At 62.0% G+C, this 40836-nt stretch carries 33 protein-coding genes and 1 tRNA gene; 20 read left to right on the forward strand and 14 right to left on the reverse strand.

Annotation, left to right across the window (positions count from 1 at the left end):
- Nucleotides 1-107: 107 nt before the first annotated feature.
- The 5 genes from H6B15_RS12395 to H6B15_RS12415 form a co-directional block, all read right to left on the reverse strand.
- A complete protein-coding gene (locus H6B15_RS12395; RefSeq protein ID WP_204648318.1) occupies nucleotides 108-1694 on the reverse strand; it encodes a hypothetical protein in 1587 nt (528 codons plus the stop codon).
- A complete protein-coding gene (locus tag H6B15_RS12400) occupies nucleotides 1687-2244 on the reverse strand; it encodes a sigma-70 family RNA polymerase sigma factor (RefSeq protein WP_204648319.1) in 558 nt (185 codons plus the stop codon). The genes H6B15_RS12395 and H6B15_RS12400 overlap by 8 nt, the downstream gene beginning before the upstream one ends.
- 121 nt (nucleotides 2245-2365) lie before the next feature.
- Nucleotides 2366-2776, reverse strand: coding sequence for a pyridoxamine 5'-phosphate oxidase family protein (locus H6B15_RS12405; RefSeq protein ID WP_204648320.1), 411 nt, complete (start codon nucleotides 2774-2776; stop codon nucleotides 2366-2368).
- Nucleotides 2777-2845: 69 nt separating this feature from the next.
- Entirely contained in the window at nucleotides 2846-4048 is a 1203-nt protein-coding gene (locus tag H6B15_RS12410; protein WP_204648321.1) for an LL-diaminopimelate aminotransferase, read from the reverse strand.
- A 78-nt stretch (nucleotides 4049-4126) separates the two neighbouring features.
- Nucleotides 4127-5131, reverse strand: a complete 1005-nt coding sequence (locus H6B15_RS12415; protein ID WP_204648322.1) for a nucleoid-associated protein — start codon at nucleotides 5129-5131, stop codon at nucleotides 4127-4129.
- Between the two features lie 119 nt (nucleotides 5132-5250).
- Here H6B15_RS12415 and H6B15_RS12420 point away from each other — a divergent pair, with 119 nt between their 5' ends.
- On the forward strand, nucleotides 5251-5538 hold the full coding sequence (locus H6B15_RS12420) for a hypothetical protein (protein WP_204648323.1): 288 nt from the start codon (nucleotides 5251-5253) through the stop codon (nucleotides 5536-5538).
- Nucleotides 5539-5604: 66 nt separating this feature from the next.
- Here H6B15_RS12420 and H6B15_RS12425 read toward each other — a convergent pair whose 3' ends face one another.
- Together H6B15_RS12425 and H6B15_RS12430 are read right to left on the reverse strand one after the other, a co-directional pair.
- Nucleotides 5605-5964 carry a hypothetical protein gene (locus H6B15_RS12425; RefSeq protein ID WP_204648324.1) on the reverse strand — a complete coding sequence of 120 codons (360 nt, stop codon included), beginning with the start codon at nucleotides 5962-5964 and terminating at the stop codon, nucleotides 5605-5607.
- Between the two features lie 29 nt (nucleotides 5965-5993).
- Nucleotides 5994-7370 (reverse strand): uracil-xanthine permease family protein, encoded by a 1377-nt coding sequence (locus H6B15_RS12430; RefSeq protein ID WP_204648325.1) that lies wholly within the window; start codon nucleotides 7368-7370, stop codon nucleotides 5994-5996.
- 165 nt (nucleotides 7371-7535) lie between these two features.
- On the opposite strand from H6B15_RS12430, the gene H6B15_RS12435 reads away from it, so the two are divergent.
- A complete protein-coding gene (locus H6B15_RS12435) occupies nucleotides 7536-8480 on the forward strand; it encodes an AEC family transporter (RefSeq protein ID WP_204648326.1) in 945 nt (314 codons plus the stop codon).
- A gap of 68 nt (nucleotides 8481-8548) precedes the next feature.
- Here H6B15_RS12435 and H6B15_RS12440 read toward each other — a convergent pair whose 3' ends face one another.
- Complete coding sequence (locus H6B15_RS12440) at nucleotides 8549-9922, reverse strand: citrate synthase (RefSeq protein WP_204648327.1); 1374 nt, start codon at nucleotides 9920-9922, stop codon at nucleotides 8549-8551.
- A gap of 367 nt (nucleotides 9923-10289) precedes the next feature.
- On the opposite strand from H6B15_RS12440, the gene H6B15_RS12445 reads away from it, so the two are divergent.
- Nucleotides 10290-12536: a hydratase gene (locus H6B15_RS12445; protein WP_204648328.1), complete on the forward strand. Its 2247-nt coding sequence runs from the start codon at nucleotides 10290-10292 to the stop codon at nucleotides 12534-12536.
- A 49-nt stretch (nucleotides 12537-12585) separates the two neighbouring features.
- On the opposite strand, the gene H6B15_RS12450 is transcribed toward H6B15_RS12445, so the two are convergent.
- The 3 genes from H6B15_RS12450 to H6B15_RS12460 form a co-directional block, all read right to left on the reverse strand.
- On the reverse strand, nucleotides 12586-13452 hold the full coding sequence (locus tag H6B15_RS12450; protein ID WP_204648329.1) for a C39 family peptidase: 867 nt from the start codon (nucleotides 13450-13452) through the stop codon (nucleotides 12586-12588).
- 223 nt (nucleotides 13453-13675) lie between these two features.
- Nucleotides 13676-14539, reverse strand: a complete 864-nt coding sequence (locus H6B15_RS12455) for a patatin-like phospholipase family protein (protein ID WP_204648330.1) — start codon at nucleotides 14537-14539, stop codon at nucleotides 13676-13678.
- Complete coding sequence (locus H6B15_RS12460) at nucleotides 14536-14991, reverse strand: DUF523 domain-containing protein (RefSeq protein WP_204648331.1); 456 nt, start codon at nucleotides 14989-14991, stop codon at nucleotides 14536-14538. Before H6B15_RS12460 ends, H6B15_RS12455 begins: the two co-directional genes overlap by 4 nt.
- A 124-nt stretch (nucleotides 14992-15115) precedes the next feature.
- Between H6B15_RS12460 and H6B15_RS12465 the strand changes: the two genes are divergently transcribed.
- Nucleotides 15116-16273, forward strand: a complete 1158-nt coding sequence (locus H6B15_RS12465) for an AI-2E family transporter (RefSeq protein ID WP_204648332.1) — start codon at nucleotides 15116-15118, stop codon at nucleotides 16271-16273.
- Nucleotides 16274-16348: 75 nt separating this feature from the next.
- Nucleotides 16349-17542 carry an AI-2E family transporter gene (locus H6B15_RS12470; protein WP_204648333.1) on the forward strand — a complete coding sequence of 398 codons (1194 nt, stop codon included), beginning with the start codon at nucleotides 16349-16351 and terminating at the stop codon, nucleotides 17540-17542.
- Between the two features lie 96 nt (nucleotides 17543-17638).
- Here the strand turns inward: H6B15_RS12470 and H6B15_RS12475 are convergent, their stop codons facing one another.
- Both H6B15_RS12475 and H6B15_RS12480 read right to left on the reverse strand, forming a co-directional pair.
- Nucleotides 17639-18559 carry a SufB/SufD family protein gene (locus H6B15_RS12475; RefSeq protein WP_207751536.1) on the reverse strand — a complete coding sequence of 307 codons (921 nt, stop codon included), beginning with the start codon at nucleotides 18557-18559 and terminating at the stop codon, nucleotides 17639-17641.
- Between the two features lie 3 nt (nucleotides 18560-18562).
- On the reverse strand, nucleotides 18563-19297 hold the full coding sequence (locus H6B15_RS12480; RefSeq protein ID WP_204648334.1) for an ABC transporter ATP-binding protein: 735 nt from the start codon (nucleotides 19295-19297) through the stop codon (nucleotides 18563-18565).
- Nucleotides 19298-19836: 539 nt separating this feature from the next.
- On the opposite strand from H6B15_RS12480, the gene asnB reads away from it, so the two are divergent.
- Together asnB and H6B15_RS12490 are read left to right on the forward strand one after the other, a co-directional pair.
- Nucleotides 19837-21417, forward strand: a complete 1581-nt coding sequence (gene asnB / locus H6B15_RS12485) for an asparagine synthase B (RefSeq protein ID WP_430661844.1) — start codon at nucleotides 19837-19839, stop codon at nucleotides 21415-21417.
- A gap of 20 nt (nucleotides 21418-21437) precedes the next feature.
- Nucleotides 21438-21935: a GNAT family N-acetyltransferase gene (locus H6B15_RS12490; protein ID WP_204648335.1), complete on the forward strand. Its 498-nt coding sequence runs from the start codon at nucleotides 21438-21440 to the stop codon at nucleotides 21933-21935.
- A 75-nt stretch (nucleotides 21936-22010) separates the two neighbouring features.
- Here H6B15_RS12490 and typA read toward each other — a convergent pair whose 3' ends face one another.
- The gene (gene typA, locus H6B15_RS12495) at nucleotides 22011-23837 is read right to left on the reverse strand and encodes a translational GTPase TypA (protein WP_204648336.1); all 1827 of its coding nucleotides are present in this window, start codon (nucleotides 23835-23837) and stop codon (nucleotides 22011-22013) included.
- Between the two features lie 196 nt (nucleotides 23838-24033).
- Between typA and H6B15_RS12500 the strand changes: the two genes are divergently transcribed.
- The 13 genes from H6B15_RS12500 to H6B15_RS12560 all read left to right on the forward strand — a co-directional run bounded on the left by H6B15_RS12500 (nucleotide 24034) and on the right by H6B15_RS12560 (nucleotide 40684).
- The gene (locus H6B15_RS12500; protein WP_204648337.1) at nucleotides 24034-25695 is read left to right on the forward strand and encodes a putative manganese-dependent inorganic diphosphatase; all 1662 of its coding nucleotides are present in this window, start codon (nucleotides 24034-24036) and stop codon (nucleotides 25693-25695) included.
- A 324-nt stretch (nucleotides 25696-26019) separates the two neighbouring features.
- Complete coding sequence (locus H6B15_RS12505; RefSeq protein WP_204648338.1) at nucleotides 26020-27240, forward strand: MFS transporter; 1221 nt, start codon at nucleotides 26020-26022, stop codon at nucleotides 27238-27240.
- 27 nt (nucleotides 27241-27267) lie between these two features.
- The gene (locus H6B15_RS12510) at nucleotides 27268-28002 is read left to right on the forward strand and encodes a PASTA domain-containing protein (protein WP_204648339.1); all 735 of its coding nucleotides are present in this window, start codon (nucleotides 27268-27270) and stop codon (nucleotides 28000-28002) included.
- Nucleotides 28003-28176: 174 nt separating this feature from the next.
- On the forward strand, nucleotides 28177-29397 hold the full coding sequence (locus H6B15_RS12515; RefSeq protein ID WP_204648340.1) for an AfsR/SARP family transcriptional regulator: 1221 nt from the start codon (nucleotides 28177-28179) through the stop codon (nucleotides 29395-29397).
- Nucleotides 29398-29481: 84 nt separating this feature from the next.
- Nucleotides 29482-29558 (forward strand) — tRNA-Arg (locus H6B15_RS12520).
- 318 nt (nucleotides 29559-29876) lie between these two features.
- Nucleotides 29877-30146 (forward strand): permease of phosphate ABC transporter, encoded by a 270-nt coding sequence (locus tag H6B15_RS12525; RefSeq protein ID WP_204648341.1) that lies wholly within the window; start codon nucleotides 29877-29879, stop codon nucleotides 30144-30146.
- A gap of 272 nt (nucleotides 30147-30418) precedes the next feature.
- On the forward strand, nucleotides 30419-32254 hold the full coding sequence (locus H6B15_RS12530) for an NAD(P)-binding protein (protein ID WP_204648342.1): 1836 nt from the start codon (nucleotides 30419-30421) through the stop codon (nucleotides 32252-32254).
- On the forward strand, nucleotides 32248-34005 hold the full coding sequence (locus H6B15_RS12535) for a [FeFe] hydrogenase, group A (RefSeq protein WP_204648343.1): 1758 nt from the start codon (nucleotides 32248-32250) through the stop codon (nucleotides 34003-34005). The genes H6B15_RS12530 and H6B15_RS12535 overlap by 7 nt, the downstream gene beginning before the upstream one ends.
- Nucleotides 34006-34388: 383 nt before the next feature.
- Complete coding sequence (locus tag H6B15_RS12540; protein WP_204648344.1) at nucleotides 34389-35300, forward strand: ABC transporter permease subunit; 912 nt, start codon at nucleotides 34389-34391, stop codon at nucleotides 35298-35300.
- 36 nt (nucleotides 35301-35336) lie between these two features.
- The gene (locus H6B15_RS12545) at nucleotides 35337-36413 is read left to right on the forward strand and encodes an ABC transporter permease (RefSeq protein WP_345941991.1); all 1077 of its coding nucleotides are present in this window, start codon (nucleotides 35337-35339) and stop codon (nucleotides 36411-36413) included.
- Between the two features lie 13 nt (nucleotides 36414-36426).
- Nucleotides 36427-37440, forward strand: coding sequence for an ABC transporter ATP-binding protein (locus H6B15_RS12550; RefSeq protein WP_204648346.1), 1014 nt, complete (start codon nucleotides 36427-36429; stop codon nucleotides 37438-37440).
- Between the two features lies 1 nt (nucleotide 37441).
- Nucleotides 37442-38485 (forward strand): ABC transporter ATP-binding protein, encoded by a 1044-nt coding sequence (locus H6B15_RS12555; RefSeq protein WP_204648347.1) that lies wholly within the window; start codon nucleotides 37442-37444, stop codon nucleotides 38483-38485.
- 270 nt (nucleotides 38486-38755) lie between these two features.
- Nucleotides 38756-40684, forward strand: coding sequence for a peptide ABC transporter substrate-binding protein (locus H6B15_RS12560; RefSeq protein ID WP_243424412.1), 1929 nt, complete (start codon nucleotides 38756-38758; stop codon nucleotides 40682-40684).
- Nucleotides 40685-40836 lie beyond the last annotated feature (152 nt).

A 40836-nucleotide genomic window follows, 5' to 3' on the forward strand; every position in this document is an offset into this window, starting at 1 on the left:
TTTCGGGGCTCCCTTTAGGGAGCGACCACAGGAGATAGGCCCTTATAGGGCCTGTTCAAACCACCCGTTCAACGGGTGGTTTTGATTGGAGACAAGGAAGCAAAGGCTCAGTTTTCGGCACGCAGGGGCAGGGTCAGGCTGTGGGCGGTGTCCGCCTCGTAGCCGGACTCAAAGTAGTAGCGCCAGGTGGCAATGGAGTTCAGCTCCTCGTCGGTGGCGGCGTAGTAGTCCAGACGGCAGCTCCACACGCCGGTCTTGGGGTCCACGGTGGCGCTGGACATGGCACTGTGTCCGTTGATCATGGTTACCAGGTCATCGTCGTCGGGAATGATTTCGGTGGGACTGGACAACCCGTAGGGCACCAGCTCGTAGCTGATGGAGCCGTTTTCCACCTTATAGTTGCGCACGGTGAAGCCGCTCACATCGGTGGTGGCCACGGTGACGCCGTTTTTCATCTCCTGGGTGGTCAGGGTGCGTTCCTGGGGATCATATTCCCCCTTGTGCACCACCGGGGTCAGGGTCAGCTCGGTGGCGCCGTCTGCGGGCGGGGTCACGTCATAGGATTCGGGTGTGTTGCTGCTGTAGTATCCATGGGTATGGATGGTATACAGTTCCTTGCCGGTGTTGTCGGTGATCAGGAGCAAACCGGGGAACAATCCTGCGGTACTGCCGGTTACGGTGGTGTTGTCCGGTTCCAGCATGGCCGGGTCGTCCCCGAAGTCCACCACCATCACCCCGCCCACCGGGCCGAAGGCCAGGCGCCGCAGGCGCAGGGGGGCATCCAGGACGACCTTGCCGTCCAGGTCTGCGGTGTAGGTCTGCCCCATATCGTAGATGCCGGGCTGGGCGCTCAGGCTCTGGGCCCGCACCTGGGCGGCGTCCAGGGTGAAGGTGAAGGACCAGCTTCCGTCCACCCCCAGGGCATTGTAGCATTCGTCCAGGTTGACGGTCAGGGTGTCACCCTGGGGCAGATCGGTGAGGGTGTAGTGCACCCAGACCTGCAGGGTGTTGTCATCCACCCGGTAGAAATCCTGCACCTGATAGCTGGCCGAGCAGACCGCCTGGCCGTTGATGAGGGGACCCTGCCCCGCATCCCCGTCAAAGGTGGGCATCCACCCCAGCAGGGCGCTCAGGTCGCTCTGGCCGAAATAGTCGCTGCCCCCCGGGCGGTTCAGCAGATCGGGGATCAGGTTGTCCTTGCGGATGGTCAGGAACAGGTTCATGGCGGCGGTGTCCATGGAAACGCTCTCCAGCGTCATGGAAAGGCCGTTGCTCTCGCAGGTCTGGCCGATGGTCACGGTGTGGGCGGCCATGGCCTCGGCGGCGGTGGAAAGGCTGCCGTGAGGGGCGTCCAGGGCGTTTTCGGCGGTGGCAGGGTCGGGGGCGTCGTTGAAGAAATGGATATCCCCCTTGCCCAGCTGCAGCAGGGCGGGCCCCACCGCCGCCACCCCCAGGGACAGGGCACACACGGCGGCCACAGCTGCCGCAAATACACCCACCTTGCGCAGGGGACGGCGGGGGGCCTTGTGCACCGCGGGGGCAGGAACTTCCTCGTCCTGCACCGGCTCCAGCCCGGCCTTCTCGCAGGCCATGGCCAGGATGCGGTCGCGCTGGTCGGCGCGCAGGGGAGCCTGGGCCACCGGCATTTCGCTCAGGCGGCCGGCCACGGAATCGGAATATTCGGGTTTACGCATGGCGGGTTTCCTCCCTTTCGCTTTCGGTGAATCTCCGGCGCAGCTTCTCCCGTCCGCGGGACAAGCGCACGTTGACGTTGTGCTCGGTCATATGCAGCAGCCGGGCAATCTCCCGGGCGGGTTCCAGCAGATAGTACCGCCGCAGAAAGATGGTGCGGTCCGGTTCCTCCAGCTCCAGCACCAACACCTGGATGCGTTCCTCCGCCTCGGTGGGCTGGGGTGTCAGCAGCCAGTCTCCGGCAATGGCTTCGTCCAGGGGCACGGTGCCCCGGCGGCGCAGGGTCCGCCACCGGCTGATGGCGGTGTTGCGGGCGGTGACGCACAGCCAGCCTTTCAGGCTCCGGGCGTCGCGCTGCAGCCGGGGAGCGTTCTGCCAGGCAGCCACCAGCACGTCGGCCACACATTCCTCGGCGTCCTGGTCGGCCTGGGGCAGTACCCGCCGCACGATGCCGTGGACCATGGCGCCGTAGTTGTCCAGCAGGGCGGCCAGTCCGGTCTGCGGGTCGGTGCACAGCAGCGCCAGAATCTCTTGATCTTGTACAGTGTGCAAGTTGGTTTCCTCCTTTGTTGGGCCCTTCATCCATCCAGACGCCCCGCCGGGGCAAAAAGTCACACGAAAAAACAAAAATCCCCGTCCTTTTTTTGCAAAGGACGGGGACAAAGCGGAAAACTCAGTAGTTCAGGATATCCTTGACCGCACCGGACATGGAGAACAGTTTGGCCGAGATATGATCCAGATAGACGATACCCAGTTTCAGGCCGCTCTCGTCATTGTAGATGTCCTGCAGCTGGGGCGCCGTCTTGAAGGCGGCCGCCTGGGCTTCGGGGCTGTTGTCAAAGTTGGCGGTGCCCTGAATCCGCATCCACTCGCCGCGGTCGTTGGCGGCGCAGATTTCCAGGTTGGTGTTGTCCAGCAGCTGCTTGTAGGCTGCCTTGTGCTTGCCGATGGCCAGGCACAGATGGTCCTTGTACCACATGGCAAACCCTATGGGACGCACCCGCGGCAGATATCCGTCCACCGTAGCCAGATAGAAGGTGGGATTGTCCTTCAAAAACTGCATAATTTCTTCACTGGGCTGCATAACGGTCCCTCCCCGTATATGTGATGAAAAAGGTGAACCGGCGTTGCCGAAATGCCGCAAAAAAGTGGTTCAGCAGCCGGACGGAAGCGTCTTGATGGCCGCCAGGATCCGGTCGGCGGCTTCCTTGGTGCGGTCGGCGTCGCCGAAGGCGGTCAGGCGGAAATACCCTTCGCCGCAGGCGCCGAAGCCCTCGCCGGGGGTGCCCACCACGCCGGCGGTTTCCAGCAGCCAGTCAAAGAACTGCCAGCTGCCCATGTTGCCGGGGCACTTCAGCCAGATGTAGGGGCTGTTCTTGCCGCCGCAGTACCATACGCCCGCCTTGTCCAGCGCGGCGCCGATGACGGCGGCGTTGCGGCGGTAGTAGTCCAGGTTCTCCTGGATTTCCTTCATGCCTTCCTCGGTGAAGACGGCGGCGGCTGCCCGCTGCACGATGTAGGCAACGCCGTTGAACTTGGTGGTCTGACGGCGCAGCCACATCTTGTTCAGGCTCATGCCTTCCCGCTCCAGGGCCTGGGGCACCACGGTGTAGCCGCAGCGGGTGCCGGTGAAGCCGGCAATCTTGGAGAAGCTGCACACCTCGATGGCGCACTCCTTGGCGCCCTCCACCTCAAAGATGCTGCGGGCCAGACCCGGCTCGCTCACAAAGCACTCGTAGGCGGCGTCGAACAGGATGACCGCCTTGTGGGCCTTGGCCCAGTCCACCCAGACCTTCAGCTGGTCCACGGTGTAGGTGGCGCCGGTGGGGTTGTTGGGGCTGCACAGATAGACGATGTCCCCCTTCAGGGAATCGTTGGGCATGGGCAGGAAGCCGTTGTCCGCGTTGGCGGGCATGTAGGCGATGCGGCGGCCGGCCATGACGTTGTCGTCCACATAAACAGGATAGACGGGGTCGGGCACCAGTACGGTGTTGTCCACGTCAAACAGGTCCAGCAGGTTGCCCAGGTCGCTCTTGGCGCCGTCGGAAATGAAGATCTCGGCGGTGTCCAGCTCCACGCCGCGGCCGGCGTAGTATTTCTGGATGGCTTCCCGCAGGAACGGGTAGCCCTGCTCGCTGGGAATGTAGCCGTGGAAGGTTTCCTTGTGGCCCTGCTCCTCACTGGCCTCGTGCAGCGCCTTTACCACACTCTTGGCCAGGGGCAGCGTCACGTCGCCGATGCCCAGCCGGATGATGTCCTTGTCGGGATGAGCGGCCTGGTAATCCGCCACCTTATGGGCGATGGTGCTGAAGAGATAGCTCTCTTCCAGTTCCGCATAATGCTTGTTGACTTTCATTTTGTTCAATTCCCCCCTGCAAAATAGGCTTATAAATGAACTTATTTTAACACAAATCCCGGTATGGTGCAATGCGCTTTACACAAGAACGTCCTTGATCAGGATGGAAAGCCCGCCCCCGGCGCTGTGGATGAACTCCACCGCCTCGTCGCTGTTGCACAGCTCGGCGGGAATCTTGATTTCAATGCCGCTTTCGGTCTTGAAGCTGCGGCTTTCCAGCCGTTTCATCCGGGCGGGGGAGACGGTCACCCGGTCGGTGGGGGTCACGCCGGTCTCGGCCAGGGCCTCGTCGAAGGCGGGGGCGGCCAGGGGATACTGCTCCTCAATGCGGGCGCGCACATCCTCCACCGCAATGGTGTTCTCCACCGCCTGGTTGCGCACCATCAGTTCCACCGCCGTTTCGGTGCCGCCGTCAAAGGGGGGCACATCCTCCAGGTCGGCGGCCTCGGGGTAGGCGGCCTGCACGGCGGCCACGGCGGTTTCGCAAACCGCCTTCAGCTTTTCCTTTTCCGGCAGGGCCTGGGTGCAGCCGAACACCCGGGTGGACAGGTAAAAGTCCTTCTTGTCGTCCAGGGTGTACCGCTTTTCGATCAGCCGGATGGTCAGGTTGGCCCGGTCGATGAGGGCGGCCTCGTCCGCCTTGGGGCTGCCGGGCAGGATGGTGCGCTGGGGGGCGATGGTGCTGCACTGGCCGTTGCCCATGACGTTGGTCACGTGGGTGTAGCCGGGACGGTAGTTCAGCTTGAGCACGCCGTAGTAGGGCACGCCCTGAACGCTGAAATCCACAATGGCCAGATCGCCCGAAGGAATGTCCGGGTATTGCAGCAGCTGTTCAAACACCACCCCGGCAATCCGGCGGGACAGATCGATGAAGTCGTCGTTGTGCTGCATCTCCTGCAAGAAGGCGGAGTCGGGCAGAAACCGACAGTTCTTGCCGTCGTCGCTGGCAAAGGCCTTTTCCAGGCAGAGGGTGAAATATTCGAAGAGGTTGGCGTCCATGTCCATGGGGCGGTCGGACAGCACCGGTTCCGAAGCCCCCGAATCCAGCAGATGAAAGATGACCTGATTCAGTTTGATATCCATGCAGAGGGTTCCTTTCTGTTTGTGTCTGGGCCCAGTATACCACATTTTGGCCCCGGTGGACAGGGGATACCGTCCCGCCCGGCGGCACAAACTAGGAGCGGAAAGGATGTGACCGCGCCATGAAACGCGAACCTTACGGTCCCGCCGCGCCCAGACTGGCCACCGACCTGCGGGGCGCCCAGCCCGACCCCGGCACCGCCGCCCCGCCCCATACCCCGCGGTATGACGAGTATCTGCGCCGCACCGTGCCTTCCCGCCAGAAGGCCGCCAAAGCCTTTCTGGACGGCAGCAGCCCCGGGGTGATGCAGAGCTACGCCCCCGGCGCCCGCCCGGGCGAGGACGGCTGGGTGGAGGACGACGAGACGGTGCGCCGCCTGATGAAATGGCGGGAAGAAGCCATTTATTAAAGTGCCGCACCGACAAAGCAACAGGCCCCGCCGTTTCGGCGGGGCCTGTTGCTGTTCATATGGCGGTTACGGCATCTGAAATCCCGGTTCCCCGGGCAGGATCAGATGGTTGTTTTGCAGAAGACGGCGGAATTCCTCTTCCGGCATCTCGAAGGTCACATCCCGGATCATGGCTTTCTCATGGAGCAGCACCTGCCAGGGCGCGCCGGCGGGCTGCTGCAAAAACAGCAGCCCCACCACTTCACCCAGGTCCTTCACCGCCGGGTCTTCCAGCAGGGAAGGGGCGGGCACCACAAAGTAATGGTCCACCATCCGGCCGTCCGCAAAATCGTGCTCGATGGCGGCGGGCCATTCCTCCGCCGTCTGGGTGTTCTTGTACTGCATGCGCAGGGACAGGAAGTCCGCCGCGGAAAGCTGGCTGGGCATGGGGCCCACCTCCTTTTACAATCAGAAAATCAGATGCGCAGGCTGGCACCCTCGCCGGTGCCGGCGCCGTCATCGAACTCATAGGTGTTGCCGGGCAGCAGGGCGTTGAGCAGGATGCCGGCAATGGCAGCGATGGCCAGACCGGACAGGTTGATGGACACGCCGGCCACCACGAAGGTCAGGCCGCCCACCGAGTTGAAGCCCAGGGCGCAGACCAGGATGACGGCGGCGATGATCAGGTTGCGGGAGTTGGTGAAGTCCACCTGGTTTTCCACCACGTTGCGCACGCCGATGGCGGAGATCATGCCGTACAGCACAAAGCTGATGCCGCCGATGATGCCGGCGGGAATGGAATTGATGATGGCGTCAAACTTGGGGCTGAAGCTCAGGATCAGGGCAAACACGGCCGCCAGACGGATGACCAGGGGATCATAGATCTTGGTCAGGGCCAGCACGCCGGTGTTCTCACCGTAGGTGGTGTTGGCGGGGCCGCCCAGCAGACCGGCCATGGTGGTGGCCAGGCCGTCGCCCATCAGGGTGCGGTTCAGGCCGGGATCCCGGATGAAGTTCTTGCCGGCGGTGGCGCTGATGGAAGCAATGTCGCCGATGTGTTCCATCATGGTGGCCAGGGCGATGGGCACGATGGTCAGCACGGCGCTGATGAATTCGGGGCTGCCGTCAATGGCGAACAGGCCCATGGCCTGGGGATGCAGGGGAATGCCGAACCAGGCGGCGTCGGCCACGGTGGAAAAGTCCACCGCACCGGTGACCAGGGCCACCGCGTAGGACACCAGGATGCCCAGCAGGATGGGCAGGATCTTGACCATTCCCTTGCCCCAGATGTTGCAGACAATGACGGTACCCAGGGCCACAAAGGCCAGCAGCCAGTTGGTCTCGCAGTTGGTGATGGCGGAAGGCGCCAGGATCAGGCCGATGGCGATGATGATGGGACCGGTGACCACGGGCGGGAACAGCTTCATGATACGGCGGATGCCGAACACGGTGATCAGCAGGCTGAACAGCACATACACCAGACCGCTCAGGGCCACGGCAGCGCAGGCATAGGGCAGCATTTCGGTGTTGGAAACGGTCTGCTGGCCGTTGGCATCCAGCAGCTTGGGCGCCACGATGGCAAAGCCGCCCAGATAGGCGAACGAGGAACCCAGGAAAGCGGGAACCTTGCCGCGGGTGATCAGGTGGAACAGCAGGGTGCCCAGACCGGCGCACAGCAGGGTGGTGGAAACACTCAGACCGGTGGTCAGGGGCACCAGAACCGTGGCGCCGAACATGGCGAACATGTGCTGCAAGCTCAGCACCAGAACCCGGGGCTTGCCCAGGGTCATGGCATCGTAAACGCCCTGGGACTGGTCGGGCGTCTGCGATGCCTGTTTCTTTTCTTCACTCATGGAACAAACATCCTCCTCAATTTTCACATGGCCCCGCAACGGCTGCCGGGTATTCTCCGCTCCATCATAGCAGAAAGTGCCCGCCCTTGCAAGTCCGCCCTTGCCCTCGGCCTTCCGTTATGCTAGGATAGACAAGATAATACCAATCAAAGAAGGTTTTGCCTTATGGAAAATCTTGTGTTCAGCATCAACGCTACCCTGCCCGTTTTTCTGGTCATGGCGGTGGGGTGGGTACTGCGCCGTCTGGGCTTTCTGCCCCCGGCTTTCTGTTCTGCCGCCGACAAGCTGGTGTTCAAGGTCACCCTGCCCATTATGCTGATGTGTGATATGGCCTCGGTGGACCTGGTGCACGACTTTGACGGCAGATTCGTGGCCTTCTGTTTCGGGGCCACCATCCTGTCCATTCTGGTGATCTGGGCATTGGCCCACCGCTTCCTGCGGGACAAATCCCTGGTGGGCGAGTTCGTCCAGGCGTCCTACCGCAGCAGCGCGGCCATTCTGGGGGTGGCCTTCATCCAGAATATTTACGGCACCGCCGGGGCGGCCCCGCTGATGATCCTGGGCAGTGTGCCGCTGTTCAACATCTTTGCGGTGACCATTCTCACGGTGGAAAATCCCGCCCGCAAAGGGACCCTGCGCCCCGGGGCGGTGGTGAAGGGGGTCGTCACCAACCCCATCCTCATCGGCATTGCGGCGGGGGCGGTGCTCAGTCTGCTGCCCTTTGAACTGCCCACCCTGGTGAACAAGACCTTCGACAGCCTGGCCTCCCTCACCAGCCCGCTGGCCCTGCTTTCCATCGGCGCTTCCTTTGAAGGAGCCAAGGCGGTGCGCAAGATCCTGCCCACCCTCATCGCTTCGGTGTGCAAGGTGGGCATCCTGTGCGCCATCTTCCTGCCGGTGGCGGTGACCCTGGGATTCCGGGACGAACAGCTGGTGGCCCTTCTCATTATGCTGGGCAGCCCCACCACCCCCACCAGCTACATCATGGCCAAAAACATGGGCCACGAAGGGGTGCTCAGCGCCAGCGTCACGGTGGTCACCACCCTGCTGTCCGCCCTGACCCTTACCGCCTGGATTTTCCTTTTCCGCAGCGGCGGATACATTGCCTGACCAGAATACCATAGAAAAAAGCCGCCCCGGCCGGGGCGGCTTTTTCGATGTATAAAATGGGAAAGAGATCAGCGCTGGTCCAGGGTGACGTACTCCTGGGCATGGCCCACATACTTGTAGGCGGGGCGGATGATGCGGTTGGCAAACTCCACTTCCTCTACCCGGTGGGCGCACCAGCCCGGCACACGGGCAATGGCGAACAGCGGGGTGAACAGATCGTTGCTGATGCCCAGCATGCGGTAGATCAGCCCGCTGAACAGGTCCACGTTGGCGCACACCCGCTTGCCGCTGGGGTGCTCCTCCGCAAAGACCTCGGGAGCCAGCCGCTCGATGCTGCACAGCATCTCGTATTCCTCGTCAAAGCCCTTGGCATAGGCCAGGCGGCGGGCATGGGTCTTGAGGATCTGGGCGCGGGGATCGCTGAGGGTGTACACGGCGTGGCCCATGCCGTAGATCAGCCCGCTGCCGTCGCCGGCTTCCTTGCGCATGATCTTGCGCAGGAACTCCCGCACTTCGCCGTCGTCCTTGGGATTGGCCACGTTTTCCAGAATGTAATCCAGCTGCTGCATGACCTTCAGGTTGGCGCCGCCGTGCTTGGGGCCTTTCAGGGCGCCGATGGCCGCCGAGATGGCCGCATAGGTGTCGGTGCCGGAGCTGGACAGCACGCGGCAGGTAAAGGTGGAGCAGTTGCCGCCGCCGTGGTCGGCGTGGACCAGCAGGCACAGATCCAGCAGACGGGCTTCCTCGTGGGTGAACTTCTGGTCCGCCCGGTAGGTGGACAGAATGTGTTCGGCGGTGCTCTGGCCCGGGGTGGGCAGGTGGAAGTACATGCTGCTGCGGTCATACACCCGGCGCTTGATCTGATACGCGTTGACCATCATGGTGGGCATCTCGGCAATCAGGTTGATGCTCTGGCGCAGGATGTTGGGCAAAGAGGTGTCCTCGGCGTGTTCGTCGTAACTGTACATGGCCAGCACGCTGCGGGCAATCTTGTTCATGATGTTGGGGGAAGGGGAGTTCAGAATCATGTCGTCCGCAAAGCCGCGGGGCAGCTCCCGATGGGTTTCCAGCAGCTTGCGGAACCGGGCAAACTGTTCGGCGTTGGGCAGGCTGCCGAACAGCAGCAGCCAGACGGCCTCCTCGAACATGAAGCGGTCGTGGGCGTCGGCTTCGGCCACCAGGGTGTCAATGTCGATGCCGCGGTAGATCAGCCGGCCGGGAATGGGTTTGACCGTGCCGTCGGGCAGCTTGTCATAGCCCACCACGCTGGAAACATTGGTAATGCCGGCCAGTACGCCGGTGCCGTCCGGGTTGCGCAAACCGCGCTTGACGCCCAGGCGGTCCGCCTCGCGGGGGTCAAGGTGAGCGTTGTGGGCCAGATATTCACCGCACAACAGCTGGATGTCCTCCGGCTCCAGGGCCGGTACGTCGGGATAGTACATCGTCTCACGCCTCCTCTATTACAGGCATGCACAAGGACATGCCGGGTACGGCACTTTACCACACAAAAGTGCCGCTTGATATAATTTTATAGGATAACAGGCCGGCCGTCAAGTGCTTTTCTTAAATTAAGAAATCGAACGCCGAAAACTAACTTTATTTTATTAAGTTTACATCCCGCTTTGGCGGGGATAACATTAAAAAGATTCGTTGACAAGGACCGGGAAAATGGGTATACTCAAAGAACAGGCTTATAAAATAAATGACCGTGCGGCGCCGTTTGCCGCCCGGTCCTACCTGAAAATACACAAAAACACCGGCGACGGCGGCCCGCGGGCCCCGCGCCGCCTACAGGAAACGGAGGTACGCATGAAACTGCATCAGAACGGGGTGTATCTGGTCAACGGCAAGCTGACCGACACCGCACCCGCCGGCATCACCAAGGAGAAAGCCGCCGAGGGCACCATCGCCTACGGCATCCTGAAAGCCCACAACACCGCGCCGGATATGAACGACCTGCGCCTGAAGTTCGATTCCATGACCAGCCACGACATCACCTACGTGGGCATCATCCAGACCGCCCGGGCGTCCGGCATGGAAAAGTTCCCCCTGCCCTACGTGCTGACCAACTGCCACAACAGCCTGTGCGCCGTGGGCGGCACCATCAATGAGGACGACCACCAGTTCGCCCTGTCCGCCGCCCACAAGTACGGCGGCATCTACGTGCCCCCCTGCATGGCGGTCATCCACAGCTATAACCGGGAGATGATGGCCGGCTGCGGCAAGATGATCCTGGGTTCCGACTCCCACACCCGCTACGGCGCCCTGGGCACCATGGCGGTGGGCGAAGGCGGCGGCGAGCTGGCCAAGCAGCTGGTGGGCCGCACCTATGATATGGCCCGCCCCGGCGTGGTGGCCGTCTACCTTACCGGCAAGCTGAACCCCGGCGTGGGTCCCCACGACGTGGCCCTGGCCCTGGTGGGGGCCACCTATGAAAACGGCTATGTGAAGAACAAGGTCATGGAGTTTGTGGGCCCCGGCGTGGCGTCTCTGTCCGCCGACTGCCGCAACGCCATCGACTGCATGACCACCGAGACCACCTGCTGGTCCAGCATCTGGCAGACCGACGCGGTCACCGAGGAATACCTGGCCATCCGCGGCCGGGCCGACGATTACCGTCAGCTGTCCCCGGCGGATGTGGCCTACTACGACGGCTGCATCGAGCTGGACCTGTCCACCGTGGAATGCATGATCGCTCTGCCCATGCACCCCAGCTACGCCTATCCCATCCGCGCCCTGAAGGAAGACCCCTACACCATCCTCAAGCAGGCGGAGGACCGGGCCAACGAACAGCTGTCCGGCAAGGTCCATATGGACCTGGTGGGTAAGATCGGCAAGGACGGCCAGATCCATGTGGACCAGGGCATCGTGGCGGGCTGCAGCGGCGGCACCTACGAGAGCCTGTGCGCCGTGGCCGACATCCTGCGCGGCAAGAGCTGCGGCAACGGACAGTTCAAGTTCAGCGCCTACCCGGACAGCATGCCCACCTATCTGGAACTGGTCAAGAACGGCGCCGTGGCCGACATCGTGTCGGCGGGCGGCATCTTCCGCGAAAGCTTCTGCGGTCCCTGCTTCGGCGCCGGCGACACCCCCGCCAACGGGGAGTTTTCCATCCGCCACACCACCCGCAACTTCCCCAACCGGGAAGGCTCCAAGCCCGGCGAAGGCCAGATCTCCGGCGTGGCCCTCATGGATGCCCGCAGCATTGCGGCCACTGCGGCGGCCGGCGGCGTGCTGACCGCTGCCAGCGAGGTGGTCCACGACGACTTTGTGGCCCCGCCCTACCACTTTGACAAGGGCGTGTACGACAAGCGTGTCTACAACGGCTGGGGCCATGCCGAGCCGGACCATGAACTGCGCTTCGGTCCCAACATCAAGGACTGGCCGGAACAGCCCGCCCTGTCCGACGACCTGCTGCTGCGCATCGTCAGCCATATCACCGACCCCGTTACCACCACCGACGAGCTGATTCCTTCCGGCGAGACCTCTTCCTTCCGCTCCAATCCTCTGCGCCTGGCAGAGTTTACCCTCTCCCGCAAGGACCCGGCTTATGTGGGCCGAGCCAAGGCCGTGAAGGCGGACGACGACGCCCGGCGCGCCGGCAGTCTGCCTGCCGGGATCGCTGCCGTGTACGACGCCCTGAAGGCCGCCGGCTGCGCGGTGGATGAAGCCAACACCAACATCGGCTCCGCCATCTTCGCCAACAAGCCCGGCGACGGTTCCGCCCGGGAACAGGCGGCCAGCTGCCAGCGGGTGCTGGGCGGTGCGGCCAACTTTGCCCTGGAGTACGCCACCAAGCGGTATCGCTCCAACTGCATCAACTGGGGCATGCTGCCCTTCCTGACCACCGACCCCGAGGCCCTGCCCCTGGACGGTTACGTCTTCCTGCCCGGCGTGCGCAAAGCCCTGCTGGACAAGGATGACACCATCCCCGGCTACGCGGTGCTGCCTTCCGGCGAGGTCAAGGCCATCACCCTGCGCCTGGGCGCCCTCACCGACGCCGAACGCCAGATCCTGGCCGACGGCTGCCTGATCAACTACTACAAGCACAACTGATTCCCATAACAGCAAGCCCCCGGCGCCATGCGCCGGGGGCTTTTTGCGTTCAGGAAAGGGAAAAGGCCCACAGGTTGCGGATCTGCGGTTCCAGTTCGTCGTAGGTCCAGTTGCGGGCACTGTTCTGGGGGCTGTTGGGGTCGTTGACCCGGATATCTCCGTCTTCCACCCCGGCCAGCAGGATGAAATGCCCGGTGGTGGTAAAGTCTCCCGGCCGCACGCTGCAGATGATCGGCCGTCCCTCCTCCAGGGCTTCGGTCACGGTGGATTCACTCAGGGGCAGTTCCTCGCTCGCCAGGCCCCAGGCCGCACAGCCGTCGGTCATCAGGGCCCAGCTGGTCACCCCGTCCACCCAGTATCCGTCCCGTTGGGCCCGGTCGGCCACCGCAGCGGGGGTGATGGTGTCGTCCCCGGTCAGCCCGGCGGCCGCCATGGCCAGACAGGTGGGCCCGCATCCGGTCATGGCCAGCAGGTCGTCCCCGTAGCGGACATAGCCCCAGCGGGGGTCCCATTGCAGCAGCAGGGGAAAGGTCCCGGCCTCCACCGTTCCGATGCTGTCGGCGGGGACGTCGTCCTTGTGGTCGGGGTAGCCTTCCACAAAGTCCAGGGCGTCGGGGTGGCGTTCCAGCAGTTCCCGCAGACTTTCGGGCCAGGTACCGCCAGTGTCGGCCAGGATGGCGGCCCGTCGGGTTTCCTCGTCCCCGGCGGGGGAGGGGACTGCACTCGCCGCCTGCACCGGGGCGGCCGCCGCAGCTTCGGGAATCCGCCGCCCGGGCAGGCCCGCGGCCCACAGAGTGCCCATCACGGCCAGGGCGCACAGACACAGTATCCCGCGCGCCTGTCGCCGCCTGGCCCGGCGGCGAACGGCTTTGCGGCGGCGGGTGGAATAAGCGGAATAAGAAGAGCGAGCAGGCATGACAGTACCTCCGGGTAACCAAAAGTGGCGGCCTTGCGCCGCTGTGTCCCGAGTATACCACGAGGCAGACAGAAAAAATTGTGCATCCCCTGCCCGAACCGTGACGATCTTCTTGCGCAATTCTTGTGATTTTCTGTCAGGGGAAAAACAAAAGGCGTAGTTGCCCCAAAATGGGCAACTACGCCAAAAATATCCGACTTCTTTCGTCTATGTAGACAGGGTGTCAGCCTTCCAGCCAGTGGCGCAGGGCGGGCAGAGCGGCCAAAGCATCGGTGCGGCCCAGCTCGTACTGGGCGTTGATGCGGTCCATGTCGTGCTCCATCCGGCCCACCTTCAGGGCCTTGCTGGGCCGGATCAGGAAAGCTTCCCCGGTCTTGGCGGCCTGTTCCACCTGGCACACCTGGGCATTGTACATCCGGGCGCGGTCGGCCATGGCCTGCACAAAGCGGGGATAGCGGCGGTACATGGCCTGGAACGGCAGCATGTTGGCGGGCTGTTTCAGATACCCGGCGGGCTGGGTCAGCACCACCAGACGGCGCTGGCAGCCCAGGTCCCCGGCGGCCTGGTAGGGAATGCTGTCGGCGACGCCGCCGTCCAGATACAGCTGGCCGCCGTATTCCACCGCATGGGAGCACAGCGGCATGGAAGCGCCGCCCCGCAGCAGGTTCATCTTGTCGTCCAGACGCAGATTTTCGCACAGGATATGCTCGGCCCGGCCGGTGTTCAGGTTGGTCACGGTGACGTAAAAGTCCACGGGGGACGCCTCGAAGGCCTTCTCGTCAAAGGGGTCCAGGTACAGGGGAATATCCTCATAGCAGAATTTGCGCCCCACCACCTCGCCGGTGGTCAAAAGGGAATAGAATCCCATGAAATGCCGGTCATTGCGGTATTTGCGGTAATACCGGATGCTGCGTCCTGCCTGGCCGGACACATAGTTGCAGCCGTGGATGCACCCGGCCGATGTGCCGATGACCATGTCGGCCTGCACGCCGTTTTCCATCAGCACGTCCAGCACGCCGGCGGTGTAGATGCCCCGCACCGCGCCGCCTTCCAGCACAAGGCCAAGATTATACTTGGTTTCTTTCATGAATGTTGCGCCTCCCCGGGCAAAAGCTGCTCGAAATTCTCTTCGGTGTACACAGCAATACCCGCCGCCTTCAGAGCCTGGGCGGCCACCCCGTCCCCGGGCACCTTCCGGTGGGAAAAACTGCCGTCATAGATGGTACCGCAGCCGCAGCTGGGACTGTTGGCCTTCAGGATGGCCGCCCGGCATCCGTTCAGTTCCGCCATGGCCAGGGCCTCGGCGGCGCCCTTGCGGTACTGGGCGGTCACGTCGGCGCCCGTCTCGGTCACCACCCGGTCGCCCCGGCGTTCGGCCGGGGGCCGGGGCGTGGGCAGGCCGCCGTAGATTTCCGGACAGATTGGCACGGCGGTGTGCCCGCCGGCGCGTAGGGCTTCCAGCAGGGCGGGGCAGCGGTTGCTGCCGCCGGAATACTTGCAGCATGCCCCCAAAAGGCAGGCACTTACCAGAATGTTCATAAAATCTCTCTTTCTGTACAAGCCGGGCTGTGGTATGATAAACACGTACGGTATTATAGCATAAAATGGATAGAATAATCAAAGCATATCGCGCATAAGAATACGCTTTCCTGAGGAGGATACAATGAAAAATTGGCTTGACCGGGTCCCGTCCACCACACGGGACTGGCTGCATCTGATCACCGCCGCCGCTCTGATCTGGCTGGTGGTAAACGCCCTGCCCAACGCGGCGGGGGGCGTCATGGCCTTTGTGGGGGCGCTGTCTCCCTTTGCGGGGGGCATCATGCTGGCCTATGTGCTGGACATTCCCACCCGATTTTATGCCGAAAAACTCTGCCACGGCAAGCGCGGCCCCGCCATTGTGCTGGCGTATCTGTCCTTTCTGGCTGTGGTGGCGGCGTTGGTGGGGTTGGTGGTTCCCCAGCTGTTCCAGAGCATCACCACCTTTGCCAACGCGCTGCCGGGCTATCTGCAGAATGCGGCCACAAGCCTGGAAACCCTTATGACCGACGCCAATATCGACACGACCGCCACCCAGAAGATCACCGACTTTCTGGAAGGATACGGGGATGCCATCCAGGAATTCCTCAAAACCAGCATGCCGGTGGTGGCGGGGGCGGCCGGGCAGGCGGCCGGCCAGCTGCTGAACTTCGTGGTGGCCCTGGCGGCCAGCATCTACCTTCTGGCTGAAAAGGAACCCCTGCTGCGGGCCTGCCGGGCTCTGCTGCGGGCCATGTTCCCGCCCCGGGCGGCCGCCAACATCTTCTCGGTGTTCCAGCTGGCCAACCGCACCTTCAGCAGCTACATCGGCGGCCAGCTGCTGGACGCCTTGCTGGTGGGCTGTGAAACCTTCGTGGCCATGCTTATCCTGCGCCTGAACTATGCCCCCATGATCGCCGTGCTGGTGGCGGTGACCAACATCATTCCCATCGCCGGGCCGTACATCGGCGCGGTGCCCAGCGCCCTGCTGCTTCTGCTCAGCGGCGAACCCCTGCAGGCGCTCATCTTCTGCATCCTGATTCTGGTCATCCAGCAGATTGACGGCAACTTCATCGCGCCCCGCATCCTGGGCGGCGCCACCGGTATTTCCGGGCTGTGGGTGCTGGTGGCCATCATTGTGGGCGGCGGCTTGTTCGGCATTGCCGGCATGGTCATTGGCGTGCCGGTCATGGCCGTGGTGGCTGCGCTGCTCAAGCAGGCTGTGGGCGCCGGGCTCACCGCCCGTGGTCTGGACCCCGAAACCGGCGGCGAAACGCCGCTGCCCGGACACGACCCGGTATAAGGAATATAAACATCTTCATTTGCCCTACGGCGGGACGGTTCCCGCCGCCTGACTGAAAAGACAGGAGCATGCCCCATGAATGCAAAACATTGGCTGGATCAGAAGCCACAGACCATCCGGGATTGGCTGGGAATGGCCCTGCTCTGCGGGATTTTTTATGCCATAATGGTCCATCTGGCGGTATTTCTGGGATGGATCGGCGCCATGCTGCGGGTGATTTCGCCCTTTGCAGGGGCCCTGATTCTGGCCTATGTGCTGGATACACTGGTGCGGCCCATCCATCATTACCTGTTCCGGGACCGCCCGGCGCTGCGATGGGTGGCCATCCTGGCGGCCTATGTGCTGGCGGCGCTGGCCGTTATGCTGCTGGCCTGGCAGGTGCTGCCAAAGGTGGGGGCCAGCGTGACCACCTTGTTCAAAAATCTGCCCGGGTACGTGGAAAACACCCAGAAAGCCCTTCTGTTTGTCCAGCAGCGGTATGCGGTGGACCTCAACCCGATCATCGATCTTTTGGACGACTACGAGCGGCTTATGAGCAATATCTATGAGCTGGTGAAGGGGGTCACCCCCCAGCTGGCCGGGTATCTGAGCAACGTGGCTTCCTACGCCCTGCACTTTGTGATCGTGGTGGCGGGCAGTGTGTACATGCTGGCCGACAAGGCCCATCTGCTGCGCCAGATGCGGATGATCGTGCGGGCTGTTCTGCCCCAAAAGCAGGCCGATGACCTGCTCTCCATCTGCAGCTATGCCAACCGCAATTTCTCGGAATTTTTCTTCGGCAAGATCTTCGACGCCGTCATCATCGGTGTGCTGCTGTTCGCGGCCATGAGCCTGCTGGGACTCAGCTTTGCCCCGCTGATCAGCGTATTGGTGGGCTTCTGCGCCCTGGTTCCCATGTTTGGTGCCTACATCGGGGCCGTTCCCGGCTTGTTGATTCTACTGTTCGTGGACCCGCTGCAGGCGCTGGTGTTTTTGATTCTTCTGGTGATCCTGCAGCAGCTGGACAGCCGTGTCATTGCGCCCCGGGTGCTGGGACGCTCGGTGGGGGTATCCGCCTTCTGGGTGCTGTTCGCCGTGGTGGTGGGCGGTACCCTCATGGGACCGGTGGGCATGGTGCTGGGGGTTCCGGCCTTTATCACCGTCTACGGGCTGCTGCGGGGGCTGATCTACTGGGTGCTGGACCGCCGGGGCGTGACCGCCCGGGACCTGGACCGGACCCCGGACGCCGCAGAGCAACAAGCGGAGGAAAAAGAGACCGCCACCGTGTAAAACCAAGCAAAAGAGGCCGCTTCCAAAAGGAAAACGGCCTCTTTTTCCACAAAATCCCCGCTTTCTGTGGAAAGCGGGGACGTTTTGTCTATGGGATTATTTCAGGAACCCGTTGACGATCTGCTCTTCGGCTTCCTGCTCGGTCAGACCCAGGGTCATCAGCTTGGTCAGCTGCTCGCCGGCGATCTTGCCGATGGCGGCTTCGTGAATCAGGCTGGCATCAATGTTGTTGGCGATCAGGCCCGGGGTGGCAATGACCTTGGCGTTGTCCATGATGATGGCGTCACACTCGCTGTGACCGGCGCAGGCGGCGTTGCCGTTGATGTAGCTCTTGAACTCCTGCACGCTGTGGTCCTTGGCCACGCTGCGGGAGATCACGTTGGCGGAGCAGCCTTCGCCGTTCAGGTCCACCACAAAGTCGGTGACGGCGTGCTGGTCGCCCACCGTCATGATCTTCTCCCGGATGACCAGGGAAGCGCCCTCGGCCAGATCACCGGAAGTCTTGCGGATGGTATCGTCGATGCCGGCAATCTGGGTGGTTTCCATCTCCATGGAAGCCCCTTCGGCCAGGTGGACGATGGTGGTGGGGTTCATGATCTGCTTCCCCCGGCCGTCGCCCTCGCCGTAATGCTTTTCCACATAGCGCAGCTTGGCGCCCTTGTCCAGGAAGAAGGTGTGGATGCCGTCGTGCTGGGCGTTGCCGCCGCCGCAGTTGTGGATGCCACACCCGGCAATGATGGTCACGTCGGCCCCTTCACCGATGTGGAAGTCGTTGTACACCAGATCGGTCAGGCCGGTCTGGCTGATGATCACCGGAATGTGCACGCTCTCGTTCTTGGTGCCCGGCTTGATGAAGATGTCGATGCCCGGCTTGTCGGTCTTGGTGACAATATCAATGTTGGCGGTGGTGTTCCGGCTTTCCAGCTTACCGTTGGCGCGGATGTTGTACGCCCCCACCGGCAGGGCATCCAGTTCTGCCACTTCGTGCAGCAGGTTCTTTTCAATGGCGTCGATCATGGTTTACACCCCCTCGATCTTGCTGGTCAGGACATCGCAGGCCGGATTGGCGGCGTCGGCGCTGCCCAGCAGGGCAGGCAGCAGCTCGGCACGGGGGCCGGTGCGGGCCACCTGGCCGTCCTTGATGACCACAATGGTGTCGGCAATGTTCAGGATGCGCTCCTGATGGCTGATGATCAGAATGTTGCCCTTGGTCTGCTCGTACATCTTCTCAAACACCCGGATCAGGTTCTGGAAGCTCCACAGATCGATGCCCGCTTCCGGTTCGTCAAAGATGGACAGCTTGGTGCCCCGGGCCAGCACCATGGCGATCTCGATGCGCTTGAGCTCGCCGCCGGACAGGCTGGCGTTCACTTCGCGGTCGATGTAATCCCGGGCGCACAGGCCCACCTCGCTCAGGTAGGAGCAGGCCTCGTTCACGCTGGTGTTCTTGCCGGCGGCCAGGCTCAGCAGGTCCTTGACCCGCAGCCCCTTGAACCGCACCGGCTGCTGGAAGGCGTAGCTCACACCCAGGTTGGCGCGCTCGGTGATGCTCATGTTGGTGATATCCACCCCGTCCAGCAGAATCTGGCCGGAGGTGGGCTGATAAATGCCCGCAATGATCTTGGCCAGGGTGGACTTGCCGCCGCCGTTGGGGCCGGTGATGGCCACAAAGCGGTCCTTCACCGTCAGGCTTACATCATGCAGGATCTCCTTGTTATCGTCGGTCTCGTAGCCGACGTGTTTCAGTTCAAGCATGGGTTTCCTCCGAATCAAAATGGGTTTGTTACCCATTGTTGGTAAGTTTTGTTACGGCTAATACTATACCATGCCGACGCCGAAAGTACAAGCTATTTCCTTGCAAAATGCTAGGAATTAAAAAAACGCTTTTTTGTGCAACCCCACAAAACGGCGGGAAAATTTCTTGACATAGCCGGAATCCGGTGCTACCATAAACGTGTAAAAAGCGTTGAACGGGAAAAGTACCGCCCCAACCGCACCGCACAGAGAGCCTGGCAGATGCTGCAAGCCGGGACGATGCCGGGGCAGGAAAGAACACCCGCGAGCTGCAAACGGAACCCCCGTCAAGGGGCAGTATGGGCGCCGCAGGCCGCGCGTTACAGCGGCAGCGTTTCAAAGGTGAACGTATACGGAAAGGGACCGTATGCTTTGGTTGGCATGCGGTAATTTAGGTGGCACCGCGGATCAAGACAGCGATTCGTCCTAAAAAGTCGGGACGAGTGGGCTGTCAATTTTTTTGCCATTCGTCCATACGGCAAGAAAAGGAGTGCTGCCAAATGTGTTGTGTTATGGGCTATGCGGGGCATGATATGACCCGCGAACAGTTTACCGCGTATCTGCTGCGTACCGCCTCCCGCGGTCCGGACGACCACCGGGTGCTGGAAACCGAGTTCGGGTACCTGGGCTTCGGGCGTCTGGCCATCATGGGCGTCACCCCCGAGGGTATGCAGCCCTTTGAGCGGGACGGCAGTCTGGTGGTGTGCAACGGCGAACTGTACGGGTTCCGCCCGGTGCGGGCCGAACTGGAAGCCGAGGGCTACACCTTCCGGTCGGATTCCGACTGCGAGATCATCCTGCCTTTGTACGAAAAGTACGGCCTGGACATGTTCCGCCACCTGGATGCGGAGTTTGCCATGGTGCTGTATGACGCCCGCAGAAAGTGGCTCATCGCCGCCCGGGACCCCATCGGCATCCGGCCGCTGTTCTACGGCTATAGCGACAGCGGCGCCATCGCTTTTGCCTCCGAGGCCAAGAACCTGGTGGGGCTGTGCAAGAAGATTTATCCTTTCCCCATTGGCAGCTACTACTGCAACGGCCGGTTTGTGCGGTACTGTGATATCGCCGACACCCCCGCCTACAACCGGGACGATATGCCCACCATCCTGAAAAACATCCGGGAAAAGCTCATTGCGGGCGTGGAAAAGCGGCTGGATGCCGACACCCCCGTGGGCTTCCTGCTCTCCGGCGGGCTGGATTCCAGCCTGGTCTGCGCCATTGCGGCCAAAAAGCTGGGCAAGCCCATCCGCACCTTTGCCATCGGCATGAGCGGTGACGCCATCGACCTGAAATACGCCCGCCAGACCGCCGAGTACCTGGGGGCCGACCACACCGACGTCATCATCGACAAGGACACCGTCCTCGACTCTCTGGAAGAGGTGGTGGCCATGCTGGGCACCTGGGACATCACCACCATCCGTGCGTCGGTGGGCATGTATCTGGTCTGCAAGTATATCCACCAGCACACTGACATCCGGGTGCTGCTCACCGGCGAGATCAGCGATGAGCTCTTCGGCTACAAATACACCGACTACGCCCCCAGCGCCGCCGCCTTCCAGGCCGAAAGCCAGAAGCGGGTGCGGGAGCTGTATATGTACGACGTGCTCCGGGCGGACCGCTCCATCAGCGTCAACAGCCTGGAAGCCCGGGTGCCCTTCGGCGACCTGGATTTCGTGAAGTATGTCATGTCCATCGACCCCGCCCGCAAGCTGAACACCTACGGCAAGGGCAAGTATCTGCTGCGCAAGGCCTTTGAGGGCGACTGGCTGCCCGAAAACATCCTCTGGCGTGAAAAAGCCGCCTTCTCCGATGCGGTGGGCCACTCCATGGTGGATATCCTCAAGGAGTACGCCGAGGAAAAATACACCGACCGAGAATTTGCCGAGCGCGCCGGCCGCTACACCTATTGCCGTCCCTTCACCAAGGAGAGCCTGCTCTACCGGGAACTGTTTGAAAAGTACTATCCCGGCCAGGCCGGCATGATCGTGGACTTCTGGATGCCCAACAAGGCATGGCCGGGCTGCGACGTGGACGACCCCAGCGCCCGTGTGCTGAAGAACTACGGCGATTCCGGCAAATAATTCTGTAAGGAGCCTGTTTCATGACCATCCGCCCCGCCACACCCCGGGACCTGCCGGTCCTGCTGGACATCTTCAAAGCCGCCAAAGCCTTTATGGTGCGCACCGGCAACCCCCACCAGTGGCGGGAAGGTTACCCCGGGTCGGCGCTGATGGAAGAGGAGATCGCCCGGGGCGTCTGCTACCTGGTGGAAGAAGAGGGGGAGGCCGTGGGAACCTTCTGCGCCATTCCGGGGGAGGAACCCACCTACAAAGTCATTTATGACGGCGCCTGGCCCAGCGACGCGCCCTACCTTACCATCCATCGCCTGGCCGCCAACGGCAAGGCCAAGGGGGTGGCCGCGGCCTGCTTTGCCTTCTGCGCCGCCAAGGGGCTGGACCTGCGCATCGACACCCACGCCGACAACCATGTGATGCAGGACCTGCTGGCCAGGAACGGCTTCACCCACTGCGGGCGCATCCTGCTGGCCAACGGCAGCCCCCGTCTGGCCTACCACCGTCCGGCCCGGAAATCCGAATAAAAAAGATCGCCGCCCGCAAGGCAACTGCTTGCGGGCGGCGGTTTTGTTTATCTCAGGCGGCGGACAGCCGAAGGATTACTTCTTCTTGCTGGCGGCCTTCATGCGCAGGTCGTGGTCCAGAATGCGCTTGCGGATGCGCAGGTTTTCGGGGGTGACTTCCAGCAGTTCGTCGGGAGCCAGGAATTCCAGGCAGGCTTCCAGGCTGAACTTGGAAACCGGCACCAGGCGCAGGGCGTCGTCGCTGCCGGAAGCACGGGTGTTGGTCAGGTGCTTGGTCTTGCAGACGTTGACGGTGATGTCCTCGCCGGTGGGGGTGTAGCCCACCACTTCGCCGGCGTAGACCTTCTCGCCGGGGGTGACCAGCAGGGTGCCGCGCTGCTGGGCGTTGAACAGGCCGTAGGTCACGGCGTCGCCGGTCTCAAAGCTGATCAGGGAGCCGGTGGACCGGGTGGAGATGTCGCCGCACCATTCTTCGTATCCGTCAAAGATGGTGTTCATGATGCCTTCGCCGTGGGTATCGGTGAGGAACTGGCTGCGATAGCCGAACAGGCCGCGGCTGGGCATGCGGAACTCCAGGCGGGAACGGCTGTTCATCATCTGCATGTTCATCAGGATGGCCTTGCGGGCGCCCAGAGCGGTCATGACCGCACCCTGGTAGGTTTCGGGCACGTCGATGACGACACGCTCCATGGGTTCCATGGTTTTGCCGTCTTCCTCATGGGTCAGAACGTGCGGGGGAGAAACCTGCAGTTCGTAGCCTTCCCGGCGCATGGTCTCGATGAGGATGGACAGGTGCATTTCGCCGCGGCCCATGACCCGGAAGGAATCGGTAGTGGCGGAATCTTCCACCCGCAGGGCCACGTCCTTCAGCAGTTCGCGGTTCAGGCGGTCACGGATCTGGCGGGAGGTGACGTACTTGCCTTCCTTGCCCGCAAAGGGAGAGTCGTTGACGCTGAAGGTCATCTCCACGGTGGGGTCGTTGATCTTCACAAAGGGCAGGGGCTGCACCTTGCTGGGATCGCACAGGGTGTTGCCGATGGAGATATCCGGCAGACCGGCAAAGGCCACGATATCGCCGGCCTCGGCCTGCTCGATGGGCTCACGGCCGTTGGCCTTGAAGTCGAACAGCTTGGTGATGCGGCCGGACATATGCACGTCGGGGTTGTGCCAGTCGCACACCTGCACGCTCTGGCCCACCTTGATCACGCCGTTCTGCACGCGGCCCACGCCCATACGGCCCACAAACTCGTTGTAGTCCACGCTGGACACCAGCATCTGCATGGGAGCGTCGGGCTCGCCTTCCGGCGGGGTGACGTACTTCAGAATGGTGTCGAACAGGGGCTTGAGGTCCTTGCCCTCTTCCGGCTTGGTCCAGTCGTAGCTGGCGGTGCCGTTGCGGCCGGAGCAGAACACCATGGGGCTGTCCAGCTGTTCGTCGGTGGCGCCCAGGTCCATCAGCAGTTCCAGAATTTCGTCGATGACTTCCGCAATGCGGGCGTCGGGACGGTCGATCTTGTTCACCGCGATGACCAGGGACAGGTTCTGCTGCAGGGCCTTCTGCAGAACAAAACGGGTCTGGGGCATGCAGCCTTCGGCAGCGTCCACCAGCAGCAGAACGCCGTTGACCATCTTCAGCACGCGTTCCACCTCGCCGCCGAAGTCGGCGTGGCCCGGGGTGTCCACGATGTTGATTTTCACGCCTTCATACACGCAGGAGCAGTTCTTGGCCAGAATGGTGATGCCGCGCTCCCGTTCGATATCGCCGGAGTCCATCACGCGCTCCGCCACCTGCTGGTTGGCGCGGAAAGCGCCGGACTGCTTCAGCATCTGGTCGACCAGGGTGGTCTTGCCATGGTCAACGTGCGCGATAATGGCAATGTTGCGAAGATTTTCCCGAATCATGAATCGTATCCCTCTTTTTCGTCTTTCACAAATCCAGCATGGAGGCGGGCAAATCCTACCCCATGCATATACATTTTAATTGTACGTCAGAACGCGTTTGTTGTCAAGAATCGCAAAAAAGATTTTAGCATGTTATAATCATAACAAAGCCCGGGGACGCAAGGCGTTCCCGCAGGGAAGGGAAAGGGGTTTTACTATGGCAAACACCCGCCGCAAGGTCAATATTATCGGACACCAGAACCCGGACACAGACTCCATCTGTTCCGCCATTTCGTACGCCTGGCTGAAGAACAAGCTGGGCGGCGCCACCTATGAAGCCCGCCGTGCCGGCGTTCCCAACCGGGAAACCGCTTTTGTGCTCAAGTATTTCGGGGTGGATGCGCCCCGCCTGTGCACCGATCTCAGCCCCCAAATCAAGGATATCGACATCCGCCGCCAGCCCGGCATTGGGGAAGAGATGAGCGTGCGCGCCGCCTGGAACATGATGCGCGACGTGGAGATCGACACCCTGTGCATTGTGGACGACGCCAAGGAGCTGCTGGGCCTCATCACCGTCAAGGACATTGCCAACGCCAACATGGACCTGTTCGACACCGAGGTGCTGGCTTCGGCCAACACCAGCTACCGCAACGTGCTGGAAACCCTGGAAGGGGAGATGCTGGCCGGTGACCCGGACGCCCGCATCACCAACGGGCGGATCTTCATCGGTTCCAGCCCCGAAGTCATGGAGGACAACGTGGGCCCCGGGGACCTGGTGCTGGTCACCAACCGGTACGAAACCCAGATGTGCGCCATCGACTGCGGCGCCGGGTGCATTGTGGTCTGCTGCGGCGCCGCGGTGCCCCGCACCATCCTGGCCCGCGCCAAGGAGAAGGGCTGCTTTGTCATTACCACGCCCTATGATTCCTACGCCGCCGCCCGGCTGGTCTCCACCGCCGCCCCGGTGCGCCATTTCATGCGCCGGGAAGACCTGCTCAAGTTCAGCGTCAACACCCCCATCGAGGATGCCCGCAAGATCATGGCCAGCGTCCGTCACCGGTATTTTCCCATTCTGGACGAAAAAGGCTGCTACTGCGGTGTGGTCAGCCGCCGGAACCTGTTGAACCTGCACCGCAAGCAGGTCATTCTGGTGGACCACAACGAGCGCACCCAGGCCGTGGACGGTCTGGAGCAGGCCGAAATCCTGGAGATCATCGACCATCACCGCATCGGCAGCCTGGAAACCGGCGGCCCGGTGTATTTCCGCAACGAGCCGGTGGGCTGCACCGCCACCATTGTCTGGCGGATGTACGGCGAACACGGCATCACCCCGCCCAAACAGATTGCGGGGCTGCTGCTGTCGGCCATCCTGTCCGACACCCTCATGTTCCGGTCGCCCACCTCCACCCCGCTGGACAAGTCCGCCGCCGAGGCCCTGGCCGTCATTGCGGAGGTGAATATCCCCACCTACGCCGAGCAGATGTTTGAAGCCGGCGCCGACCTCACCGGCCGCACCGCCGAGGAGGTCTTCCTCTCCGACTTCAAGGTGTTCAGCCGTGGCGATGTGAAGTTCGGCGTGGGCCAGTCCAGCTACATGACCGCCCGTTCCCGCGCCGCCGCCGAAGAGCTGGTGGGGCCCTTCCTGCCCGAAGCCATCGGCCGGGAAGGTCTGCCCATGATCTTCTATATGTTCACCGATATGCAGAACCAGGCCACCGACCTGATGTTCTGCGGCCACGGGGCCGAAAATATCGTCCGGGACGCCTTCGGGGTGGAGCCCAAGGACGGCAAGGCCGTGCTGCCCGGTGTGGTCAGCCGCAAAAAGCAGCTGATCCCGCCGCTGATGGCGGCGCTCCAGGCCCAGCAGGAACATTTCTGAGCCTGTGCAACTTTTTCTTGCGTGGCCGGGGCGGTCCGTGGTATACTGTCCGTATTACAAGTTTGCCGTTTGGCGGAAAGGAGTACACCCCATGGGATGGGCACTGTGTAATTTGTACCAGGTTAAAGGCAACAAATAAGCAGTTCCGTCTAGAAGTGTACCCTTTTTTAGCCGGGTGCGGTCTGCCGCGCCCTGTTCGGCAGACGCTGTGACGGAACCTTTCCGCGCTCCGGCGTTTGGCCGGGGCGCGTTTTTGTTTATCCATCCCGGCATAAAAGGGAACACCTGTCCATTCTGTAATTGATAACGAAAGGTGTTCCGACTATGAATCCAAATGCTTTGCGCTGCCAGCTGCGGTGCTCCTATACCTATTCCTTTGTTCTCACCCTCAATATCACCGGCGCCGTCTGGGTGGCGCTGCTGGTCGCCCGGGGCTACAGCCTGTGGCAGGTCGGCGCCGCCGAAGGCGTCTTCCATGTGGTCAGCCTGCTGGCCGAGGTCCCCAGCGGCATGATGGCCGATCTGCTGGGCCGCCGCCGGGTGCTGGCGCTTTCCGGAGTGGCGGCGGCCCTGTCCGCCCTGCTCATGGCCTTTGAACAGAATTTCTTCTGGGTCTGCGCCTCCATGGCCCTGTCCGCCCTGGCCTACAATCTGGTTTCCGGTACCCAGGAAGCCCTGGTCTACGACAGCCTGAAGGAAGCCGGGCAATCCGAGCGCTTCCTGACGGTGGAGACAATCACCACCCAGGTGGAAACCGCCGGTGCCGCCCTGGGCAAGCTGGCCGGTGCCCTCACCGGGGTGCTGGGGTTCACCGCTTTCTACCTGGTGGATCTGGGAATCAGCCTGCTGCGCACCGTGACGGCCGCGGGGCTGTATGAGCCCGCCGCTACCCCGGAACAGCAGGCCCGGCGGGCCGCGCCGCTGTGTACCCTGCTGGCCGAACTGCCCGCCAGCCTGCGCACCCATGTGGCCGAAACGGTGGAGTTTCTGCGCCGCAGTCCCCGGGTGGTGCGGTATATTCTGGCGGGGGCCTTCATCGACCTGCCCGCCTTTCTCACCCTCATGTACCTGCAGCAGCGCCTGACCGACATCGGCCTGCCCACCGCCCTGCTGGGTGTGGTGCTCATGGTCTGTGAGGTGGGGTATCCCCTGGGCTGCTGGATCGGCGGGCGGCTGCAGCCCCGGCGTCTGGGGTGGCTGTATGCCATCTGCACCGCCGGATGCGGCCTGTGCACCCTGGCCATGGGCGCCGCGCCCCTGGCCGGTGCGGTGGCCGGCGGGGCCGGGTTTGCCATGTTCGGCACCATCTGGTCCCTGCACGCCCGCAAGCGGCTGAACGACTGGTTCCCCAGCGACCGCCGCGCCACCCTCATCAGCGTGGACAGCATGGCCTACAGCCTGCTCATGATTCCCGCTTCCCCCCTGACCGGCTGGATCGGGGACCTGGCGGGCAGCGCCGGGGCCGGGCTGGTGGTGCTGGGAGCGCTGCTGCTGACCGCGGGTGTTGTGGTTGGCATCCGGGCGGTGGGACGCCGTCAACTTTGATTCCATAACAGGGAAGGAGAGATTCCCATGACCGCAACCGGACTTCATCCCCCGCGCCTGACGGTGCTGCGGGTGTTTGCCCTGCTGGCTCTGCTTTCGGTGCTGGTGTCGGCGGGATGTGTGTGGCATATTTTAGGCCAGAGCACCAACCCGCTGTTTTCCCGCCGGGCGGATGTGACCATCCCCGACCTGGCCGGGATGACCCGGGACCAGGCCGAAGCCGACCTGCAAAGCACCGGTCTGCACCTGGTGTGGGAGGAAGTGTACAACCCGGCGGTGGAACCGGGGCAGGTCTGTGCCCAGCAGCCCGCCGCCGGCCGCACGGTCAAGAAGGGGCAAACCCTCACCGTCAGCGTCAGCCTGGGCACCCAGTGGCTCACCGTGCCGGACCTGACCGGGGAGGACCGGGACCAGGCCCTGCAGACCTTGCGGGACATGGGGGTGGCCGTGGCGGTGGAATTTCTCCACGACAACACCATTGATCCTTATACCGTGGTGCGCACCGAGCCCGCTGCCGGGCAACCGGTGGCCGCCGGGCAGATGGTCAAGGCGGTGGTGGCCCGGCCCATCCCGGACCCCAACCGTCAGGTGCCCAATCTGGCGGGACTGTCCCTGGCCGAGGCCCGCAGCCGTCTGCAGGAGCGCGGCCTGACCGCCGTGGTGCGCCCTGCCGGTACCACCGAAGGCACCGTGCGGTCCCAGGACCCCTATGCCGGGGCACTGGTGCGGGTGTTTTCCCAGGTGTATCTGTACGTGGGATAAGCGGCTGCTTGCTCCCGCAAGATCAAAAATAGGACAAACCGTCTGTTTCTTGCCGAACGGACGGTTTTTTTGTGCCGTTTCCCTTGCAAAAATTCGTTGTTTTTCGTATACTTGTAACAACCTGAGTATCGGAAGTCATGGCTCCGGCCGGTAAGAAGAGGAGAGTGCCAATCCATGTCACAGCCAAAAATTCAGATCACCCTGCTTGGCAAGTTCGAGATTACTCTCGACGGCCGCCCGGTCCTGGCGGGCATGGCACAGTCACGCAAGATTCAGCTGTTGGTGCAGTATCTGCTGCTGCAATACGGCCGTCCCGCCACCCACGGCGAGCTGACCACCGCCCTGTGGGGCAACGCGGGCGATGCCGATATGTCCCTGCGGGCGGTGATGCACCGGTTCCGCATCATGGCCGCCAAGGAAGACCCGATTCTGGAAAACTGCATCCTCACCGGGCGGGGCACCTATATGTGGAACACTGCCCTGGACTGTGAGGTGGATATCTTTACCATCCGTCGCCTGGCCGAGCAGGCGGCCGCCGAACCCGACGCCGATATCCGGGCCGGACTGTACCGGGATATCATTGCCCGGTATACCGGCCGTCTTCTGCCGGATTCGGCGGGGGAACCCTGGGTGGAGCGCCAGCGCGTCTGGCTGCACAACCTGTATAAGGACACCCTGTTTGCCCTGATGGAAGTGTACAAAGAAAAAGAGGAGTATGCCAAGGTGGTGGAGCTGAGCAGCTGCGGCCTGAAGGCAGACCCCTACGACGAGCGTCTGTATGTGGAGCAGATTCTGGCCCTGGAAAGCATGGGCCGCACCGAGGAAGCCGAGGACCTGACCCGACGCGCTTCGGAATCCGGCTGCCTGCACGGCGACAGCCGGAACCGCAACCTGAACGGCAGTTACAAGCGGATGCAGCAGAGCGAGCTGGCCATGGAGACCGACCTGGAACACATTTTGCGGGAGGTGACGGAGCCGGGCGCCGACGGTGCCTACCTGTGTGCCTACGAAACCTTCCGCAGCATCTGCCGGGTACAGCTGCGCATGCGGGCCCGGTATGACTTTTCTTTGTTCCTGGTCACGGTGAGCATTGTGCCTCCGGTCACACGTCCCGGGGCCTCCCGCACCGCCGCCGTCATGCGGGTGCTGGAAAACGTGCTCTGCCGCACCCTGCGCAGCAGCGACGTGGTGGCTCGCTACAGCGACACCCGGTTTGTACTGCTGCTGGGGGGCATGGCCTCCGACGGCAGCAGCCCCATGGAGCGGGTGCGCGCCGAATTCTACCGCCGCCCCGAACACGACGGATATCTGCTGACGTATCGCCTGCACACCCCGGAAAATCCCCCCATTCCCCGGTTCTCGCACCGCTCTCGCGGGGGCAAGAACAAAAAATGAGCGATTTCGGAATTTAATGACAAAAAAAGTTTAGAAAAATCCTTGACATCTGGGGTGCGGTCTGGTAATATAATACTCGCACTTGCGCCGGTAGCTCAGCTGGATAGAGTGTCTGACTACGAATCAGAAGGTCGGGGGTTCGAGTCCCTTCCGGCGCACCAAGGTTTCCCAGAAATGGGAAGCCTTTTTTTGTTGCTATCGTCCGGAAGGCGGTCCGTTTGTCCCGGAAGGGACTCGAACAGCTCGTCCGGCCGGTTTTCGTCCCGGCCGGGTCCCACAGTCCAGCGGACTGTGGGAGAGAGCGCGGGCAGAGGGGCCCCTTCCGGCGCACCAAGGTTTCCCAGAAATGGGAAACCTTTTTTTGTTGCTATCCGGCATTGCGGCAAAACTCCCGTTGTGTTACACTGGGCACAGAAGGACCCTCGCCCGGTCCGGGGCGGGGCAAAGCGCGGGGTGTGCCGCGCAGGGAGGTTGATGGTATGAAACTGTTTACCTATGCAGACCGGTATCTGAAACAGAGCAGCTGGAAGGATCTGGCCCTGGTCAAGTTCTGTCTGTGCGCCATAGGGGTGCTTTTGGGGCTGGCAGTGCCCCGCAGCCGTCGCCGCCAGGTTGCCTTTGGGGCGCTGGTGGTGTTTGCCACCACCTATGTACCGCTGATGGCCAAATTCCTGCACGTGGTCATGCAGACCCGGCGGGAAGAGCAGCTGACTGCCGCAGCCCGGGAAGCGGCGGAATCGGAAGAATAACCGGAACTCATTCTTATGAATAATTCAGAAAAGGCGACTCTCCGCCCGCATTGTGTGGGAAGGGGAGCCGCCTTTTTTTTCAATCCGCCCCCTCAAAACACATCGGAATCCGCCATATTGCAAAATAATTATGAACGTGTTAAAAATTTATTGAACTTTTTGCCCAAATCCCCTATACTGGAAACAGTGTGACGGCGGTTATGGTTGTGCCGCTGTTCAGAGCCAGAGCCGGGAGGCCCCTTTTTTCCGGCTTGCAACGGAGGATTTTATCTATGCGAAGACTGTCCATCGAAACCCCGGACCGCGCCCAGCAGGTCGTACAGGACCTCTGCCGCGATATGGGGCACCGCGTGGCCGCCAACCCGCCGGGACTTTGCCCGGTGGACCTGGCGCTGAACTTTCTGCGCCTGTGCCATGCCCAGACCTGCGGCAAATGTGTGCCCTGCCGCATCGGCCTGTCCCAATTGGAAACCCTGATCGAGAGCGTGCTGGACCAGACCGCCCCCGAAGGTACCATTGATCTCATCGAATCCACGGCGGCCGCCATTGCGGATTCCGCCGACTGTGCCATCGGCTACGAAGCCGCCGCCATGGTGCTGGAAGGAGTGCGGGGCTTTCGGGAAGATTACGAGCTCCATGCCAGGGAAGGCCGCTGTATCTGTTCTCTCAAGCAGCCGGTGCCCTGCGTCACCGTCTGCCCTGCCCATGTGGATATCCCCGGCTACATCGCCCTGGTGCGGGAAGGCCGCTTCCAGGACGCGGTGGACCTGATCCGCAAGGACAATCCCTTCCCGTATTCCTGTGCCTATGTGTGTGAACACCCCTGCGAAAAGCAGTGCCGCCGCCGGTTGGTGGACGACGCCATCAACATCTGCGGCATCAAGCGGTATGCGGTGGACCACTGCGGGGACGAAACCCCGCCCAAGCCCGCCGAAGCCACCGGCAAACGGATTGCGGTGGTGGGAGGCGGCCCCAGCGGCCTCACGGCTGCCTACTATCTGCAGCTGATGGGCCACAGCGTCACGGTGTTTGAACAGCGGGACCGTCTGGGCGGCATGCTGCGCTACGGCATTCCAGACTACCGCCTGCCGCCGGAAGTGCTGCAGAAGGATATCGATTACATTCTCAAAACCGGGGTGGAGGTCAGAACCGGCGTCTGCATCGGCACCGACATCCAGGTGGAACAGCTGCGCCGGGATTATGATGCCCTGTACGTGGCCATCGGGGCCCACGCCGACAAAAAGCTGGGCCTGCCCGGAGAGGACAGCGAAAACGTCCTTTCCGCCGTGGAGTTCCTGCGGGATTGCGGCGAAGGCCGGCCTCTGGACTTCACCGGCAAGCGGGTGGTGGTCATCGGCGGCGGCAACGTGAGCATGGACGCCACCCGCACGGCCATCCGCCTGGGAGCCGAGAGCGTGACCTGTGTCTACCGCCGGCGCATCGACGATATGACCGCCTTGCCGGAAGAAATCGCCGACGCCCAGGCCGAAGGCTGCCAGATCCTGCCCCTGCAGGCGCCCCACCGCATCGAGGCCGACGAGAACGGCAAGGTGGCAGCCCTGTGGACCAAGCCCCAGATTATCGGTTCTTATGGCCGGGACGGCCGCCCCGGTCCCCGGGACGCTGCCGAGCGGGAATTCCGCATCCCCTGTGATTACCTCATCATCGCCATCGGTCAGCGCATCGAATCCGACAACTTTGAAAAGGGCGGCATCGGCACCAGCCGGGGCGCCCTCAAGGCTGATCTGTCCGGCTATGTGCCCGGCACCCCCAACGTCTTCGCCGGGGGCGACGCGGTCACCGGTCCGGCCACCGTCATCCGGGCGGTGGCGGCGGGCAAGGTGGGCGCCGCCAACATCGATAGTTTCCTGGGCTTTGCCCACACCATCCGCTGCGATGTGCAGATACCGCCGGCCCGGCTGTCCAACACGCCGCCCTGCGGCCGTATCCAGCTCAAGGCCCGCAACCCGCTGGAATCCAGGACCGACTTTGCCCTGGCCACCTGCGGCATGACCGAGGAGGAGGCCATGCAGGAAGCAAGCCGCTGCCTGCGGTGCGACCACTTCGGCTACGGCATCTTCAAGGGAGGGAGGACGACCCAATGGTAAACGTGACCGTCAACGGCAAGGCCGTGGCCGTGCCCGAACACACCACCATACTGGAAGCCGCCAAGGCCGCCGGGGTGGACATCCCTCACCTGTGCTACCTCAAACATCTCAACGAGATCGGCGCCTGCCGGGTCTGCTGTGTGGAGATCGAGGGGGAGCGCAACCTGGTTCCCAGCTGCAACAACCCGGTGTTTGAAGGCATGGTCATCCGCACCAACACCCCCCGGGTGCGCCGTACCCGCAAGATCAACGTGGAACTGATCCTCTCCCAGCACGACTGCCACTGTGCCACCTGCCTGCGCAGCGGCAACTGTCACCTGCAAAACATCGCCAACGACCTGGGCATCCTGGAAAATCCCTATCCCCGGGACCTGGTCACCGGCGCCCGCGCCCAGTGGCCCAAGGATTTTCCCCTCTACCGGGACACCAACAAGTGCATCAAGTGCATGCGCTGCATCCAGGTGTGCGATAAGGTTCAGGGGGTCAACGTGTGGGACCTGTCCGGCACCGGCAGCCGCACCAGGGTGGATGTGAGCCACAATCGCCGCATCAAGGAATCCGACTGTGTGCTCTGCGGTCAGTGCATCACCCATTGCCCCACCGGTGCCTTGCGGGAACGCAGCGACACCGAAAAAGCCTTCGCCGCCCTGGCCGATCCCAACCTGGTCACGGTGGTGCAGATCGCCCCGGCGGTGCGTGCCGCCTGGGGGGAAAGCCTGGGTCTGCCCCCGGAAAAGGCCACCGTCAACCGGATGGCGGCGGTGCTGCGGGCGCTGGGCTTCGACTATGTGTTTGACACCTCCTTTTCCGCCGACCTGACCATCATGGAGGAAGCCACCGAGTTCCTTCACCGGTTCAAGGCGGGGGAGACCCAGTTCCTGCCCATGTTCACCAGCTGCTGCCCCGGCTGGGTTCGGTACCTCAAGGGCCATTACCCGGACATGACCACCCGCCTGTCCAGCGCCAAGAGCCCCCAGCAGATGTTCGGGGCGGTGGCCAAGAACTATCTGGCCGCCAAGATCGGGGTACGCCCGGACCAGGTGTACAGCGTGTCCATCATGCCCTGCGTGGCCAAAAAGGCCGAGTGTGACCTGCCCACCATGCATACCGAAGCCGGGCGGGATGTGGACCTGGCCCTGACCACCCGGGAACTGGTGCGGATGATCCGTGCCGAGCATCTGCATCCCGAGATGATGGCCGAGGAAGCCTTTGATTCCATTCTCGGCCCGTACAGCGGGGCGGGGGTCATCTTCGGGGCCACCGGCGGGGTCATGGAAGCGGCCCTGCGCAGCGCCTACCATATGGTCAACGGCCAGAACCCGCCGCCGGAAGCGTTCCGGGCGGTGCGGGGCAACGCCGACGGCGCTCCCGGCTGGACCGAAGCGGAATTTGACCTGGGCGGGGCCACCGTGAAAACGGCGGTGGTCAGCGGTCTGGGCAACACCCGGCAACTCATCGAGGCGGTGCGCGCCGGCCGTGTACACTACGATTTTGTGGAGGTCATGGCCTGTCCCGGCGGATGTGCCGGCGGCGGGGGACAGCCCCACAGCCCCGACGACGAGGAACTGGCCCGCAGCCGCGGACAGGTGCTGTACAGCATCGACAAGGGCAGTGCCCTGCGCTTCTCCCACGAAAACCCGGCCATCCAGGCCCTGTACCGGGAAGCCCTGGGAGCCCCCGGCAGCGAGACGGCCGAAGCCTGGCTGCACACCGATCATCTTGGGTGGAAAATGCCTTCCCAACAGGAATAAAAGTGAATAAAAATACTTCCTGAAAGAGGGCGTTCATACAGAATATACAGCGGGAAAAGTCAATGTTTTTTGCCCGGTGCCGACAGGCGCCGGGCAAATTTTCACATTTGGCAGGGGTTTTCTGTGCGGCGGACAAGTTGACAACGTTACAATTTTGTGATATTTTATTGAAGATTCCTTTGCTCAAACGATGGCGTTTGATCAAACGCTGTCGTTCCTTTTTTTTGTGGTAAGGTGTCCGCCCAAGGCACACAAACGTGTTCCGTGACCGGCATCTTCCCGAAACGGGAACCAGGCGGGGAAAACGGGCGGCGGCCCGTTCAAAACACGCGGCCAGCGCGGGTCCTGCAGGACCCCGTATTTAATGAGGAGAGTGAACGAACGTGACCCGATATGTCGTAAAACGTGTGTTGCTGGCGATCGTGACCGTGATCATCATCAGCTTGATCACCTTTTTCGCGATGAACGCGATCCCCGGCGGCCCCTTCAACAAGGAAAAGGCTCCCAGTCCGCAGGTCCAGGCCGTGCTGGAAGCACGTTACAACCTGGATAAGCCGGTGGGGGAGCAGTACATCCTGTATATGAACAATATCCTGCACGGTGACTGGGGCGTGTCCCTGAAAACCGGCCGTGATATTACCTCCACCCTGATCACCCGCTTTGCCGTTTCCTCTCAGCTGGGCCTGCAGGCTGCGGCTGTGGCCGTTGTGTTCGGCCTGGTTCTGGGCAGCATCGCCGCTCTGAACCGCAACAAGCTGCCGGACCGGCTGATCATCTTCTTCACCACCCTGTTCACCGGTGTGCCCAGCTTTGTTCTGGCCACCCTGCTCCTGCTGGTCTTCTGCGTGGAGCTGAACGTCTTCCCGGTGTGGAGCGCCGAAAACCCCAACTACTTCCTGCCGGTGGTTTCGCTGTCCTTGTATCCCATGGCGTACATCACCCGTCTGACCAAGACCAGCATGCTGGACGCTCTGGGCCAGGATTATGTGCGTACTGCCCGGGCCAAGGGCGTGCCCCAGGTCAAGGTCATCTTCAAGCATGCCCTGCGCAATGCCTTGATCCCCGTTGTCACCTACGTGGGCCCCATGATTGCCTACATCATTACCGGCTCCATGGTCGTTGAAAGCATCTTCACCATCGGCGGCCTGGGCACCCAGTTCGTCAACAGCATCAACAACAGCGACTACCCCCTGATCATGGCCACCACCCTGTTCCTGGGCATTCTGATGGTTTCGGCCAACCTGATCACCGACCTGGTGTACAAGCTGATTGACCCGCGCATCGAACTGGAGTAAGAAGGAGGAAAGAAAATGACCTACGCAGAAAACGGTATGCCCGAAAAGAACCCTCTTTCGGTCCAGATCGATCTGTCCAAGTTCAGCTCTGCTGATTTTGAACCCGCCACCGCCGACGAAAAGGCACAGCAGGAGGTCATGGGCGAAAGCGTGACCTTCTTCAAGGACGGCTGCCGCCGCCTGATGAAGAACAAGCTGGCCGTGGGCAGCATCGTCGTGCTGGTCCTGCTGCTGCTCAGCATCATCATCATTCCGTTCTTCGTGCCCTATGGCTATGAGGAAATCGTCACCGTGGACGGCCGCCGCGACAAGACCGCCACCAACCTGGCCCCCTTCGAATGGTCCCAGCGCGAACAGCAGTACATGGAGGAAACCGGCGAAAAGCTCTTCCCCCATGTGATGGGCACCGACAGCCTGGGCCGTGACTACTTCATCCGCGTGATCTACGGCACCCGTGTGTCCCTGGCCGTCGGCCTGGTGGCTTCCATCATGGTGCTGATCATCGGCTTGATCTACGGTTCCATCGCAGGCTGGTGTGGCGGCACGGTGGATATTATCATGATGCGTATCGTGGATATTATCTACAGTCTGCCGGATACTTTGATGATCATTCTGCTCTCGGTGGTTCTGAACGAAACCCTGAAGCCGGTCATCGAAAAGGTTCCCATGCTGCAGTCCCTGGGCACCAATATGATTGCCCTGTTCCTGGTCTTCGGTCTGCTGTACTGGGTGGGCATGGCCCGTCTGGTCCGTGGCCAGATCCTGACCATCAAGCAGAACGAATACGTTCTGGCGGCCCGCACCATCGGCACCCCCAGCGGCCGCATCCTGCGCAAGCACATTCTGCCCAACTGCCTGTCCGTCATCATCATTTCCGTGGCTCTGCAGATCCCCTCGGCCATCTTCACCGAAAGCTACCTGTCCTTCCTGGGCATCGGCGTCAAGGTCCCCATGCCTTCGCTGGGTTCTCTGGCCAACGAAGCCCGTGCGGGTATCAACAGCTATCCGCTGAAGCTGGTCTTCCCGTCGCTGATCATCTGCCTGATCGTCCTGGCCTTCAACCTGCTGGGCGACGGCCTGCGCGACGCGTTCGACCCCAAACTGAAGCGCTGAGGAGGGGCAAAGTATGAGTGAAGTAAAAACCAACCAGGACTGGAAGTACCTCCTGGAAGTCAAGGACCTGCATACCACCTTCTCCACCGACAAGGGCGGCGAAGTGCATGCGGTCAACGGTGTCTCCTTCGCCCTGGAGCCCGGCAAGATTCTGGGCATCGTGGGCGAATCCGGCTCCGGCAAGTCCGTCACCGCCTATTCCATCATGGACATCCTGTCCGACAACGGCGGCATCACCGGCGGCCAGATCCTGTACAAGGGTGAAGACATCACCAAGTGGGACGAAAAGAAGATGCAGTCCTTCCGCGGCAAATGCTGCTCCATCATCTTCCAGGACCCCATGACCAGCCTGAACCCCGTGTTCACCATCGGCAACCAGCTGATGGAAGCCATCATGCTGCACACCGACCGCAACAAGGCCCAGGCCAAGGCCCGCGCCATTGAAATGCTGGAACTGGTGGGCATCAACGAACCGGAAAAGCGGATCAAGCAGTATCCCTATGAGCTGTCCGGCGGCATGCGCCAGCGCGTCATGATCGCCATGGCCCTGGCCTGCGAACCCGACATCCTGATTGCCGACGAGCCCACCACCGCCCTGGACGTGACCATCCAGGCCCAGATCCTGGAACTGATGCAGGATCTGCAGAAAAAGCTGGGCATGGCCATCATCATCGTCACCCATGACCTGGGCGTCATCGCTTCCATGTGCGATGAGATCATCGTCATGTACGGCGGCCGTGTGTGTGAGCGCGGCACCGCCGACGACATCTTCTACGCCCCGGCCCATGAATACACCAAGGGCCTGCTGCGCTCCATCCCGTCCGGCTCCAACATGAAGGAACGCCTGATCCCCATCGGCGGTACTCCCATCAACATGCTGGACCTGCCTGCGGGCTGCGCTTTCTGCCCGCGGTGCGATTCCGCCATGAAAATCTGCCTGCGCGAACAGCCCCCCGAACTTCAGGTGGGCGAACACCACATGGCTTCGTGCTGGCTCAACGTGAAGAATGCAAAGGAGGGGAAGTAAGATGGCAAACAGCGAATACCTTTTGCAGGTCGAGCATTTGAAGGAATATTTCCCCGTGCGTGCCGGCCTGGGCAAAACCATCCACCTCAAGGCGGTGGATGACGTCTCCTTCGCCATCCGCCCGGGCGAAACCCTGGGTCTGGTGGGCGAATCCGGCTGCGGCAAGACCACCGTCGGCCGCACCCTGCTCCAGCTGTACAAGCCCACCGGCGGCCGCATCCTGTTTGACGGCAAGGTCATCTATGACAGCGGCGAACAGTACGACGAAAACGGCCAGCTGAAGGTGGATGCCAACGGCAAGCCTGTTATGGGCAAGAAGGTCCATGTGGACATGCTGCCCTACCGCAAGGAAATGCAGATGGTCTTCCAGGACCCGTACTCTTCCCTGAACCCCCGCATGACCGTCGAGGACATCATCGGCGAACCTCTGGACGTGCACAAGCTGTGCAGCAACAAGAAGGAACGCCATGAGCGGGTCATGGAACTGATGGAACTGGTCGGCCTGAACGCCGAGCACGCCATGCGGTACCCCCACGAATTTTCCGGCGGTCAGCGCCAGCGTATCGGCATTGCCCGTGCCCTGGCCGTGAACCCCAAGTTCATCGTCTGCGACGAACCCGTCTCCGCCCTGGACGTTTCCATCCAGGCCCAGGTTGTCAACATGTTTGAGGACCTGCAGGAGAAGCTGGGCGTTGCCTACCTCTTCATTGCCCACGACCTGCTGGTCGTCCACCACATCAGCGACCGTATCGCTGTTATGTACCTGGGCAAGATGATGGAGATGGCCGACGCCGACGAGCTCAACGACAATCCCATCCATCCCTATACCCAGAGCCTGCTGTCCGCCGTGCCGGTGCCCGATCCGCGTACCGCCCGTGCATCCAAGCGTATCGTGCTGGAAGGGGACGTGCCCAGCCCGCTGCATATGCCCAGCGGCTGTCCCTTCCGTACCCGCTGCCGTTACGCCACCGAGCAGTGCGCCAAGGCCATGCCTCCGTTCACCGACCGCGGCAACGGCCATTATGTCGCCTGCTGGAACAAGTAAGACAAGCGGCCCGATAAATGGGAAATTTTGCCTGTCCGTCGCCCATGGACAGGCAATTGCATAACAGAACCTACAAAGATGGACGGAATGTCCTGTGCGGAATTCGGCATTCTGCCCAAAAATGGTAACTGAAAAGCAACAGCTTGGCCATCGGCATTGCAAATGCTCCGGCCAGCACGTATAATGGGCGTTGTATCAGGAGGAGTCCACACAGGAGCGGCAAAACCGCCCTTGTGTGGGTTTCTGATAGAATTCTAGGAGGAAAGAACAATGAAAAAGCTCATGGCATCTGCACTCGCTGCCGCCATGGTCGTCAGCCTGGCTGGCTGCGGCGCTTCCAGCACCGCAACTTCCGGCAGCGGCTCTGCGGCTGCGACTTCGGAGAACGCGGCTACCGCGTCCACTGAGTCTGTGCTCAACACCGACACCAGCACGCTGTACATCAACCTGGCGTCTGAGCCCGATCGTCTGGATCCGGCTCTGAACTCCACCGTTGACGGCGCCGTTCTGGCTGTCAACAGCTTCGTGGGTCTGCTGACCTACGACGAAAACGGCCAGCTGATTCCCGGCGTGGCGGAAAGCTACGATGTTTCCGAGGACGGCATGACCTACACCTTCCACCTGCGTGAGAGCAAGTGGAGCGACGGCACCGAACTGACCGCTAAGGACTTTGTCTACAGCTGGAACCGTGCTGCCAACCCGATGACCGCTTCCGACTACAGCTACCTGTTCGACGGCCTGATCGCCAAGAACGAGATTGCCGAGGAAATGGTTGCCAACCCCGAATACGACGCTGCTGCCGCTGAGGCTGCCGCTGCCGCCGGCGAAGAGTACAGCACTCCCGCTGAAGTGTACAGCGACGCTGCTCTGGCCGAGCAGGAAGCCAACAACATCCTGGTGGGTGTTGAGGCTACCGATGACTACACCCTGACCGTCACCCTGGTCAGCCCCTGCCCGTACTTCCTGAGCCTGTGCGCTTTCCCGACCTTCTTCCCGGTCCCGCAGGCTTCTGTGGAAGCTGCCAACACCGACGGCACCAACCCCGGCGCCTGGGCTCTGGAAGCCGGCTTCGTCTCCAACGGTCCCTACACCTGCACCGCTTGGAACCATGACGAAAGCATGACCTACACCAAGAACCCCAACTACTACGATGCCGACAGCGTTTCCATCGAAACCCTGCAGTTCATGCTGAGCGCCGATGACACCGCTATCTACAACGCCTACATGGCCGGCAACCTGGACTTCATCGATACCATTCCCAATGAGGAAATCCCCAACCACAATGGTACCGACCCCGAATTCTACATCGCTACCAACATCGGCACCTACTACGTTGGCTTCAACGTGAACTCCAAGCTGTTCGAGGGCAAGACTCCCGAGCAGGCCAGCGCCATGCGTGAAGCCATCAACCTGCTGATCGACCGTCAGTACATCGTTGACACCATCGGTCAGACTGGCCAGGAACTGGCCAACACCTTCGTGCCCGCCGGCATGAGCGACTCCAACGGTGCTGAATTCCGTCAGAACACCGACAGCTACACCTATCCCGATGCTGAGGCCGTCGGTTACTTCGATCCCAGCGAGGATGCCTACGACGAAAACCTGCAGACCGCTATCTCCCTGCTGGAGAGCGCCGGCTACGAGTTTGACGACAACGGCATGCTGAGCTCCTCCACCCCGCTGTCCTTCACCTACCTGACCAACGAAGGCGCCGGCAACGAAGCCATCGGCGCTGCTATCCAGCAGGATATGGCCGCTGTGGGCATCACCGTCGACGTGGAGACCCAGTCCTGGAACGTCTTCCTGAACGAACGTAAGGCCGGCAACTACGACGTCTGCCGTCAGGGCTGGCTGGCTGACTTCGATGACCCCATCAACATGCTGGAGATGTGGACCACCGAGTCCGGCAACAACGACGCTCAGTTCGGCCGTCCCGATGAGACCGGCTCCGTGCCTTCCTACGCTCCGCAGAACTGGGATACCTACAACGATCTGATCGCCAGCATCAAGGCTGAGACCGACCTGACCAAGCGTGTTGGTCTGATGCACCAGGCTGAGGACATGCTGATGGAGACCTGGGCTGTTGTGCCTCTGTACTACTACAACGACCCCTACATGCAGAAGTCCAATGTGGAAGGCGTCTACACCAACTCCTTCGGTTACAAGTACTTCCACCATGCCACCAAGACCGCTGCCTGATCCAATCAGCGTAACGGATTGAACAGCAAATAAGGAACCGCCCCCGTGCCAGGCACGGGGGCGGTTTTTTGATGGCGCCGAATAGGCATGATAAAATCCCCCAGTTCAACTGGGGGTGGATAAAAAATACTTTAGTGAAGAGAAAGAACCTC

It is taken from the genome of Gemmiger formicilis (assembly GCF_016900095.1).
Taxonomy (GTDB): Bacteria; Bacillota; Clostridia; order Oscillospirales; family Ruminococcaceae; genus Gemmiger; species Gemmiger formicilis_A.

Bases quoted from the DNA above. Each gene is read 5' to 3' on its own strand.
- H6B15_RS12515 (WP_204648340.1), top strand. From the start codon at position 28,177: ATGTCACAGCCAAAAATTCAGATCACCCTGCTTGGCAAGTTCGAGATT.
- H6B15_RS12555 (WP_204648347.1), top strand. From the start codon at position 37,442: ATGGCAAACAGCGAATACCTTTTGCAGGTCGAGCATTTGAAGGAATAT.
- H6B15_RS12475 (WP_207751536.1), bottom strand. From the start codon at position 18,559: ATGATCGACGCCATTGAAAAGAACCTGCTGCACGAAGTGGCAGAACTG.
- H6B15_RS12425 (WP_204648324.1), bottom strand. From the start codon at position 5,964: ATGCCCAGCCAGCTTTCCGCGGCGGACTTCCTGTCCCTGCGCATGCAG.
- H6B15_RS12445 (WP_204648328.1), top strand. From the start codon at position 10,290: ATGAAACTGCATCAGAACGGGGTGTATCTGGTCAACGGCAAGCTGACC.
- H6B15_RS12395 (WP_204648318.1), bottom strand. From the start codon at position 1,694: ATGCGTAAACCCGAATATTCCGATTCCGTGGCCGGCCGCCTGAGCGAA.
- H6B15_RS12460 (WP_204648331.1), bottom strand. From the start codon at position 14,991: ATGAACATTCTGGTAAGTGCCTGCCTTTTGGGGGCATGCTGCAAGTAT.
- H6B15_RS12430 (WP_204648325.1), bottom strand. From the start codon at position 7,370: ATGAGTGAAGAAAAGAAACAGGCATCGCAGACGCCCGACCAGTCCCAG.
- H6B15_RS12410 (WP_204648321.1), bottom strand. From the start codon at position 4,048: ATGAAAGTCAACAAGCATTATGCGGAACTGGAAGAGAGCTATCTCTTC.
- H6B15_RS12550 (WP_204648346.1), top strand. From the start codon at position 36,427: ATGAGTGAAGTAAAAACCAACCAGGACTGGAAGTACCTCCTGGAAGTC.
- H6B15_RS12405 (WP_204648320.1), bottom strand. From the start codon at position 2,776: ATGCAGCCCAGTGAAGAAATTATGCAGTTTTTGAAGGACAATCCCACC.
- H6B15_RS12455 (WP_204648330.1), bottom strand. From the start codon at position 14,539: ATGAAAGAAACCAAGTATAATCTTGGCCTTGTGCTGGAAGGCGGCGCG.
- H6B15_RS12440 (WP_204648327.1), bottom strand. From the start codon at position 9,922: ATGTACTATCCCGACGTACCGGCCCTGGAGCCGGAGGACATCCAGCTG.
- asnB (WP_430661844.1), top strand. From the start codon at position 19,837: ATGTGTTGTGTTATGGGCTATGCGGGGCATGATATGACCCGCGAACAG.
- H6B15_RS12535 (WP_204648343.1), top strand. From the start codon at position 32,248: ATGGTAAACGTGACCGTCAACGGCAAGGCCGTGGCCGTGCCCGAACAC.
- H6B15_RS12490 (WP_204648335.1), top strand. From the start codon at position 21,438: ATGACCATCCGCCCCGCCACACCCCGGGACCTGCCGGTCCTGCTGGAC.
- H6B15_RS12465 (WP_204648332.1), top strand. From the start codon at position 15,116: ATGAAAAATTGGCTTGACCGGGTCCCGTCCACCACACGGGACTGGCTG.
- H6B15_RS12510 (WP_204648339.1), top strand. From the start codon at position 27,268: ATGACCGCAACCGGACTTCATCCCCCGCGCCTGACGGTGCTGCGGGTG.
- H6B15_RS12435 (WP_204648326.1), top strand. From the start codon at position 7,536: ATGGAAAATCTTGTGTTCAGCATCAACGCTACCCTGCCCGTTTTTCTG.
- H6B15_RS12525 (WP_204648341.1), top strand. From the start codon at position 29,877: ATGAAACTGTTTACCTATGCAGACCGGTATCTGAAACAGAGCAGCTGG.
- H6B15_RS12415 (WP_204648322.1), bottom strand. From the start codon at position 5,131: ATGGATATCAAACTGAATCAGGTCATCTTTCATCTGCTGGATTCGGGG.
- H6B15_RS12470 (WP_204648333.1), top strand. From the start codon at position 16,349: ATGAATGCAAAACATTGGCTGGATCAGAAGCCACAGACCATCCGGGAT.
- H6B15_RS12420 (WP_204648323.1), top strand. From the start codon at position 5,251: ATGAAACGCGAACCTTACGGTCCCGCCGCGCCCAGACTGGCCACCGAC.
- typA (WP_204648336.1), bottom strand. From the start codon at position 23,837: ATGATTCGGGAAAATCTTCGCAACATTGCCATTATCGCGCACGTTGAC.
- H6B15_RS12500 (WP_204648337.1), top strand. From the start codon at position 24,034: ATGGCAAACACCCGCCGCAAGGTCAATATTATCGGACACCAGAACCCG.
- H6B15_RS12530 (WP_204648342.1), top strand. From the start codon at position 30,419: ATGCGAAGACTGTCCATCGAAACCCCGGACCGCGCCCAGCAGGTCGTA.
- H6B15_RS12450 (WP_204648329.1), bottom strand. From the start codon at position 13,452: ATGCCTGCTCGCTCTTCTTATTCCGCTTATTCCACCCGCCGCCGCAAA.
- H6B15_RS12560 (WP_243424412.1), top strand. From the start codon at position 38,756: ATGAAAAAGCTCATGGCATCTGCACTCGCTGCCGCCATGGTCGTCAGC.
- H6B15_RS12545 (WP_345941991.1), top strand. From the start codon at position 35,337: ATGCCCGAAAAGAACCCTCTTTCGGTCCAGATCGATCTGTCCAAGTTC.
- H6B15_RS12480 (WP_204648334.1), bottom strand. From the start codon at position 19,297: ATGCTTGAACTGAAACACGTCGGCTACGAGACCGACGATAACAAGGAG.
- H6B15_RS12505 (WP_204648338.1), top strand. From the start codon at position 26,020: ATGAATCCAAATGCTTTGCGCTGCCAGCTGCGGTGCTCCTATACCTAT.